The sequence below is a fragment of the Oceanobacter antarcticus genome (assembly GCF_044962685.1).
In the GTDB taxonomy this organism is placed as follows: domain Bacteria; phylum Pseudomonadota; class Gammaproteobacteria; order Pseudomonadales; family Oceanobacteraceae; genus Oceanobacter; species Oceanobacter antarcticus.
Genome location: NZ_JBBKTX010000001.1, coordinates 173015 through 230685 on the forward strand (window position 1 = coordinate 173015; position 57671 = coordinate 230685).

55 protein-coding genes, 1 tRNA gene and 1 pseudogene (2 of these 57 running past the window's edge) are annotated in these 57671 nt (G+C 54.1%); 25 read left to right on the plus strand and 32 right to left on the minus strand.

The genetic code is table 11. The features are described 5' to 3' along the window. Both WG929_RS00820 and WG929_RS00825 read left to right on the plus strand, forming a co-directional pair. Positions 1-203, plus strand: the 3' portion of a protein-coding gene (locus WG929_RS00820; protein ID WP_416204479.1) for a TolB family protein. The gene continues 2737 nt to the left of window position 1, outside the view; 203 of the gene's 2940 nt are visible here — the last part of the coding sequence; its start codon lies beyond the left edge, outside the window; it ends in the stop codon at positions 201-203. Positions 204-311: 108 nt separating this feature from the next. Further along, a complete protein-coding gene (locus tag WG929_RS00825; RefSeq protein ID WP_416204480.1) occupies positions 312-1874 on the plus strand; it encodes a cation:proton antiporter domain-containing protein in 1563 nt (520 codons plus the stop codon). Positions 1875-2051: 177 nt separating this feature from the next. On the opposite strand, the gene WG929_RS00830 is transcribed toward WG929_RS00825, so the two are convergent. Both WG929_RS00830 and WG929_RS00835 read right to left on the minus strand, forming a co-directional pair. Next, positions 2052-2615 carry an LOG family protein gene (locus WG929_RS00830; protein WP_416204481.1) on the minus strand — a complete coding sequence of 188 codons (564 nt, stop codon included), beginning with the start codon at positions 2613-2615 and terminating at the stop codon, positions 2052-2054. 299 nt (positions 2616-2914) lie between these two features. Further along, positions 2915-4294, minus strand: coding sequence for a PhoH family protein (locus WG929_RS00835; protein ID WP_416204482.1), 1380 nt, complete (start codon positions 4292-4294; stop codon positions 2915-2917). 554 nt (positions 4295-4848) lie between these two features. Here WG929_RS00835 and trxB point away from each other — a divergent pair. Together trxB and WG929_RS00845 are read left to right on the plus strand one after the other, a co-directional pair. Then, a complete protein-coding gene (gene trxB / locus WG929_RS00840; RefSeq protein ID WP_416204483.1) occupies positions 4849-5811 on the plus strand; it encodes a thioredoxin-disulfide reductase in 963 nt (320 codons plus the stop codon). 295 nt (positions 5812-6106) lie between these two features. Continuing rightward, positions 6107-9226 carry a bifunctional diguanylate cyclase/phosphodiesterase gene (locus WG929_RS00845; RefSeq protein WP_416204484.1) on the plus strand — a complete coding sequence of 1040 codons (3120 nt, stop codon included), beginning with the start codon at positions 6107-6109 and terminating at the stop codon, positions 9224-9226. Positions 9227-9247: 21 nt separating this feature from the next. Here the strand turns inward: WG929_RS00845 and WG929_RS00850 are convergent, their stop codons facing one another. The 7 genes from WG929_RS00850 to WG929_RS00880 all read right to left on the minus strand — a co-directional run bounded on the left by WG929_RS00850 (position 9248) and on the right by WG929_RS00880 (position 15949). Further along, entirely contained in the window at positions 9248-9925 is a 678-nt protein-coding gene (locus tag WG929_RS00850) for a Fe2+-dependent dioxygenase (RefSeq protein WP_416204485.1), read from the minus strand. Positions 9926-9955: 30 nt separating this feature from the next. Then, a complete protein-coding gene (locus tag WG929_RS00855) occupies positions 9956-11065 on the minus strand; it encodes an alpha-hydroxy acid oxidase (RefSeq protein ID WP_416204486.1) in 1110 nt (369 codons plus the stop codon). Positions 11066-11142: 77 nt separating this feature from the next. Beyond that, complete coding sequence (locus tag WG929_RS00860) at positions 11143-13485, minus strand: TonB-dependent receptor (RefSeq protein WP_416204487.1); 2343 nt, start codon at positions 13483-13485, stop codon at positions 11143-11145. Between the two features lie 3 nt (positions 13486-13488). Beyond that, a complete protein-coding gene (locus WG929_RS00865; protein ID WP_416204488.1) occupies positions 13489-14382 on the minus strand; it encodes a cell envelope integrity TolA family protein in 894 nt (297 codons plus the stop codon). Beyond that, complete coding sequence (locus tag WG929_RS00870; protein WP_416204489.1) at positions 14379-14804, minus strand: ExbD/TolR family protein; 426 nt, start codon at positions 14802-14804, stop codon at positions 14379-14381. Before WG929_RS00870 ends, WG929_RS00865 begins: the two co-directional genes overlap by 4 nt. A 6-nt stretch (positions 14805-14810) precedes the next feature. Continuing rightward, on the minus strand, positions 14811-15272 hold the full coding sequence (locus WG929_RS00875) for an ExbD/TolR family protein (RefSeq protein ID WP_416204490.1): 462 nt from the start codon (positions 15270-15272) through the stop codon (positions 14811-14813). Continuing rightward, complete coding sequence (locus tag WG929_RS00880; RefSeq protein WP_416204491.1) at positions 15269-15949, minus strand: MotA/TolQ/ExbB proton channel family protein; 681 nt, start codon at positions 15947-15949, stop codon at positions 15269-15271. Before WG929_RS00880 ends, WG929_RS00875 begins: the two co-directional genes overlap by 4 nt. An 847-nt stretch (positions 15950-16796) precedes the next feature. On the opposite strand from WG929_RS00880, the gene WG929_RS00885 reads away from it, so the two are divergent. Both WG929_RS00885 and WG929_RS00890 read left to right on the plus strand, forming a co-directional pair. Beyond that, positions 16797-17255 (plus strand): flavodoxin domain-containing protein, encoded by a 459-nt coding sequence (locus tag WG929_RS00885; protein ID WP_416204492.1) that lies wholly within the window; start codon positions 16797-16799, stop codon positions 17253-17255. 29 nt (positions 17256-17284) lie between these two features. Further along, positions 17285-17731: a hypothetical protein gene (locus tag WG929_RS00890; RefSeq protein WP_416204493.1), complete on the plus strand. Its 447-nt coding sequence runs from the start codon at positions 17285-17287 to the stop codon at positions 17729-17731. An 11-nt stretch (positions 17732-17742) separates the two neighbouring features. Here the strand turns inward: WG929_RS00890 and WG929_RS00895 are convergent, their stop codons facing one another. Then, positions 17743-18363 carry a hypothetical protein gene (locus tag WG929_RS00895; RefSeq protein ID WP_416204494.1) on the minus strand — a complete coding sequence of 207 codons (621 nt, stop codon included), beginning with the start codon at positions 18361-18363 and terminating at the stop codon, positions 17743-17745. Positions 18364-18695: 332 nt separating this feature from the next. Here WG929_RS00895 and WG929_RS00900 point away from each other — a divergent pair, with 332 nt between their 5' ends. The 3 genes from WG929_RS00900 (at position 18696) to WG929_RS00910 (ending at position 21232) form a co-directional block, all read left to right on the plus strand. Continuing rightward, positions 18696-20207 (plus strand): aminotransferase-like domain-containing protein, encoded by a 1512-nt coding sequence (locus WG929_RS00900; RefSeq protein ID WP_416204495.1) that lies wholly within the window; start codon positions 18696-18698, stop codon positions 20205-20207. Between the two features lie 263 nt (positions 20208-20470). After that, positions 20471-20950 (plus strand): hypothetical protein, encoded by a 480-nt coding sequence (locus tag WG929_RS00905; protein ID WP_416204496.1) that lies wholly within the window; start codon positions 20471-20473, stop codon positions 20948-20950. Positions 20951-21094: 144 nt separating this feature from the next. Then, the gene (locus tag WG929_RS00910) at positions 21095-21232 is read left to right on the plus strand and encodes a hypothetical protein (RefSeq protein WP_416204497.1); all 138 of its coding nucleotides are present in this window, start codon (positions 21095-21097) and stop codon (positions 21230-21232) included. Here the strand turns inward: WG929_RS00910 and WG929_RS00915 are convergent. Beyond that, entirely contained in the window at positions 21225-21830 is a 606-nt protein-coding gene (locus WG929_RS00915; protein ID WP_416204498.1) for a BRCT domain-containing protein, read from the minus strand. The genes WG929_RS00910 and WG929_RS00915 overlap by 8 nt on opposite strands. Continuing rightward, positions 21830-22489: a hypothetical protein gene (locus tag WG929_RS00920; RefSeq protein ID WP_416204499.1), complete on the minus strand. Its 660-nt coding sequence runs from the start codon at positions 22487-22489 to the stop codon at positions 21830-21832. The genes WG929_RS00915 and WG929_RS00920 overlap by 1 nt, the downstream gene beginning before the upstream one ends. A 113-nt stretch (positions 22490-22602) precedes the next feature. Here WG929_RS00920 and WG929_RS00925 point away from each other — a divergent pair, with 113 nt between their 5' ends. Then, positions 22603-23049: a hypothetical protein gene (locus WG929_RS00925; protein ID WP_416204500.1), complete on the plus strand. Its 447-nt coding sequence runs from the start codon at positions 22603-22605 to the stop codon at positions 23047-23049. Between the two features lie 460 nt (positions 23050-23509). Here WG929_RS00925 and WG929_RS00930 read toward each other — a convergent pair. From WG929_RS00930 to WG929_RS00940, 3 genes are all read right to left on the minus strand, one after another. Then, positions 23510-23585, minus strand: a tRNA-Arg gene (locus WG929_RS00930). Positions 23586-23643: 58 nt separating this feature from the next. Further along, a complete protein-coding gene (locus WG929_RS00935) occupies positions 23644-25107 on the minus strand; it encodes a heavy metal sensor histidine kinase (RefSeq protein WP_416204501.1) in 1464 nt (487 codons plus the stop codon). Next, entirely contained in the window at positions 25100-25780 is a 681-nt protein-coding gene (locus WG929_RS00940; protein WP_369857172.1) for a heavy metal response regulator transcription factor, read from the minus strand. Before WG929_RS00940 ends, WG929_RS00935 begins: the two co-directional genes overlap by 8 nt. Positions 25781-25929: 149 nt before the next feature. On the opposite strand from WG929_RS00940, the gene WG929_RS00945 reads away from it, so the two are divergent. Beyond that, positions 25930-27705, plus strand: a complete 1776-nt coding sequence (locus WG929_RS00945) for a copper resistance system multicopper oxidase (protein WP_416204502.1) — start codon at positions 25930-25932, stop codon at positions 27703-27705. Further along, positions 27702-29009: a copper resistance protein B gene (locus WG929_RS00950; protein ID WP_416204503.1), complete on the plus strand. Its 1308-nt coding sequence runs from the start codon at positions 27702-27704 to the stop codon at positions 29007-29009. The genes WG929_RS00945 and WG929_RS00950 overlap by 4 nt, the downstream gene beginning before the upstream one ends. An 86-nt stretch (positions 29010-29095) precedes the next feature. Here WG929_RS00950 and WG929_RS00955 read toward each other — a convergent pair whose 3' ends face one another. The 4 genes from WG929_RS00955 to flgA all read right to left on the minus strand — a co-directional run bounded on the left by WG929_RS00955 (position 29096) and on the right by flgA (position 31613). Continuing rightward, positions 29096-29875, minus strand: a complete 780-nt coding sequence (locus tag WG929_RS00955; protein WP_416204504.1) for a flagellar brake protein — start codon at positions 29873-29875, stop codon at positions 29096-29098. A 47-nt stretch (positions 29876-29922) separates the two neighbouring features. Continuing rightward, on the minus strand, positions 29923-30423 hold the full coding sequence (flgN, locus tag WG929_RS00960) for a flagellar export chaperone FlgN (RefSeq protein WP_416204505.1): 501 nt from the start codon (positions 30421-30423) through the stop codon (positions 29923-29925). Between the two features lie 13 nt (positions 30424-30436). Next, entirely contained in the window at positions 30437-30751 is a 315-nt protein-coding gene (gene flgM / locus WG929_RS00965) for a flagellar biosynthesis anti-sigma factor FlgM (RefSeq protein ID WP_416204506.1), read from the minus strand. A 163-nt stretch (positions 30752-30914) separates the two neighbouring features. After that, a complete protein-coding gene (gene flgA / locus WG929_RS00970; RefSeq protein ID WP_416204507.1) occupies positions 30915-31613 on the minus strand; it encodes a flagellar basal body P-ring formation chaperone FlgA in 699 nt (232 codons plus the stop codon). A 128-nt stretch (positions 31614-31741) separates the two neighbouring features. On the opposite strand from flgA, the gene WG929_RS00975 reads away from it, so the two are divergent. Continuing rightward, positions 31742-32665, plus strand: coding sequence for a chemotaxis protein CheV (locus tag WG929_RS00975; protein ID WP_416204508.1), 924 nt, complete (start codon positions 31742-31744; stop codon positions 32663-32665). 115 nt (positions 32666-32780) lie between these two features. Then, the gene (locus WG929_RS00980; RefSeq protein ID WP_416204509.1) at positions 32781-33602 is read left to right on the plus strand and encodes a CheR family methyltransferase; all 822 of its coding nucleotides are present in this window, start codon (positions 32781-32783) and stop codon (positions 33600-33602) included. A gap of 99 nt (positions 33603-33701) precedes the next feature. Here WG929_RS00980 and WG929_RS00985 read toward each other — a convergent pair whose 3' ends face one another. The 4 genes from WG929_RS00985 to pyrC form a co-directional block, all read right to left on the minus strand. Next, on the minus strand, positions 33702-34205 hold the full coding sequence (locus WG929_RS00985) for a GNAT family N-acetyltransferase (protein ID WP_416204510.1): 504 nt from the start codon (positions 34203-34205) through the stop codon (positions 33702-33704). An 18-nt stretch (positions 34206-34223) separates the two neighbouring features. After that, positions 34224-34589 carry a YacL family protein gene (locus tag WG929_RS00990; protein ID WP_416204511.1) on the minus strand — a complete coding sequence of 122 codons (366 nt, stop codon included), beginning with the start codon at positions 34587-34589 and terminating at the stop codon, positions 34224-34226. 101 nt (positions 34590-34690) lie between these two features. Next, on the minus strand, positions 34691-35320 hold the full coding sequence (gene rnt, locus WG929_RS00995; RefSeq protein ID WP_416204512.1) for a ribonuclease T: 630 nt from the start codon (positions 35318-35320) through the stop codon (positions 34691-34693). Positions 35321-35382: 62 nt separating this feature from the next. Beyond that, positions 35383-36420, minus strand: coding sequence for a dihydroorotase (pyrC, locus tag WG929_RS01000; RefSeq protein WP_416204513.1), 1038 nt, complete (start codon positions 36418-36420; stop codon positions 35383-35385). Positions 36421-36717: 297 nt separating this feature from the next. Here pyrC and WG929_RS01005 point away from each other — a divergent pair, with 297 nt between their 5' ends. Further along, on the plus strand, positions 36718-37719 hold the full coding sequence (locus WG929_RS01005; RefSeq protein WP_416204514.1) for a flagellar protein MotY: 1002 nt from the start codon (positions 36718-36720) through the stop codon (positions 37717-37719). A 275-nt stretch (positions 37720-37994) separates the two neighbouring features. On the opposite strand, the gene pbpC is transcribed toward WG929_RS01005, so the two are convergent. Both pbpC and WG929_RS01015 read right to left on the minus strand, forming a co-directional pair. Beyond that, positions 37995-40283 carry a penicillin-binding protein 1C gene (pbpC, locus tag WG929_RS01010; RefSeq protein ID WP_416204515.1) on the minus strand — a complete coding sequence of 763 codons (2289 nt, stop codon included), beginning with the start codon at positions 40281-40283 and terminating at the stop codon, positions 37995-37997. 97 nt (positions 40284-40380) lie between these two features. Then, positions 40381-45609 (minus strand): alpha-2-macroglobulin family protein, encoded by a 5229-nt coding sequence (locus WG929_RS01015; RefSeq protein ID WP_416204516.1) that lies wholly within the window; start codon positions 45607-45609, stop codon positions 40381-40383. A 339-nt stretch (positions 45610-45948) separates the two neighbouring features. Here WG929_RS01015 and WG929_RS01020 point away from each other — a divergent pair, with 339 nt between their 5' ends. The 4 genes from WG929_RS01020 to WG929_RS01035 all read left to right on the plus strand — a co-directional run bounded on the left by WG929_RS01020 (position 45949) and on the right by WG929_RS01035 (position 49816). After that, complete coding sequence (locus WG929_RS01020) at positions 45949-47313, plus strand: thrombospondin type 3 repeat-containing protein (protein WP_416204517.1); 1365 nt, start codon at positions 45949-45951, stop codon at positions 47311-47313. Positions 47314-47357: 44 nt separating this feature from the next. Continuing rightward, entirely contained in the window at positions 47358-48062 is a 705-nt protein-coding gene (locus WG929_RS01025) for a hypothetical protein (protein WP_416204518.1), read from the plus strand. Between the two features lie 157 nt (positions 48063-48219). Continuing rightward, a complete protein-coding gene (locus WG929_RS01030; RefSeq protein WP_369857190.1) occupies positions 48220-49437 on the plus strand; it encodes an argininosuccinate synthase in 1218 nt (405 codons plus the stop codon). Between the two features lie 157 nt (positions 49438-49594). Next, positions 49595-49816, plus strand: coding sequence for an RNA-binding S4 domain-containing protein (locus WG929_RS01035; RefSeq protein WP_416204519.1), 222 nt, complete (start codon positions 49595-49597; stop codon positions 49814-49816). Positions 49817-49890: 74 nt separating this feature from the next. Here WG929_RS01035 and WG929_RS01040 read toward each other — a convergent pair. The 5 genes and pseudogenes from WG929_RS01040 to WG929_RS01060 all read right to left on the minus strand — a co-directional run. Further along, a pseudogene (locus WG929_RS01040) lies at positions 49891-50094 on the minus strand (tyrosine-type recombinase/integrase); the annotation flags it as partial. A 155-nt stretch (positions 50095-50249) separates the two neighbouring features. After that, on the minus strand, positions 50250-50450 hold the full coding sequence (locus WG929_RS01045) for a transposase (RefSeq protein WP_416204520.1): 201 nt from the start codon (positions 50448-50450) through the stop codon (positions 50250-50252). Positions 50451-50454: 4 nt separating this feature from the next. Beyond that, positions 50455-50658, minus strand: a complete 204-nt coding sequence (locus WG929_RS01050) for a hypothetical protein (protein ID WP_416204521.1) — start codon at positions 50656-50658, stop codon at positions 50455-50457. Positions 50659-50818: 160 nt separating this feature from the next. Beyond that, positions 50819-51079, minus strand: coding sequence for a Txe/YoeB family addiction module toxin (locus WG929_RS01055; protein ID WP_369857198.1), 261 nt, complete (start codon positions 51077-51079; stop codon positions 50819-50821). Continuing rightward, on the minus strand, positions 51076-51327 hold the full coding sequence (locus tag WG929_RS01060) for a type II toxin-antitoxin system Phd/YefM family antitoxin (protein ID WP_369857199.1): 252 nt from the start codon (positions 51325-51327) through the stop codon (positions 51076-51078). The genes WG929_RS01055 and WG929_RS01060 overlap by 4 nt, the downstream gene beginning before the upstream one ends. A 307-nt stretch (positions 51328-51634) precedes the next feature. On the opposite strand from WG929_RS01060, the gene WG929_RS01065 reads away from it, so the two are divergent. The 5 genes from WG929_RS01065 (at position 51635) to WG929_RS01085 (ending at position 55739) form a co-directional block, all read left to right on the plus strand. Beyond that, a complete protein-coding gene (locus WG929_RS01065) occupies positions 51635-52711 on the plus strand; it encodes an IS5 family transposase (RefSeq protein ID WP_416204522.1) in 1077 nt (358 codons plus the stop codon). Positions 52712-52732: 21 nt separating this feature from the next. Beyond that, positions 52733-53629, plus strand: a complete 897-nt coding sequence (locus WG929_RS01070; RefSeq protein WP_416204523.1) for a hypothetical protein — start codon at positions 52733-52735, stop codon at positions 53627-53629. Further along, on the plus strand, positions 53626-53796 hold the full coding sequence (locus WG929_RS01075) for a hypothetical protein (RefSeq protein WP_416204524.1): 171 nt from the start codon (positions 53626-53628) through the stop codon (positions 53794-53796). Before WG929_RS01070 ends, WG929_RS01075 begins: the two co-directional genes overlap by 4 nt. A gap of 356 nt (positions 53797-54152) precedes the next feature. Further along, on the plus strand, positions 54153-54617 hold the full coding sequence (locus tag WG929_RS01080; protein WP_416204525.1) for a hypothetical protein: 465 nt from the start codon (positions 54153-54155) through the stop codon (positions 54615-54617). 63 nt (positions 54618-54680) lie between these two features. After that, the gene (locus WG929_RS01085) at positions 54681-55739 is read left to right on the plus strand and encodes an Rpn family recombination-promoting nuclease/putative transposase (RefSeq protein WP_416204526.1); all 1059 of its coding nucleotides are present in this window, start codon (positions 54681-54683) and stop codon (positions 55737-55739) included. Between the two features lie 470 nt (positions 55740-56209). On the opposite strand, the gene WG929_RS01090 is transcribed toward WG929_RS01085, so the two are convergent. After that, positions 56210-56464, minus strand: a complete 255-nt coding sequence (locus WG929_RS01090; RefSeq protein WP_416204527.1) for a hypothetical protein — start codon at positions 56462-56464, stop codon at positions 56210-56212. Positions 56465-56533: 69 nt separating this feature from the next. On the opposite strand from WG929_RS01090, the gene WG929_RS01095 reads away from it, so the two are divergent. Then, the gene (locus tag WG929_RS01095) at positions 56534-57313 is read left to right on the plus strand and encodes a bestrophin-like domain (RefSeq protein ID WP_416204528.1); all 780 of its coding nucleotides are present in this window, start codon (positions 56534-56536) and stop codon (positions 57311-57313) included. A gap of 97 nt (positions 57314-57410) precedes the next feature. Here WG929_RS01095 and WG929_RS01100 read toward each other — a convergent pair whose 3' ends face one another. After that, positions 57411-57671 carry the 3' portion of an NAD(P)H-dependent oxidoreductase gene (locus tag WG929_RS01100; protein WP_416204529.1) on the minus strand. 378 nt of this gene lie beyond the right edge of the window, so only the last 261 of its 639 coding nucleotides appear in the window; its start codon lies off the right edge, out of view — the gene reads right to left on this strand; it ends in the stop codon at positions 57411-57413.

A 57671-nucleotide genomic window follows, 5' to 3' on the forward strand; every position in this document is an offset into this window, starting at 1 on the left:
TGTATGCCGTTGCCGGTGGTGTTGAGGAAGATGGCCAGTTTTCACGCTGGTTACCAGCGCTGGGGGGTGAACTGACGCTGCAACTCTGGTGGGGCTACACCACACAGGGTTCATTAACCATCGGTTACAGCCAAGGTCTGGATAACGCCAACAGTAACGGCGGTGAGGGCTATCTGCAGCTGGTCTGGCCGCTGGGTGGCTGAGTGCTGGAAGCAGTGGCGCAAAGCTTATCGACTGGTATTCTTGCCGCTGGTGGCAGTCGTTATTGGCCGGAGTCGCTGTAGTAATGCTGTAGTAATTAAGGAGCAGGAATGGATTTTGTCTGGATTCTGGTGGCATTTTTATGTGGTTTTGCCGTCAAGCAGTTAGGAATGCCACCGCTGGTGGGGTATCTGTTAGCCGGGTTTGGCTTGAATGCAGCCGGTATGCAGCCGGATAGTGGGCTGAACCGGTTAGCTGATCTGGGTATTACGCTGATGCTGTTTACCATTGGTCTCAAGCTGAACATCAAGGCCTTGTTAAAAACGGAGGTCTGGGCCACCAGTGTGCTGCATACCGGGGTCTGGACGGTCTTATTGGTCGGTATTATGACCCTGCTGGGCTGGCTGGGTATCAGCCACTATCTTGATATTTCCTGGCAAACCCAGCTGTTGATCGGTTTTGCACTGAGTTTTTCCTCCACTGTCTGTGTCATCAAGATGCTGGAAGAATCTTCCGAGCTGAAAGCACGCCATGGCAAAATCGCGGTGGGTATTCTGGTGATTCAGGATATTGTCGCGGTGATCTTTCTGGTGGCGTCCACTGGCAAAGTGCCTTCGATAATGGCCTTCGGTCTGTTGGGATTGTGGCTGTTGAAACCGATGCTGCATCGACTGGTCAGCCGGGTTGGCCACGATGAACTGTTACCGTTGCTGGGTTTTTTCCTTGCCCTGGGGGGAGCGGAGCTCTTTACTCTGGTGCATATGAAAGGCGACCTCGGCGCTTTGTTAATGGGCATGCTGCTAGCATCCCATGGCAAGTCGGCCGAGATTTACAAGGCGCTGATGGGATTCAAGGATCTGTTCCTGATCGGGTTTTTCCTGTCGATTGGTTTTACTGCGTTACCGACCCTCGATATGGCCGTACCGGTGCTGTTATTAACCTTGTTGCTGTTGCTCAAGTTTGTCCTGTTTTTTGTGCTGATGCTGAAGTTTCGGGTGTCGGGTCGGGCTTCCTATCTGAGTGCGCTGGCGTTAACCAACTTTAGCGAGTTTGGTCTGATCGTTGCCAATCTGAGTGTGGCGAAGGGTTGGCTGAGTAATGACTGGCTGGTGATTATCGCCGTGGCGATGTCACTGTCGTTTGTGATCAGTGCTGCGGTTTATCGCCGTGCTCACCATATCTATGCGTTACGCAAGCAACAAATTAACCGGTATGAGCGCTCGGGTGCTCACCCGACCTACGAAACGCCAGTACAGGCCGAAGTGCTGATTCTGGGTATGGGACGGGTTGGCAAAGGCGCTTACAAGGCGCTGGAACCTGACTATGGGCATCGGGTTTGCGGTGTCGAATCCGACCCCGAGCGGGTCGCCTACCTGAAGGATCGGGGGTTGAATGTAGTCGCTGGTGATGCCGACGATATGGAATTCTGGGAGAGCATTGGCATGGTACGAGGAGATATCCGGCTGGTGATGATGGCACTGCCTTCGCATCTGGAAATGAGAAGCACGCTGGAGATGCTGCGTTTGTCCGGTTATCAGGGCAAGATTGCAGCCGTCGCCCGCTACGATGATGAACGCCAGGAATTACTCAACCTTGGCGTTGATGTCGTGTTTAATTATTACTCCGAAGTCGGTGCCGGTTTTGCTGCAGAGAGCCGACATCTGTTGGTATGACCTGTTGTTGACAGTGACAGTGACAGTGACAGTGACAGGGACAGTGACAGGGACAGTGACAGGGACAGTGACAGGGACAGTGACAGGGACAGTGACAGGGACAGTGACAGGGACAGTGACAGGGACAGTGACAGGGACAGTGACAGGGACAGGGACAGGGACAGTGCTTTGCCGGTGTCAGTGCTGTGCTGATGACGTTGCCTGACGGTGATTGATGAGCTTCCGCAGCAATTGGTCCGGTTCGCGGGCGCGCAGAATGTCTGCTCCCTGATGGGCAAACCCCTGCTGGCGAATATGCGCCAGCAGATCAAAAAACGGTTGCCAGAACTGGTCGACATCGAAACAGGCGCAAGGTTTGTTGTGGTCACCGATATTAGCCCAGCACCAGATTTCCACCAGCTCATCGAGGGTGCCGATCCCACCGGGCAGTGCCACAAAGGCATCGGCCAGCTCTGCCATCAATGCCTTGCGCTCGTGCATGCTGCTCACCAGACGTACTTCGGTTAAACCGCTGTGGGTTTTTTCCCGCTGTTCGAGGTTGCCGGGCATCACACCAATCACTTCGCCGCCAGCCGCCAGTGCTGCGTCCGCGACAACCCCCATCAGTCCTGACTGACTGCCGCCATACACAATGCCGATCTCCTGCTGGGCCAGAAAGGTGGCCAGCGCGGCAGCGGCATGAGCAAATTTGGTTTCATTCCCCATACGGGAACCACAATAAATAGCGACACGCTTGATCATCTCGACGTCCGGCAGAAAAATTCGGCTATAGGGGACATCTATTTAATCTGGCAGCCCCCGCAGGGCGCGGGTTGCCGCCTTGCCCTGAACAAGGGCAACACTCGCGCAGAGCCGTGCAGGATTAAATAGATGCTCCCTACAGCATACGTATCTGGCGCTGGCTGTCACCCGTTGGCCGAGCGTAATTGGCCATAGTTGAACTTGGTCAGTGCAAAACATGGTGCCTGATCATACCCGATGTGATATTCCGGGAGCGCGAACGGTGCGCGCTCCCGGCTAATTTTTAACGGTGGAGACAATCAGAGATGGTTTTCGGCGTACTCTGCCAGCGGTGAACGAGGCGAACCTTCCAGGTGAATGGTGCCTCCCTGATTGAACTCCTTGAAGCGTTCGATCAGATAGGTCAACCCCGAGCTGACCGGTGTCAGGTAAGGGGTGTCGATCTGTGACAGGTTGCCAAGGCACACCACCTTGCTGCCGGAGCCAGCACGGGTAATGATGGTTTTCATCTGGTGCGGGGTGAGGTTCTGGCATTCATCAATCAGAATCAGGCTGTGCTGGAAACTGCGGCCGCGAATGTAGTTCAGTGATTTGAACTGCAGCGGTACTTTTTTCAGAATGTAATCGACACTGCTGGTGGAGTGTTCGTCTTCGTTATGCAGGGCTTCGAGGTTATCGGTAATCGCGCCGAGCCAAGGTTCCATTTTTTCTGCTTCGGTGCCGGGTAAATAACCAATATCCTCATCCAGGCCACGGGTGCTGCGGGTGGCGATAATACGGCGGAATTGCTGGGTCGCGACGGTCATTTCAATGGCCGCTGCAAGGGCCAGAATGGTTTTTCCGGAACCGGCCTGACCACTGAGAGTGACCAGCGAAATCGTCGGGTCGAGCAACAGGTGCAAGGCCATGGCCTGCGGCAGATCACGCGGGCTGAGTCCCCAGGCGACCTGCGACATCAACTGTTCAACCGGCAGGTCCTGCAGTACGGCAACCTCGTCATTCAGCTCAATCACCTTGCCGACAAAGCCGCTTTCATCAACGATAAAACGGTTGATGTACAACTCGTCTGGCAGGTTGGCACGGGGCAGTCGGTGGAAAGTACCAATGGCATCGTGAAAAGTATCGACCTGGCTCTGGCTTTCCCAAAAAGACCCGGCGCAGGTGTTGAAACCGGTTTCCAGCAAGGAAACATCGGACAGCAGCTGGTCATTCTGATAATCCTGCGCACCAATACCACAGCCTCGTGCCTTGAGGCGCATGTTGATGTCTTTGGTGATCAGGATAATTTCGCGGCGGGGAAATTTTTCTTGCAGTGCCACCAGGCTGTTGATGATTTTGTTGTCGTTCAGATCCAGCGGCAGGGTACGATTGCGGCTGTCGAAACCATCCAGCAGAATGGAAAAAAACCCGAGCGGATTACCGTCTGCCCGTTCAATCGGCACCCCCTTGGCGATCTCGGTGGGGGTGGCATCCCCAATAATGCGATCAATCTGTCGTATTGCTTCCCGGCAGTCGGTGGCGATGGACGCCTTGCCCATTTTTAATTTGTCGAGTTCTTCCAGCACGGTCATGGGAATGACCACCTGATGCTCTTCGAACTGATGAATGGCACTCGGGTCGTGAATCAGTACATTGGTATCCAGAACGTACAGCTTGGTAGCAGTTTTGCGTGCGGCCATAAGGACACTCTCCTGGTTTCAATTGCAGAGAAGCAAACGTTGGGACTGTGAAAAGTCGGATTGGGAACGTGCGGGATGGAGCAAAAAGGGGCATGGAGACGCTGGGGGGGAACGGGTTATTGGCAGGGGCAGCCAATGCGGCGGTGTCTGCGACACAGCTTGGCAATGATAAAAAACGGTGCTGCACCAGAGGCTGATACGGAACCGATGGCATTGACAGATTAACTGACAATGTTTCCCTCCCTCCGTGGGTAATGGCCTCACTATGGCCTCTGTTGCCGACCTTGCCAAGTCCTCTGTTGGCAATTTCATCCTGGCGCACTGTGTGAATGATTGCTTGCCTCTCCGCACGATCAAAAATGACAGTGGCCAGCGGGCGTTTTGCGGCTCAGGGACTGACCAATGGACAAAATAGACGGGGTCATTGGCAAATATTATTGAACCGTTGCCTTGGCAACCGATAAGCTTGCCCCCATTGATTCGTTATCATTGTTATCTGATGGCTGCGCGATTATTCGCATCGTTGGCAGGCTTCCTTTTCTGGAGATTTTTGTATGAGCTCATCACGCCACGTAAAATTGTTAATCCTCGGCTCTGGCCCTGCTGGCTATACGGCAGCGGTGTACGCTGCTCGTGCCAACCTCAACCCGGTGATGATTACCGGTATGCAGATGGGTGGTCAGCTCACCACAACCACCGAGGTCGACAACTGGCCGGGTGATGCGATGGGGGTTCAGGGGCCGGAACTGATGGAGCGCATGAAAGCCCACGCTGAGCGTTTTGAAACAGAAATCATTTTTGACCAGATTCACACCGTCAAACTGGATCAGCGGCCGTTTGTCTTGCAGGGCGACAGCGGCGAGTACAGCTGTGACGCGCTGATTATTGCTACCGGTGCCAGTGCCAGATACCTGGGTATGGAAAGTGAAGAAGCTTTCAAGGGCAAAGGGGTATCAGCCTGTGCCACCTGCGACGGCTTTTTCTATCGCAAGAAGCCAGTGGCGGTGATTGGCGGCGGCAATACCGCAGTTGAAGAAGCGTTGTATCTTTCCAATATTGCCTCCGAAGTGATCGTGGTACACCGTCGCGACAGCTTCCGCTCGGAAAAAATCCTCGCTGACAAATTGCTCGAAAAAGCCGCAAATGGCAATGTCACCATTCACTGGAACAGCGAACTGGACGAAGTACTGGGCGACAACATGGGTGTCACCGGCATGCGTATCAAGCAGCGCGAGAGCGGTGAGACAACAGAAATCGATCTGGACGGTATTTTTATTGCCATCGGTCACTCGCCCAATACCGGTATTTTTGACGGTCAGCTGGAGATGGAAGGGGGTTATTTGAAATTGCAGACCGGCAGTCATGGCAACGCCACCCAAACCAGCGTAGAGGGGGTGTTTGCGGCGGGTGATGTGTCTGATCATATTTACCGTCAGGCGATTACTTCTGCAGGCACCGGCTGTATGGCAGCGCTGGATGCTGAGCGCTATCTGGATAATCTGGCGAGCGGCCAATAACTCGCCGTCACCCCTCTCACCATCCGTTCGCCCGTGTCTCTTGTGGATGGCGTGGCGAACGGATTCCATATTTCCTGCGAGTGGTACTCTCAAACCCATCATTAACTGTTGTTGCTGCAGGAATTTTTCGCCTATTCTCTGGTATCAGCGCGTTGCTGACTCTTTTAACAAAAACAGCCTGTAGCGGAATGTAGGCGTTGATTCAGCAGCCAAGCTCCGGTTAATGACTATTCTTTGCACATCTGTGTATCTGAATGGTATTTGGCGTTCAGGATGGTTCAGGGAGTAAAGGAATATGGTTTGCAGGCATGTTTTGCTGTCGCTGTTACTGGTCGCGGTTATCACTGCTCTGACCGGGTGGGGGATTACTTCGCTCTGGAATGAGCAGATTATTGATGACAAAAAACAGCATGAAGAGCAGCAAGTGCAGCTGGTCAGCTCACAACTGTCAGGCTATATGGCGAACAGTGGCGACTTGTTGCGCTCACTGGCGCAGGAGCCAGCGCTTATCGCTGCCTTGTCGCAAGAGAATGGCAGTGCCCAGGTAGCCGATATTCTGTTTGGCATCACCAGTCGACATGCTTCCTATTATCAGGCCCGTTGGATTGACCAGCAAGGCATGGAGCGCGTGCGTTTGCAGCGCTACGGGCACCGCATCCAGCATGTCCCAGCCAGCGAACTGCAAGATAAATCGAGTCGTTATTACTTCCAGGAGGCCAGCAAGGTTGCGCCAGGCAATGTGTATTTTTCGCCCATCGACCTGAACGTGGAATACGGTGAGGTGGAACGGCCGTTCCGGCCAATGATCCGGGCGGCGATTCGGGTATTTGATGCTGCTGGCAATGATCGTGGCATCGTGATCATTAACGACAGTCTGTCGCCGATGTTCGAGTGGTTGGAACACAGCACCACCGGCAGCCTGTTACTGATGGCTAATCGTTCCGGCGACTGGTTAAGAGGCTTCAGCCGTCAGGATGAGAGGGGCTTTATGTTCGGCAAACCCCGGCGCATTGGTGATCAATCAGAAATCGTGTGGGAGGCCATGGGAAACCAGCCTTCGGGGACGCTGGTGCAGCCGGAGGGGATCTGGATCTGGAATGTGGCCCACACCGGTGAGCGGCAGTGGGGTTATGAGGAAACCATGGATTACCAGCACGCCCCCAATCTGCTGTTGGTCAGCTTTATTTCAACTAACGAGCTGCTACAACTGGTCAGCCGCGAGAGCGGTTATGTCTGGGTGGGCTGCATCTCGGTTGGCATGGTTCTCTGGGGACTCTTGACCGCCTTTCTGTATTTTCGTTGTCGTCACCAGGATGTCTCTCTTCAGCTGCAAGAGTCCGAGCGCTTGCGTGAGATGGAAGCTGATTTGATCCGGGCACGGGCACAAGCGCAAAACCTGGTGAATGGCAACGTCAATGGCATTCTGATTGTTGATGGCAAGGGTCATATTCAGATGACCAACCCGGCTCTGGATACGCTGTTTGGTTATCAGAAGGGTGAATTGGTCGGGCAACCAATGGAGATATTGGTGCCGGATAACGCCGTGCTGTTTGCCCCGGATCCTTTGGCCAGCGGTATCCGTCAGCCCGGACGTCGAACAATGGCAAGAAACCGGCACATCCGGGCCAAACACAATGACGGCAGTCTGATTGACGTTGAGGTCAGCCTCAGTCCGGTGCAGTCTGACGACGGTGTCAAAGTATCGGCCACCGTGGTTGATATCACCGAGCGGCTGGAAAACGAAAAGCGGCTGCGTAATTACGCGAGTGCCTTCCAGGAAGCCGGGGAAGCGATGGTGATTACCAATGCCAACTGGCAGGTTGAACACGTCAATAACATGTTTACCAGCCTGTGCGGCATGCCGGAATCGGCAGTCGAGGGAGCCACGCCCACGGCGTTTTTACTGGAACGGTTGGAACCCGGCGGCACTTCACTGCAACAGCTGATGGGCGATTCGGATCACTGGGGTGGTGAGTGGCAAGCATTAACCACGGCAGATGAGCCGTGTCCGGTGCGGCTGTCGATCAGCAGTGTCCGGGATACCAGAGGACGCCTGAGTCACTATGTATTTTCTTTTTCCGATATCAGTGAAATCCGCAGAGCTTACGTACAGCTTGAGCATCAGGCCTATCATGATGCCCTGACCGGGTTGCCCAATCGCATGATGCTGCAGGAGTTGATCGAATTGGCGATTGGTCGGGCCAAACGCCACCGGGAGAAATTTGCCTTGTTGTTTATTGATCTCGACAATTTCAAATACATCAATGATGGCCTTGGGCATCGTGCCGGTGATCAGCTGCTCAAACAGGTGGCGGATGCCTTAAAAGAAGAACTGCGTGAAGAAGACGTCGTTGCTCGGCTGGGCGGGGACGAATTTGTTGTCTTGCTGGAAGGTATTGGTCAGGCCCACGGCACCCGGTTGGTGCTGGGCAAACTGACCCGGCGTTTGTCTTCAACGTTCGCGATTGAAAATGACACCGTGCGGGTAACCGCCAGCATTGGCGTCTGTATTTACCCGGATGATGGTCGCGATGGCGAAACTCTGCTACGCAAAAGTGATATGGCTATGTATCAGGCCAAAGAAGCAGGCAAGAACCGCTGCTTCTTTTTTCATGAAGACACGGATTCTATGTCACGGGATATGCTGAAAACCGAGTATCAGCTGCACCGGGCGATTCAGGAAAACGAGTTGCATCTGGTCTACCAGCCACAGGTTGATACCTCGACCGGCCAGTTACAAGGAGTAGAAGCACTGGTGCGCTGGTCTCACCCGGAGCGGGGAGAAATCCTGCCGGAGGAGTTTTTGCCCGTAGCGGAAAAAGTGGGCCTGATGGCGGAACTGGAAAACTGGGTGGTACGTACAGCCAGTCAACAGGCGGCGGCATGGAACCATGACGGAGTACAGTATGGAAAAATGGCCGTCAATCTTTCAGGCAGCTTTCTCAAGCGCCCTGATTTTGCCACTGATCTCATCACTATTATGGCGGAAAACAACTGCCCTGCGGGTTGCATCGAACTCGAAATCACCGAAGGTTTTATCCTGCACGGAGCCAATCAGGTAATCCGCGAGCTGCATCGTCTCAAGGCTGGCGGTTTCAGCCTGGCGATGGATGATTTTGGTACCGGCTATTCATCGTTATCGTACTTACGCAAGCTGCCCATCGACAAACTCAAGATCGACAAGCAATTTATCAAGGACATCGTCGATGACGATGGCAGTCAGAAAATTGTCTCCGCTGTTATTGCCATGGCCAAGAGTCTCGGGTTAACGGTGACCGCAGAAGGCGTGGAAACCCGGATGCAGGCCGAAATTTTGCGTTTCAAGGAATGTGACCAGCTACAGGGTTTTCTGTTTGAACGGCCTATGGCCGTCAGCGAATTCGAACGCTTGTACGCGTCGACGGGAACTGGCTGAGTGAGTACAGGCAGGCCACATTTACACTGCCCATTCCCTGAGCAGGTTGTGGTACAGCTGGCTCAGGCGGCCGACTTCTGCATCACCTTCGCCCAGAGCCACAGTCAAGGCTTGTACGGATTGATCCAGTTCGAACAGCATTTCACGCTGGTGGGCGTCCCGAATCAGACTTTGAATCCAGAAAAACGAGCAGATGCGTTGGCCTGCGGTGACCGGCAGTACCTGATGTAACGAGGTGGACGGATAAATAATCAGCGAACCAGCTTCCAGCTTGACCTGCTGGGCACCATAACGGGTTTCGATCACCAGCTCGCCACCGTCGTATTCGTCAGGGCTGTTCAGAAACAGCGTGCAGGAAACATCGCTGCGCAGCTGCTCCGGGCTGCCCAACGCCAAGATGGCGTTATCCACGTGCAGGCCGTAGTGCCCGCCGTCCTGGTAACAATTGAACTTGGGTGGAAAATAGCGCGACGGTAACGTCGCCGATACAAACAGCGGATGACTCTGGAGTTTGCCAAGGATCAACTGGCGTAGCTGCAGTGCCTGCTCTGAATGATCGTCCAGCTGCAAGTTACGCTTGACCTGTACCGCCAGCGTGCCAGCGGTCAGACTGCCGTCCTGCCAGGGGCCAGCCGCTAATTGTTGGCGGCAGTAGTGTACTTCTTGCGGGGTTAACAGCGTGTCGATAGGCAACAGCATAGGGAGTCCTGGGCGTCTTGTTATTGGCTCTCAGCGATCAGCCAGAGCATCTGCCTGGATATGGGCGATGGTTGGGCAGCCCGCCAGGGCCATGGTCATTTCCAGCTCATCCTGCAGAATTTTCAGCATATGAGCAACGCCGAGTGCGCCAGCAACGGCCAGGGCATACAGCTGCGGTCGACCAACCAGCACCGCGTTGGCACCCAGCGCCAAGGCCTTGAACACATCGGTACCCCGGCGAATGCCGCTGTCCATCAATACCGGAAAGTCCGCACCAACGGCACACCGAATGGCTGGTAAGGCGTCGATGCTGGCCGGTAGGCCATCCAGCGTTCGGCCACCATGGTTGGAAACAATCAGACCATCAAATCCGGCTGCTTGCAGCGCAACAGCATCAGCAGGATTGATAACGCCCTTGATCACGATTGGGAGTCGGGTTTGCTGGCGCAGCCACAGCAGGTCGTCCAGTGTCGGGGCGTCGGCCATAATGCCATTAAGAATGATACTTTGCTCAGCGGACAGTGTCCGTTGGGCGGGGCGGGGCTGGTGTTGCAAATTAGCTTCGATTACCCCGTCGGGCAGTTGGAATTTGGCCCGTTGAGGGCGATTTCTGAGGCCGTTCACCGGCGCATCCAGAGTAATGACCAGCACCTGATAGCCGCTGCGTTCGGCGCGTTGCACCAGTGCCAGCGAGTTGGACCGGTCGTGTTGCCAATACAGCTGAAACCAGAGTGCGCCCTGATGATGGCTGGCAATGGTCTCCAGCGTCGTACTGGCCAGTGTACTGACCACCATAGGGGTTGCCATGGCCGCAGCAGCCTCGGCGGTGGCCAATTCTCCGGCCGGATGAACCAGTTGCTGGTGGGCTACAGGGCCGAGCAATAGCGGGTGAGCTAATGGTTGGCCAAACAGGGTGGTATGCGTATTGGCTTGTTGAAAGTCCTGTAACAGGCGCGCTTGTAGCGGGATATCATCGAGCCGCTGGCGGTTACGTTGCATGGTCAGATCGTCGGCGCAACCGCTGGCAATGTATTCAAGAATATCGTGGCGTATAAATTCAGCCGCACGATGTTCGTAGTCATGGATGGCAACCAGATCAGCAGGAATATGGGATAAATGGGGTTGCTGAATATGTGTCATCTTGTTTCCTGTGGAATGTAACCGGAAAGCAGGTAGCAGGTGCAGCTTGTTGCTGCACCTGCTGTTTGCAGGGCGGATCAGAACTCGTAAGACAACGTCAGCTGGGCATTACGGGCGTCACCAATATAGGCGAAAGTACCGCTGCGATAGGCTGTCAGATAGTAGTTCTTGTCGGTCACGTTACCTACGTTCAGTCGAGTTTTCAGCTGTTCGTTGATGTCGTAGTTGGCAAATGCATCAAACACCGTGTAAGCCGGTACATACAGATCGCCCGCAGGGCTGTCTGGCTGACCAACGTAAGACTCGCTGGCGTGGGTAGCGGAACCACCGAAGCTGAACTTGTCGGTCAGTTGATAACGCAATTGCAGGTAGCCAGAACGATCAGAGAAGTTGGCCAGACGACCACCTGGCTCAACAGCAGAACCATCACGATTAGTAGCTTGGGTTTTCAGTATTTCTGACGTCATCAGGGAAAAGCCGAACTGAGTACTGAGTTTCTCGGTCAGGTTGCCGGTGAGGCCGATTTCCAGACCATCAACACGGTTTTTACCGGTGTTGTAAGTACCGGCGGTATCGTAATCGGTGCCTTCCATGACATCGTCTTTGGTGATTCTGAAAATAGCTGCCGTGGCCAATAACTTCTCATCCAGCATTTCATGCTTGATACCCAGCTCGAGGTTTTCGACCGATTCCGGTTTGGCCTTGTCGACGCTCTCGGCACTGGAACACAAACCACCATAACCGCAGTTACCGCCGACATCGGATTCACCACCGTTAATATTGCTGGAGGTGCTCCAGGTCGCGTATACATTGGTGTCTTCTGCGACTTTGACGGTACCGCCGAGGTGGCCGTTCCAGAGCGTATCGCTGTATGTGTAAGGCGTTTTTGAGGTTACCTGAGTGTCCCGGTCGGTACTGACCAGCACGTTGTCGTAGTCGAAGTTGTCGGCACGAATACCGGCAAACACTGAGACAAATTCGTTTACTTCAATGGTATCCATCAGGTACAGCGACCAGGTGTTGATTTGATAGTCGGAGTCCCAGTCGCCCTTAGTGATGTCGCGTTGCAGCAGGTTATTGATATCACTGACCGTATTACCATCACCATCCAGGAAGCAGTAGCTGTTTGTGATTTCATTGCGGCTTGGAATCACACAATTGGTCGCGCCGGTTGGCGTTGCGTTATAAGACCCGTTCAGCACATTATGGCGGGAATATTCCAGCCCGGTTACAAACTCATGCTTCTTGCCAGCCAGGTCTGCGTCAAAGTAGAGATTCAGCTGGTTGACGAAGTAATCAACCTCTTGCCAGCCCTGATGGTTGCTGCTTGAAATTGTAAATGCTCCGGGAGCGTCAGGGTCACTTGCATCACGGGTTGAGGCACCAGCACCCGTCACGAAATAGCCGTTATTGGTGGTGCCATAACGCATGGCGTTAGTGATAGTGACATTATCGCCTTCGTATTCGGCACGCAGGGTGAAGGTATCGACGCGGGATTTGAGGAAATCTTCATCCTGTACATAAGACGGGATATCTTCGTATACCTTGCCGGTATCCCTGCTGATAAAGGCACCCAGGTCAGCGTGATCAAACGCCTGCAAGTGGTAGTAATCAGCGATGACTTTCAGCTTGTCGGTAGCCTGTAGACTCAGTGACAGCGCGGCACCGTTACGTTCACGGTCGGCGGGTGCGCGGTCGGGTACTTCTTCATAGGCATGCAGCAGGTTGGCACGTACCGCGATGTCGTCGGTGATGCGCAGATTGCTGTCGAGCGTGGCCCGGCGATAGTCATCGGTGCCGATTCCGGCTGACAGTTTGTTAAAGGAATATTCACTGTTGGCCTGCTTGGTAATGCTGTTGATCGCACCACCGGTGGAGCCTCGACCGGCGAAGGTGGAGCTGGGGCCCTTGGTGATCTCGACCTGCTCCACGGCAAAACTTTCACGGGTGGTCATACCTGGGTCTTTCAAACCATCGACAAAGACGTCGGAGCGGGCTTCGTGACCACGAATCACATAACGGTCACCAAAGGCGTTACCGTTTTCGCCGGTACCCAGCGTGATACCGGGTTGCGCCGCGAGAATATCTTTCAGATCACTTTTGCCAGACTCCTGAATCATGGTCTGGGTCAGTACCGAGATGGTTTGCGGCGTGTCGGCCAGCTCCTTGACGTGACGGCGGTCACCGGACACTTTGGCCTTGTATGGCGCGCCTTCTTCCGCGTAGGGGTTGGTATCGAGTGCCCGCTCTTCAATTTGCATGGTGTCGAGCATGATCGGGGCGTCGTCGTCCTGAGCCATCGCCGTGGTACCCAGCAACAGCGTCGGAATACCGACCATCGCCGATCCAAGTAGCGTGGAACGCTGTTTGAATACCGGTTTACGCAGAGTTAAGGGAGTGCGTCGTGTGTTATCGCTCATGAATCAGTCCTTAAAGGAGGTGTTGGTAATTAATGAATATTCGACAGGAATGACCAGCGGCAGGGTCAACCTGTCGGGGTGAAAGTCATCCGGAACGCCGGGTAGAGGGTTGGCCCGCGCCAGCATTTCGAGAGCCGCCTGATCCAGTAACGGATTGCCGGACGACTGGTAAATGCCGGAGCGAATGACCTCACCATTGCGGTTAATGGTGAACTGCAATTTGACGACCCCTTCCTGCTTTTTCTTTTTTGCAACGGTCGGGTATTCCTGAAACCGGTTCAGCCAGCGCTGGATACTGGCGATATAATTTTTGCTATCGCCGCGCTTGCCACCGGCGCGTTGCTGATCTGCCTTGCCAGTGGCTTTCACCATGGCTTTGCTGGTTTCTGTTCGGGTCTCTTTCGGCTCGTCGAGTGGACGTTCGGCCGTCTCTGACTCCGGTTCAGGTTGCTGCTCAGATTCTGGCTCTGCGGGTGGCTGTTGCTGTTTGGCTACCTTGAACGTTGCCACTTCCGGCACCACCGTTGTGGGTTCTGGCAACTTGACGATTTCTGGCTGCGGCGCGATTTCTGGTGGCGGCGTAATCGGTTCGGGTGGCGGCGTTTGGGTAACGGGCTTTGATACCGGTTTTGGCCGCACCGGATCTGGTTTGGGCTTGGGTGGTTGCACAGGTTCCGGTGGTTGCACTGGTTCAGGTTCTGGCTCGGCAAGTCGCTCTGCGGCATTGGCATAACTGCCCAGCATGCCCAGATTGACATCGACACCGGATTCTCCGTCAGCGACGGCATCCCCCAACGCGCTGGCCGGGGTGTAAAACAGCAGCCAATAAATCGCCAGCACATGCAGGCCAGCCGCCACGGTCAAGGCGCCCAACCAATGGATTCGGGTCAGTGTCATTTGACGGATCCTTCCGGTGCTTCGGCGTACAAACGTACCGACTGGAAAGAAAACTGGCGTACCACCGCCAGAGCGTTCTCCAGTGCGGCGGCGGTAGCGCGCTGATCGGCAAAAATTCCGACCGCTACCGACGAAGGCTGGGGCAATGCTTGCAATTGGGTAGCCAGTTGTTCCGCTGTGCAGGCGATGCCATCCAGCGTCATGTCACCTTGTTGAGACACTTCCAGGCGCAGGTCGGACTGGCCTTCAGCCTGTTCCAAGGCAGCCTTGGGCAATATCAGCTCGGCATTGGGCAGCGCCCGAATCTGTCCGGCGACCATAAAAAAAATCAGCAGCAAAAAGACGATATTGATCAGCGGGATCATATTGTCGTCGTTGTTTCGCGATGCGTGCGGTGTGAGCAGGGAATGACTCTGGAGCATGACGGGTTATTCCGGAAACAGGGCAGATTGACTGCGGGCGGGTGGTGCAACGGCAGTTGCCGCATCTGTGCCTGACAGCGCTTGCCCGAGAGTGACTGCTGGCAGTTCCAGCGTGGCCAGCGTGGTCATCACCTCGACGATGCGTTGTACCTGAATGTCGGCTTCCGGCAACACCACCAGCTTGCTGCTGTGATCGATCTGGCCGATGGCCTGTTCAAGGGCATCAAAGCGGGCCGGTTTATCCTGTGCCAGCGTGACCGAACCGTCGTGGTGGAGCACCAGCAGTTGGGGCAACTCGTCGCTCTTGCTGTTGGTCGTTACTGCCGACTGCGACGCCAAGGGCAGGGTTAGCCATTGACTGAAACTGGAGGTCAGCATGAAGAACATCAGTAAAATAAACACCACATCAATCAGTGCCGTCAGGCTGATCGGGCGTGCCCGGCGTGGCGTTATGGCCAAGCTGCTCATGCGCGCTGGGCCGCCAGTTCGCAAGTCGGCGCATCGGCGGCGTCCGTATTCTGCTGTGTGGACTGAAGGAAGAACAGGCGGTCAATCACATCCTGCAATTCACTGGTTTGTAATTCGGCCTTGCGCTCCAGCGCGCTGTGGATCATCGAGACCGGAATCGCGACCGCCAGACCAGCAGCGGTGGTCAACAGTGCTTGCCAGATACCGCCCGACAGTACTGCAGGATCAACCTGGGAACCGGCGGCTTCCATGGCCTGGAAAGCTTCGATCATGCCTAGCACCGTACCGAACAGACCCAATAAGGGGGCGATATTGGCAATCACTTCCAAGGGCCGTAATCCCTGAGTCAACTTGGCGACCTCCAGCCGGGCGAGGCGCAGGGTTTCTTCTCGCAACGCTGCGACCGACAGCGCGGGTGTTTTACGCAGCTCGAGGAATTTTCCAATCAGACTGAGACAAGGGGATGGATGATTGCGGGTCATCAGCAAGGCTTGCGACTGTTCGCCGCTGGTGATGCGTGCAAAGGTTGCGTCGATACGCTGTCGAGAACCGGAACCTTGCCGGAAAAACTGCCATAACTTGGCCAGAATAAGCGTGCTGGCAACCAGGGAAAGCACCAACAAAATCGCGTTGATAGGCCCTCCGATCGTGTTCATCAGTGTTTGCAGTTGATCCATGGTTACCGTTCCTGAAAGTGGTTATGCAATTATGCTAATATTAATGATAATGCTTATCAAATATTTTCGTAATTCTAACTGAACTTTTTCATTCATTGCAGAGTGGCAACAGAGTGCGGGAAAGGGGGGAGAGAAGGTTTGGGAGTTGTGGGAATTTTGGGATCAGAGGATCAGGGGAAGGGTTCACATAACTCAGGACAACTATTCAGGTGTCACACATGCCAGTAAGAACGCCAGTTACCGCATCGCTTTCAGTGGCGGTCGTTTGCCATGGCCAGAGAATGAGAAAGAGTACTCTGGCGGTTTTGAATCAGTGTATTCACATAAAGAGATTCTCCGGTCGACAGAGTTCGAATCGTCAGCGTCTGTACCGGCTTGACATTCATCTGTCGTAAACCCGGCAAAAGCCGCTGTGTTGTCATAATCACGACAGATTTTCAGTACATTGTTCAGTACATTTTTTCATCTTCCAGCGCATGAACCCTGTAATTAGCGCGTTTTAATCCAAGGCATCCTCTATTTAATCCTGCGTAGCGCTGCGTGAGTGTTGCTGGATGTCAGAGCAAGGCGGCGAACGCCGCGAACGAGTCTTTTTCACGTTCGCCAACACCGCTCTGACGGGCAGCAACCCGCGCCCTTCGGGGGCTGCCAGATGATTACGACTCGGTGTCGCCGGTTGTTGACTTGGCCCGTCAGACCTGCAAACCGGCTTCGTGCTTCGACACCATTCGGAAACTCAGAGCAGGCACCGGATTAAATAGATGATCCCCAAGGCCTGTTATTTGCAATTCAGGCTGAACCGCTCAGCGAATCCGGGCTTGCTCACCACGGGCACAGAGGTCAAATCATGGCAAAAATTCAGGTCATCATCGGTTCCGTCAATGGCACTGCCTTGCAGGTCGGTGCTGTGGTTGCGCAACTGCTGGAAAAACTCGGGCACCATGCCTGGATTAATGTTGAACCCAGCGCCGCTGATCTCGGTCGCGATGCGGATGAAATTTTGTTGATCTGTTGCTCTACCACCGGCAACGGTGAACTGCCACGCAATATCTATCCGGTGTATCTGGCCCTGGAAGACCAGCTCGTCAACCTGCAAGGTCGCCGTTATGCGGTCATTGCTCTGGGCGACAGTGGTTATCCCCGTTATGCCCAGGCCGGAATGACGCTGGAAGCCTTGCTGTATGGCAGCGGTGCCAGTCAGGTCAGCGATCTGTATCGCCTGGATGCTGCCCTGATTCCCAATGCTGAACAACCCATGGCCGCTGCCCGCTGGGCACTGCAATGGTCTGACCTGCTCAGTGCCTGACTTTCTCCTGCCCCCGGAAACCCGTCCGAATGTCTGATACGGATATGACCTCAATAGCAGAAAGCCCGATGCAACTGCGCTTTTTGGTATTTCACGTACACCGGGTCAGTGCCCGTCTGCGTTATCTGACCATGCCCTACGGCCAGCTTTGTCTGCCAACTCCCTTACCCAAACTGGCGGAACTGATGGATGAACGGCCACAATTCGATAAGCTGGCCATTCACCCTGGCCCCTGGCTGAAGCAAGCCTGTGAACAGATGCAGCTGCCACTCGATCGCCTGTCGGTAGAACCCGGCTTCCGCCGCTGGATAGACACCCCTGGCCAGCCAACTCAGGTATATATCCTGCGGGTTTCAGGCCCGTCGCCCTTCGCTGCGCCGGAAGGCATGCGCTGGATCGAACTCCCGGACTGCTTCAGCATGTTGCCGATCGAACGGCTGTTAATGCAGTCGGTGTATCAGTACTTGCTGGAGTAGCTCAGCATGGTTCATGGTCTGGCTGTGTGCTTCAGCAGCAGCGACCAGAACCACCAGTAGCCCACCCCGAACAACACCATTCCCCCCAGCCCGACTGACGAGGTCGTGACATGGCTGTGGTTCCCCAGCGACAGGCCCAAGCACAGCGCCAGCAGAGGCAAGCACAGCAGCATATTCCAGCCAATCATGGTGGCGATTTGCTCAAACAGCAGCAGTTGGGAGCAGAGGGTATAAATGACACTGGCCACCAGAATAACCAGCAGTAGCCAGCCGAAGGCGGCACTATCGACCAACAGCACCAGCAATTCCGGCAATATCAGGCTGAGCAGCACGGCAGCGAGCCCCAGCCATGGCCAGTTGGCCGCAGCGGGGAAGGCCAGACGCTGCAAAACAATCAGCAACAGCGCCCGGATGCCCAGTAGCGTACTGGCACCAAAAGCAACCGAAGTAACCGAAAACGACGCCAGCCCCAGTTTTATGCCGATTACCATCACCACTGCGGCTGCCAGCAGCGCGGCCAGCCGGGTGATTTTCGGATAAATACCCGAATGGCTGAACCATTGCCTGATGGCCAGCTGCCATGATGGCAGTGGCAATAATGGTGCAGAGCGACGAAGCTGAAACAGAGACATAAACACCTCGGCAGAATGGTAGGAGGCAATCCTAATGATCAGGAACCCCACAATGGCTAGCACCCCACAATGGCTAGAAACCAGAGCGGCTAGAAACCAGAGCGGCTAGAAAACCAGCCCATCATGCCGTAGCCCGGCCCAAGGTATTAGCACCACAATGGCACTGAACAAGCGGTACAGATGACCCCTGTACAGTTAACTGAACTGGCTAATTGAGAGAAAACTGTACTGGTTGCCAGCGCCATCACGACGGTATGCTCAACAACCCCGAAGTGGACAGCCACTAAAAACCGTTACCAAGCAGTCGTGAATCGACGTGAGAGAGAGCCAACATGCTCGAACGTAGCCAGGACAAACCCCTCTACCAGCAACTGGCAGATGCCCTCAGCAACGATATTCGCAGCGGTGTTTATCCGGTGGGGCACAAGGTGCCCAGCGTACGCAAGATGAGCGGGTTACGCGGCGTCAGTATCTCCACCGTTAGCCAGGCCTATGGCTGGCTGGAAGACCAGGGCTGGCTGCAAGCACGGCCACAATCCGGTTACTACGTTCGTTCCACCCATACCCAGATGGGACAGGCCAAGGTCATCCGGTTACCGGTCTCCGCACCAGAAGTCGCCCCCTCGGAAGTCACCAAGGCGGATCTGATCAGCCACGTACTGAATCAACTGAACCACCCCAGCCAGGTGAATCTGGGAGCTACCATCCCCCATGCCTCACTGATGCCCCAGCGCCAGTTACAGCAACACATTCAGAAAGTCAGCCGTTACCGGCTGGCCGAAGTGCTGACCTACCAGTTTTCACCGGGCCATATCGGCTTGCGCCAACAGCTGGCCATTCGCATGCGTGATGCCAGCGTAACCTGCCACTCCGACGATATTGTTATCAGCCATGGTTGTGTCGAGGCGCTGACACTGTGCCTGCGAGCCAGCACCACGCCCGGTGACTTGATCGCGGTCGAATCACCCTGTTATTACGGCTTCTTGCAACTAGCAGAATTGCTTGGCCTCAAAGTGCTGGAAATACCCACCGACCCCGCCACCGGCATCAGTCTGGAAGCGCTGGAACTGGCCCTGAGCCAGTGGCCGATCACCCTGGTACTGCTGACGGCGCGCTTCTCCAACCCCCACGGCTCGGTAATACCGGTGGCGCGGCAAAAACAGCTGGTGGCGATGGCTCGTCGGTACGATATCGACCTGCTGGAAGACGACATCTACGGTGAACTGGCTTACGTCAACAAAAACACCAGCCCCAAAAACACCGGCCCCAATAACACCGGCCTTGATGGTGCTTGCACCGCCCTCAAAGCCTGGGATACCGATGGCCGGGTAATGTACTGCTCATCGTTTTCAAAAACCCTGTCGGCAGGCTTGAGAATTGGCTGGTGTATACCGGGACGACATTTTGATGACGTGGTCAAACACCAGCTCTTTACCACCTTTTCGGCCAGCAGCCTCTCGCAAGAGACGCTCTATTCCTACCTGCAACAAGGGCACTACGACCGCCACCTGCGCAAATTGCGGCAAACCATCACCGACAACTGCATGCGGTTCTACCAGGCCATACAGCAATATTTTCCAGCACAAACCCTGATCTCCCGGCCACTCGGCGGTTATTGCCTCTGGGTTCAGCTGCCGGATGGGGTATCGTCCGGACAACTGTTTCACCTCGCCCGAGAGCAATCCATCAGCATTGTGCCAGGCGGCCTGTTTTCCAACAGCGAACGATTTGAACAATACCTGCGCCTGAACATCGCCCGACCGTGGGACGACAGCGTCGCCACCGCACTGAGCACCCTCGGGCAACTGGTCACCCGGTTGATGCCGCAGTCACTGCCAAAGTAATCGCGGAAAGTAATCGCCGGGGCCTGGCTGCGATCACACCGAGCCGCTGCAGACGCCAGGCGTGTGATCAAATGCGCCATGTTGATGATGAGCCTGGCAGCTCACACTCCCCGGAATCCGTACCTTCTAACGGCTGTCATGGCATTGCCGCCAGACCACCGTCGTTGTGAGTATTGCCGCCAGTCGATACTCTCAACCATCGAATGCCTTTTCGGCAAACAACCTGCCCAAGCAGTCGCCCACAGCAAAAGGAACCACGAGGTATGGCCGTACCCGACCAACACACCTTGTACCTGCTGGCCCGGCAGTTTCGCCGCGCCATTGAAGCCGTTCCCCGTGAAGAATTTATCGGATCGGTATTCCGGGATTTTCCCGCTGGCTGTTGCGGCGATACCTCCAACGTACTGGCGACCTACCTGTTCGAAAAAACCGGCGTAATCGCTGACTACTGTGCCGGTCGAGATGGCGGCACCGATCAGGAAATTTACTCTCACGCCTGGCTACAAATAAACAACCTGATCATCGACATCACCGCCGATCAATTTCAAGATCGGGGTTATCCGCTGGATCCTGTCTACGTTGGCCCGGCAACCGACTGGCACAAAACCTTTGACGTAACCGTAGAACCCGATGCCCGACACACATCGATCAAAGACGTTAATTGGCTGGAGGTTGCCTGGCAGCGGATCATGGCGGAGATGGCCGCGACAGAACACCATTGGCTGCCACGCTCCGAGTGGTAGTCTGGCTGAGACGGAGGCGTTCCCACACTCCGCGTGATAGCCGAAAACCAAGACCGAAGATAACTCCCTGACACCCATGTGATATTCTTCTGGCCATTGCCGCTTTTCACCATATTCACCATATTCACCATAAGGACATGCCCCATGGCCAGCAGTACCGCGTCTATCGATACCTCCGTACTGCTGTTTGCCAACCTACCTGAACCCAGCGTTAACCCCGATTCTGTGGAAGCCTTTATTGCCCGCTGGAAAGATGGCGGGGGCACCGAGCGTGCTAACTAAAATTCATTGAGTCCAACCAATGCGACTCAGAGATAATCGCTATATGGCCAAATTTTTGCTTATATTCCATTGCCTTTAGAATTTTTCGACCATAACTTTCACGTAACCAGTCAGAATTAACCTGGCTGCCGATTACCAAAATATCAACGTTTCTGGTCACATCATTGATGAATGAAGATCCAAGAATAGCAACTGCCTTCTGACATTCAGAGCGAGTGCCAAAATCAAACTTACCGGTAAAGCAAAACGTACTACCCGGGAAAACCAAAGTGGGGATGGGATCGCAAAGTGGAATACTGCTGGGAACGGTTGTTTCAGGTTCTGGGCTGGAAACTCCAGTAAAATCAAGCAGTAAACGTAAGAGGGCGGATTCAGATTTTTCGTTTAAGCCTTGTCGTTGAATATATTCGAGTTGGATATAAACTTGTTTGATCAAAGGGTCGTCTATGTGATGAATGCGGGATATAAGCCATTCAGTCAAAAAACCGACTTCTGCCTGATTAATGAAACCATCGGCAAGAACACCCAAACAAAGGCCATAGAATTCATCAGCAGCAGATTGTTTAAGGCGTTTTGAATTGAATTTTCTAGTATCCATTATATCTGATCCATTCCTAATGAAGTAAGATTTTTCAAGTATTCTATTCCCAGCACGAGAACAAGATAAAAATCGAATTGATTCCCAGAATATCTAGCGATTCTGGTCATGGTTCCGTTACTAGTAATGGAAAAAACACTGATTCGAGCTGTGCCGAGATCAAGCTTAGTTTTATCGAATCCACACGGAGTAGCTTCTTCAATCTGAATGGCAATCAAGCCAGAGTTGTCGATGAAAACTGATCCAGTGGAAAAATAAAATATAGGGGATTGCATCCACTGTTTTGTTTTTTGTCGCTCGACAAGTCGAAGGCCTACAGCCTCTCTAAAGCAATGTCCAAGATTAAATGCCCAGTTTTCAGTTATAATTTCACCAGCTTTTATATTGGCAAATTTCGACTTCTTAAGCTTTATTTTTGAGTAAATTGGAAAATCAAGTTTAATGTTTGGTGAGGGAGATTCAGGGTTTAGAAATCTATATTTTATTATCATTCCAACCCTGTAAGATCTGGTTATTTTTTTTACCTTTAAATCATTATATAAACCAAGGAATTTGAATGTCTCAAGGTTTTTTATTTGAGATATAACCAAATAATCGCGTTGGCTGCGCGACCACATGGGCTCAAAATAAGCACGAATTATTTTTTCAGTTAGAATCATACAAATCCCTCTGTTGAAAATTAAACACGCAGACCACTTACAGCTCACACAATCTGACCAACAATCGACACTTGGTGTTGCTGGCATCATCAACAGAATCTCAAACGACTCATATGCCACATTGCCAGAACGAGCGCGTAGCACGCTTGGCAACGGCTGAACATACTTCGTCACAACCGCATCGTCATCAACGCACCGCCGAAGAAGCTAAAGGCCAGATCCACTGGTTACGGCCTGAATATCAGAATCCACAGCAACAAAACCTGGCTGCCCTGGCTGGCTCATTGCAACAAGATACCCAAACCAGCGCCGATGTGTCTACGGCACCAGTAACTGTCAAAGACGCAGCCAAAGGCAAACTCACCTGGCCGAAGTCGATACTGGAGCAAGTCGCGGCGGTGAAAGAGGCCCTGCAACAAGGCGACCAAACCGCCACTGCCATTACCACCCGCTATAAAAGCCCGAAATCGACCTTGCCAAAAGTACAAGATGCGCTGAATTCATTGGCCGCGCTGGGCCTGGTGAATCAGGATGGCGAACAGTACTGGTTGGTGGCGTAAACCCGTCCAACCCCATGGATCCCGGATCTGCCTCGCGTCCAGAATGACATGAGCCGGTTGGCTGAACCCTGGTACGGAGCAACTGCTTTGTTCCGTTCGTGTGGAGGGGGTTGTGTCTGAAAAAGCCAGCATTAAAACTGCCGTCGTGGCTGGGTGTTGGTGCCGTTATTCAGGCGCTAAAGCGCACCGGTCGGTAGTGAGCGTTTGAAGGTGATATCGAAGGGTGCCCCTGGGTGCCTGACAGCGTTACTTCTTGCTATTTCGTTTTTTCTAATATGAAAATATAGTGCGTCACCAACGCGCTACCGCGTCAGAACAATAGGGGTGAACAACATGGATGCAGAAGTCGTCTTCCTGCCAACGACGGAAGACAAAACAGACCCTGGATAATATGGATTCCAGTATTCATGGGTTTGGTAGCGGTTTTATTGGTCAGTACAGACGGCAGGCAAAGAAAACGTGGTCTCCCCACGAGGACTCGAACCTCGATCGGTCGCTTAGGAGGCAACTGCTCTATCCTGTTGAGCTATGAGGAGACAGGGGCGCGTATGGTACTGGATTCTGGCGTGCAGGAAAACCACCCGCTGCCGTTGGTTACTGATCTGCGGGTATTTCGAGGTAGAAGCAGGTGGTGCCGTTGCGGGAGTGGACGCCGATTTTCCCTTTGTGCAGGCTGATGATGGAGTGGGTAATGGCCAGCCCAAGGCCGGTGCTGTCGGGGTTGCTATCGGGGTTTTTCTGGCGGGCGGCATCGGCGCGGTAGAAGCGGTCGAACAGTTGCGGCAAGTGTTCTGCGGGTATGTCCGGGCCGGGGTTGCTGATGTCCAGCCGGGCGTATGGCTGGCCTTGTATTCGGGTTTGGCTGAGTTGTACGGCGACGCTGTGCCCTGGTGCGGTATGGCGTATGGCGTTGGAGAGCAGGTTGCTGATGGCGCGTCGTATCATGTTGCGGTCGCCGGTCAGTTGCGGTGACTCTGAGTGGTTGAAGGTGAGCCTTACCTGTTGTTCGTCGGCCCAGGCTTCAAAAAAATCAAACAGGTCGAGGATGTCGGCTTTCAGTTGGATGGGTTCCGGGTGGATGCCTTGCAGGCCGTTGTCGGCTTTGGCGAGCCAGAGCATGTCGGCGACCATACGGGCCAGTCGCTCTTCTTCTTCGAGGCTGGAGTAGAGCAGTTCGCGGTAGGCGTCGAGATCACGGGGTTGCCCGAGCATCACCTGGGTTTGGGTGATCAGGTTGGTGAGGGGAGTGCGCAGTTCGTGGGCGATGTCGGCGGAAAAATTGGACAGCCGTTCAAACCCGGCTTCCAGTCGCGACAGCATATCGTTAAATGCCTGTATCAGCGGCACCAGTTCGGTGGGTGCCTGGTTGGGATCCAGTCGTTCGTTTAATTGTTCTGAACCGATGTGGGTAATTCGTTGGCTGATCTGACGGAGCGGGGCATGTCCCTGGTGGATGCTGAACCAGACGGCCAGCAGGGTCAGCAGACCAATGCCAAGCACAATGGCCCACAGGGTGCTGCGGAATTCGTCGAGGAAGCGCAGGTGGAAGCCCATGTCCGTCGCTAGCATCAGCAACCAGGTGGCGTCGTTGGAGGCTGAGGCGACTTTCAGCTTGACCAGCACACCCCGGTATGGATGGCTTGCTTGTTGCCAGCTGAGCAGTTGGCGAGCGGTGATTTTTTGGATGGGCGGCTGTTGCAGCAGAGTAGCGCTGATGCTGGCGTTGCCGCTGTGATAGAGCGTTGTCAGTGGCTCCGACGGCTGTTGTAGCAGCAGTTGCAGGGAGATGCCGTGGTAGCTGTGGCTGATTTGTTCCAGCAGGTGCTGGATATGATGGGGCAGTGGCTGTCCGGCCAGTACGTCGGTGTGATCGGGGCTGGTATCGAACACCTGTTGTATGGCGGCGGCGGCCTGTGCCAGTTCCTGACTGTCTTGTTCGGCAAAGTGGCTGCGGATGGAATGCTGCACCATGCTGACCAGCAAGATCAGCCCACTGCTGATGACGAGGGCGGTCAGCAAGGTGACCCGCCATTGCAGCGACAGCGGTCGTCTAGTCATGGCTTTCATCGTCCAGCCGATAACCCATGCCACGCACGGTGTGAATCAGCCGTTGTTGAAACGGGTCGTCGATTTTGCGGCGCAGGCGGCGAATGGCGACGTCGATGACGTTGGTGTCGCTGTCGAAGTTCATATCCCATACCTGGGAGGCTATCAGCGAGCGGGTCAGGACTTCGCCCTTGCGGTTGACCAGCAGTTCCAGCAGCGCGAATTCGCGGTTGGTGAGGGTGATTTTCTGGCCGTCACGCACGGCAATACGTTTGCTGGTGTCGAGGGTCAGGTCGGCGACGGCCAACGTCTCTTGTACCGGGCGTAACCCGCGCCGCAGCAGAGTGCGCACTCGGGCCAGTAATTCGGCAAAAGCGAAGGGCTTGACCAGATAGTCGTCGGCACCCAGCTCCAGCCCTTTGACCCGATCTTCTATCTGGTCGCGGGCGGTAAGAAAAAGAATCGGCGTCTGGTTGCCGGATTCTCGCAACGACTGGCAAATCTTCCAGCCGTCGACGTCTGGCAACATGACATCCAGTAGCAGCAAGTCGAACGCTTCGGTCATGGCGAGGTGGTGGCCGTCGAGGCCGTTACGCGCCAGTACTACATTAAAACCGGCTTCGGTCAGGCCTTGCTGGAGGTAGTCGCCGATCTTGGTTTCGTCTTCAACAATTAATAGCCGCATGGTGTGCTCTCTGGGATCTGTTACCAGTGTACAAAAACTGGCGTACAGACACATGACCTGAACATGACGGTTTTGTCATGTTCAGGTCATCCGGGGGTCAGTTAGGGGCAGTTATTCTGGGCTAAATGGAATATAGCAGGGGTAGTGTGATGAAGATTCTGACTCCCACTGGCATCTCGGCCAGCGGGTTATCACGGCGACGGTTTGTGCAAGGGTTAGCAACGGGGGTGGCACTGGCTGGCATGGGCAATGCTCGGGCGGGATCTTTGCCTGCCAGCAACAATCCACAAGTGCAGGTACTGACCGGCACTCAGTTTGATTTGGTGGTGAGTGAACTGGCGGTGAATTTTACCGGCAGTCGCGGCAAGGCCACGGCTATTAATGGTTCGGTTCCAGCGCCGACACTGGTGTGGCAAGAAGGTGAAACGGTCACCATCCGGGTGCGTAATGACTTGGCGGTGAGCACCTCGATTCATTGGCACGGCATTATTCTGCCGTATCAGATGGATGGTGTGCCGGGTATCAGCTTTGCGGGGATTGCTCCAGGTGAGACCTTTACCTACCAGTTCAAGGTCGAGCAAAGCGGGACGTATTGGTATCACTCCCATTCCGGTTTTCAGGAGCTAACAGGCATGTACGGCGCAATTATTGTGCGCCCGAAAGCGTCAGACCCGGTCTACTACGACCGTGAGATGGCGGTGGTGCTGTCGGACTGGACTGACGAAAACCCGATGGATGTGTTCGCCAAGCTAAAAAACCAGTCGGATTATTACAACTACAGTCAGCCCACCGGGCCAGATTTTATTCGCGACGCCCAGCGTTATGGCCTCAGCGAAGCGTTCGCCATGCGCAAAATGTGGAACGACATGCGTATGAGCCCGACCGACCTGGCCGATACCTCTGGCGAAACCTTTACCTATCTGATGAACGGTACGGCTCCGGCGGGTAACTGGAGCGGTGTGTTTAAACCGGGTGAGTACGTGCGGCTGCGGTTTATCAATGGCGCTGGCAACACCTTCTATGATGTGCGTATTCCCGGTTTGAAACTAACGGTCGTACAGGCAGATGGTCAGAATCTGGAGCCGGTAACGGTGGATGAATTCCGCTTTGGTCCAGGTGAAACCTACGACGTGATCGTGCATCCGGCGGATCAGCCGTACACCATTTTTGCTCAGAACATGGGTCGTTCCGGCTATGCACGCGGAACGCTGACTCCAGCCATGGGGCTAGCGGCCGCTGTACCGGCTATGGATAAACCGGAGTGGTTAACCATGGCCGATATGATGGGCGATATGTCGGGTGGTATGTCGGGTGGTATGTCGGGCATGGGCAGTATGGCAGGCATGGATCACGCAGGTATGAATCACGGCGATATGAAACCCAGGGGCATGGCGGTGCCGTCTGCCACTGTCCATCACGCCAGCAGTGAATACGGCCCGCAAGTGGATATGCGCGTCGATACACCGCGCACCAATCTGGATGATCCCGGTATTGGCTTGCGTAACAATGGTCGGCGGGTGTTAACCCTGGCGGACTTACATACGTTAGGTGGCTCAATGGATAAACGCGACCCCGAGCGTGAAGTCGAACTGCATTTGACCGGCAATATGGAACGCTACAGCTGGTCGTTTGATGGGGTCGAATTTGGCCAGTCGACTCCGGTACATTTTCGCCATGGCGAGCGGGTGCGGGTAATTTTGCAGAACGACACCATGATGACCCACCCGATGCACATGCACGGCGTGTGGAGCGAACTGGAAAATGACCGGGGTGAATTTCAGGCGCGGTTGCACACCATTCCGGTACAACCGGCACAACGTGTCAGTTATCAGGTAACAGCAGATGCTGTCGGACGTTGGGCGTGGCATTGCCACCTGATGTTCCATATGGACGCGGGCATGTTCCGCGAGGTGGTGATCGCATGAAAATACTGATGATGAAAAAGCCGATCGCAGAGGCATGTTTGCTGGCCGGGTTGCTGGTGGCTCCCATTAGCTGGGCAGAAACCAGCACCATGATGTCTGGTATGGAATGCCAGGCTGGTGATGCCAATTGCATGAACCACGAAGGCATGAACCATGAAGGTATGAACCATGAAGGTATGGATCATGGCCAGATGGATCATTCCATGATGAATCAAGGCGAGATGCACCACGAAGGTATGAACCACGAAGGTATGAACCATGAAGGTATGAACCACGAAGGTATGGATCATAGCCAGATGGATCATTCCATGATGAATCAAGGCGAGATGCACCACGAAGGCATGAGCCATGAAAATATGGATCATAGCCAGATGGATCACTCCATGATGAATCAAGGCGAGATGCCTCACGAAGGTATGAATCATGAAGGTATGAACCATGAAGGTATGGATCATGGCCAGATGGATCATTCCATGATGAATCAAGGCGAGATGCCTCACGAAGGTATGAATCATGAAGGTATGAACCATGAAAATATGGATCATGGCCAGATGGATCACTCCAGTATGCGGATGCAGGGTGGTTCAGCGCCGACCAATGCCCGCGACCCGAATGCCTATTCCGGCGGTTACACCCTGACCTCTGGCCCCTACGCCAGGAAAGGCCCCCGCCAGCTGCGTTTGGCCGATGAACATCGTTTTTCTGCGCTGATGATCGATCACTTCGAATGGTCTCGGCACGATGGTGATACCTCTCAGCGTCTGAGTGGCGAATATTGGTACGGCACCACCTGGGAGCGAGCGGTTGTGCAACTCGATGGCGAGCGCCAGAACGGTGCTACCGATGCCGAGCTGGGCGTGTACTGGCGACATGCCCTGACCGCGTTCTGGAATACTCAATTGGGAGCGCGACATGACAGCTCGGATGATCTGGATCGTAACTGGGTGGGTGTCGGTTTTCAGGGCTTGGCTCCGTACTGGTTTGAAAGCCAGGCTATGCTGTTTGTCGGCAAGCAGGGCGTCACGCAACTGGAGCTGGAGGCCGAATACGACCTGTTGTTTACCCAGCGTTGGATACTCGGATTGGATGGTGCTTTAACGGCAACCGGTAAGCGTGACCCGGAAGGAGCGTTTGGTCAGGGGCTGAACAGCACTCAGTTTGGTGCTCGGTTGCGTTACGAATTCAGTCGCCGGTTTGCACCCTACTTCGGTGTTGAACGTAGTCATCGTTATGGTAGCACTGCTGCCATCCTTGGAGAGCGTGCCAGCACCGAATGGGTGTTAGGTGTAAAAGCCTGGTTGTAGCGTAGTGTATGGCTCTGGCTTCGAGATGCGGACAGCCACGGAGGGCAGTCTGGGCCGGGCGGTAGTCAATACCAGGGCTGTAAATGTTACGAGGGTGTAATTTTGAATTGCCGTTCTTCCCACTGAAAGTCGGTGGTCAGACGGTATATATAACGGCGGGCAGCAGAGGAAATCCGGGTAAATACAAATCCGGCGAGGGTATTGCCAGCGCTATCGAGCATCAGGTGGCGTAGTTCCAGCCCGCAATCCAGGTAGTGTTGTTCGTTGCAGCGTACGATGGCGGCGGCAATCGAATCCAGCTGTTTCAGGTCGTCTCGAATATCACCGTCAAAACAGGCTTTGAAGCCGGATTCTGATAAATCCTGCAGCCTTCCTTTATAGTAATAGCGCGGAGCTGTCTGCTCGTCGGGTGTCGGGTGCTGATCCGGTATCTCGACCACCAGATAGTGGGCCGCTGGCACATTGACCCGGTAAGCATCGCGCCGTTGCAGGTATTCAACCTGGCTGGGGAATTCACCACGATACTGTTGTTCAGCACTCTGGTAGCGCAGACGGCCATCGGCGACGAAACGAATACGAATGCCCTGGTTGTCACAATCAATGCGGAAGCGTTTGCCCTGACGGATCAGATCATTGCCTTTATCTGGTTGTAACCGGGTCATAAAAAAGCTGCGATTATTCAGCTGCACATCGGTTATTTGAGCACAGAAGGCGGTTGTTTGGTCGTCAATCTGTACTCTTACCGGCGCTTGCAGCAGTACCAGCCGGCGGAGCGCACCGTAGATGTCTTCATCCTGATTCAGTGTGCAGTCCTGCGGTGGATTGTCGTGTGTGTTGTGTGCTGGAGTGTGGGTTGGGGATGTCACACGTAACCTCCTGGCCGGGGTAGGCGTTGGTTATATAAAGGAGGCGATCAGGCCTGAATGTAGCCCTGGCCTCGGCGTGCCGATTTGCCCTGGCCTGTTTCAGTGTAGAGCAATGGCGAGCGGTCGGGTTGGCCACGTAAAATATGGAGACGTTGCTGGATGCGGCGCCGGGCGGTAAGAACCAGTTCGTTCAGCTGGATGGAACGATCGCGGTTATGACGATATTGAGCGGCAAGCTGTTGCCACAAGCGGGCAATCTCTGGCTGCTGGCGAATTTGTGGATGCTGGAGAAAATCGGCCGCCAGCGGTAGTTGTTGCTGGCTCATCCAGTCCATGCGTTGTTTGGCCTGGTCATTCAGGCGCTGCAATATCGCCGACTTGGATTGTCCGGCACGTTGTAGTTGTTCAGGCTCCATGCGGGCCAGCAGCTGGCCTTCCTGCTCCAGTTGGTGTTGTAGCAGGCGTCCCAGGGCCAGTTCATCAAGCAACAGCTGGCGCAGCTGATGACATTCCGGCGTTGGCAGGTACACATTGGCAGTAGAATTCATGGCTGTTTAATGCTCAGTTCAGGCGTCCTTCAAAGTCCAGCATTTTTCCTGCCAGTTTTTCATAATCGATTTTGTATTCACCGCTGTCGATGGCGGCTCTGATGCGGTCGACGGTGGCATCGTTCACCTCAGGCATGGCACTGATTTCAGCCTCAACCTGTTGGATGCTTTTGCTGCTGGCGCTCAGTTTGACCTGATCGCTGTAGCTGGCATTCTGGGTGCTGGAGGCTGGATCACCCTTGGCTGACATTGGGCTGGTGGCATCGGCGGTTTTCGCTGAAGCGCGACTACCGGTGTCGATGGCACCTGTTAACTTGTTGATATTCATTGTGAAATCTCCGAACCATTGCATTGTATAAACCCCTGCCATGTCTGTATCGGCGGTTTGCCAAAAGACTTTAGTATTGTTTGATTTTTTTTTGCAGTTTGTCGATTTGCTGCTATTCGTGCGTGTGCGCGCTGCCATAAAGGTCATCGGTTCATTTAAGCGACTAACGGATAGTGACCTCTCCGGGGCCGATGACTTCGGCAGTGAGGCTCTTGCCGGAGCGGCGGTTACGTACTCGAATGGTGTCGCCCTTGCGGCCTTGGCTCAGGGCGTCGCCTTCGGTTTGCAGCTGGATGGCACCCCGTTGCAGGTGAATACGCACCAGCGCACCGCGCTCTATCAGCAATTTTGAGATCAGCATGTCCGGGGTGATTACGGTGCCTGGACGCAGGTTCCGGCGAAATTCCATACCCTGCAGTTGTTCCGGGCTGCGGATATAGCCTTGTTGCAGATTTCCCAGATCCTGTTCCGCAAACTGGATGCTGGCGCTGGCGGTGCTGTCACCGGAACGAGCGGCTTGCGTCAGAATGGCGACGCTTTCCATCACGTGCAGTTCGACCGCGACAAATTGTTGCCACCAGGGCGAGGCACAGCGCAGCTCAACACCATTACGCCCCGGTTGCAGTGGCCGGGCCAGCTCGATATTCAGTGTCTGGTTGCAGGCGGGCAGTTGATAATCGGGGCTGAGGCCCACCAGCGAAACCCGGTTGCCATGGGCGTCGCCACTGATGTCCGTCCACTGCTGCAGTAACTGGTGTTGCAGTGTTGTCTGCCAGGATTCAGTCGTCCAAAGCGCCGCAGTCTGGAGTTTATCAGCCCAGAGAGGTTGGCATATCAGGAGTAAAACAATTATCCGACGCACTGTCTGGTTCTCTACTATGCTTTTAGGTGACTGATGTAAACGTCATGATTCTGGCGATTAAGCAGCGCTTGTTGAACCTGACAGAGGTTTTGCAAGGGCTGTGCCGGATAACTTTTCGGGAGCTTTTTATGGCTGGTGTGTTAGATGCGGTTAACCAGCGAACCCAGTTGGTCGGTGCCAACCGGCTGGAGCTGTTGCTGTTCCGTGTAAACGGGCGACAGGTTTACGGCATTAACGTGTTCAAGGTGAAGGAGGTACTACAGTGCCCCAAGCTGACTGTTTTGCCGGGCAGTAATCCTGTCGTTCGCGGTGTGGCGCATATTCGATCGGGCACGATCCCGATCATGGATATGGGGCTGGCAACGGGGAATGCGGGGTTGAGCGATCTGAATAATGCATTTGTGATTATTACCGAGTACAACGGCAAGACTCAGGGGTTCCTGGTTGGTGGTGTTGAGCGCATCATCAATATGAACTGGGAAGAGATCCATCCACCACCACGGGGCACGGGTAAAGAACACTACCTGACGGCGGTGACGCAGGTGGACAAGCAGATGGTAGAGATTATTGATGTGGAGAAAATTCTGGCAGAAGTTTCTCCGATCAATGAAGAAATCAGCGCCGGTCTTATTTCAGAAGAAGTGCATCAGCGTGCGAAAGCACACCGGGTGCTGATCGTGGACGATTCCAAGATTGCCCGTAAACAGATTACCCGTTGTCTGGAAAATCTGGGTGTGGAAGTGGTATCGATGAACGATGGCCGTCAGGCCTGGGAGCATCTGTACGAGATCGCGGAGCGTGGCGAGCGCTTGCAAGACGTGTATATGATGATGGTGTCCGATATTGAAATGCCGGAAATGGATGGTTATACACTGACGACTCGGATTCGTGCTGATTCACGGATGGCCGGTTTTCATGTGGTGCTGCATTCCTCGTTGAGTGGTGTATTCAACAAGGCGATGGTGGAAAAAGTGGGGGCCGATGATTTTATCGCCAAATTTGATCCTGACGTCTTGGCTGGACAGGTGGCTATGCGGGTTCAGTCTTGCTGAGCCGGTCTTGGCCAGGAGAAGACGGTTGCAACATTGCAACAGCTTGGATCGCAATTGAATGACGGTTTCCCATCCGTTAAGTGGCGTGTGACGCCGAATTTTTTCAGGACTGAGTATGACACTCCAGATCACTGCAGATGAGTATCTCCGGTTTCGGGACATGCTGGAGCAATCCAGCGGCATCATGCTGGGCGATGGCAAGGAATATCTGGTCAGCAGTCGTCTGCGGCGATTGCTGGAGAAGCACAACCTGAGCTCGATTTCCGACTTGCTGAGCACGCTCAACGGCAATCGACGCTTGCAGGAGCTGGTGATTGACGCTATGACCACCAACGAGACGCTGTGGTTTCGCGATGAACATCCGTACCGGGTGTTTCGTGAGCGTTTATTGCCGGAATTGGCCGGGTTGCGCCGCCCGTTAAAAATCTGGTCTGCTGCTTGTTCAACGGGCCAGGAACCGTATTCGCTCAGTATCGAGATTGAAGAGTTTCGCAAACGTTCTCCTGGCAGCCTGGCAACCGGTGAGCGGATTCTGGCGACCGATATCTCTCCCAGTTCGCTGGCGCAGGCGAAAGACGGTATTTATCAGCAGCTGGCTATTCGTCGTGGCATGAACGAACAGCATCTGAAAAGTTATTTCCATCCGCTGGATGGTGATCGCTGGCAGATTGATCCGAAGATCAAGAGCCGGGTGGATTTTCGCCAGCAGAATTTGCAGCAGAGCTTTACCGGGCTGGGCAAGTTCGATGTGATTTATTGCCGTAATGTACTGATCTATTTTTCTGCCGATCTGAAGTACGACATTATCAAACGGATGCATGGCAGCCTGAACCCACAAGGCTATCTGGTGCTTGGGGCGTCGGAGAGTCTGCATAACCTGGGCGAGTATTTCGAGATGGTGCAGTGCCATCCCGGTATTATTTATCGGGCGCGTTGAACAATCGTCGTTGGGTGAACAATCGTCGTTGGGTGAACAAGAGTGGTTGGTTAAACGCTAGTGGGGATTGAATCCTGATGCTGTCGGTCGGTCAGCTGCTCAGGCAAGCTCCAGCTTCATTTCATGCCATTGCAAGCCGCCGTGGCTGGAGGCAGATTCGGACTGGTATATAAAACCGGCACGCTGATAAAAACGGATGTGTTGGCTGCGACACATCAGATGAATACGTTGCTTGCCGAGACGGCGCATATGCTCAATGTAATTGAGCAACAGCGTACGACCCCAGCCATGACGCTGCCATACCGGGTGAATCACCACCGACATCACGACATTTTCCGGGCCTTGCGGATCGTGGCCTGCCAGTTGCTTGAACGCTTCGTTGTCCATCGCCACCTTGAAACAACAGCCGGAATTGACGAAACCGATGATGGCTCCGGCCAGTTCCAGTACCAGAAACCCTTGTGGATAATGATCGATACGCTGGCGAATTTTTTCCAGCGTCGCGGCTTCATCGCCTTGATAGGCACTGTTTTCAATAGCAAAACAGACGTCGGCGTCGGTGGCTTGCGCCAGCCGTATACGGTAGTCGGTGTGTGCGTACATCGGGATTCCCGGAGTGGTTCAGCTAGCGATAAATTCTTTCCAGGCTTGCATCAGCTCGATAAAGTCTTCAAGCCCACAGCCTGCGGTCAGATCGTAATCGTGTAGTGTCAGGGATTCATCTTCCAGATCAAGGTCTTCATCGAACATCAAGGCGTTGGATGAGATATCGACCTCGTGTTGCGTCATTTGCAAAATTGTTTCTTTTCCCTGCCAGCGATAATCTCGCAAGCCACCGGATTGCAGCAACTCTGCGGTGGTGATCAGTGCCCGCAGGTGCTTCAGGTCGTCACCGATCTCATCGGTCAGCCAGTTGCCAATCAGGGAGTGCTCTTCATCAAGGCGGGCAGCAGGCTTATTGCCTTCAAACCAGAATTCGTAATCCAAGGGGAATCTCACATAACGGATAGAGCATGATCGTGGTGTCACGAAGGATGGTGTCAAACCGCTGTGCTGTTACGCTCAGCGGCGGCACGGTGCAGTACCGTTCAGTCTAGCTGGACACCGGGTTCAATCGCCAGTGGCCAGCCACCCAGATCCTTGTAGCGGTTCACAATAAAGCAGAACAGCTCAGCGGTTTTCCAGGTGTCGTAGGCGGCGCTGTGGGCGGCGCTGTTGTCGAAATCGAGCCCGGCGGTAATGCAGCTTTTCGCCAACACGGTCTGGCCGAGGGCGATGGCGGCAATCGAGGCGGTATCGAATGACGAAAACGGGTGGAACGGGTCGCGCTTGATGTCGTTACGCTCAATCGCAGCACGCAGAAAGGCGTGATCGAAATGCGCGTTGTGGCCGACCAGGACGGCCCGGTTACAGCCGTAGTGTTTAATCTCACGACGCACCACCTGAAACATATTGGTCAGCACGTCGATTTCAAATTCGGCATCCCGTTCCGGGTCGAACGGGTCGATGCCGGTGAAGTCGAGGGCTTCCTGTTCCAGGTTGGCACCGTCAAACGGGTGCACCTCGGCAGACAACGTCTGGTCTGGGTGGATATAGCCTTCGTCATCCATGCGCAGGGTGACCATGGCAATTTCGAGCAGGGCGTCGGTATCGGGATTAAACCCACCGGTTTCCACATCGACCACCACGGGCAAAAAGCCGCGGAAGCGTTGGGCCATTGGGGTTTTTTCCTGCTTTTCGCCGTTTCCAGCGGGAGTTGTACTCATCCTAAGCCTTATCTTCAGGAGTTTTGCAGTTGCCAGCGCAGGGTTTCACCCGCACGCAATGGCACAATGATGTCGTTGCCAAAGGGCATTTCAGAGGGCACCTGCCACGCGGATTTCACCAGGGTAATGGTGTCTTCGTTACGTGGCAGGTGGTAGAAATCGGGGCCGTAGTGACTGGCGAAGCCTTCCAGGTTGTTGAGGACACCGAGGTCTTCAAAAATTTCGGCATACAGCTCAATCGCGCCGTAAGCGGTATAGCAACCGGCACAACCACAGGCATTTTCCTTGGCACCCCTGGCATGAGGAGCACTGTCGGTACCGAGGAAAAACTTGCGGCTACCAGAGACCACCGCGTCTTGCAGCGCTTGCTGGTGAATATTGCGCTTCAGAATCGGCAGACAATAAAAATGCGGTCGAATACCGCCAACCAGCATGTGGTTACGGTTGTAGGCCAGATGCTGCACGGTAATGGTGGCGGCGACGTTGTCACCCTGACTCAATACAAACTCGGCGGCGTCTTTGGTGGTGATGTGTTCCACCACCAGGCTCAGTGCTTTGTGTTTGCTTGCCAGCGGTGCCAGTACGGTATCGAGAAATTCTTTTTCGCGGTCAAAAATATCGATGTGCTGGTGGGTTACTTCACCGTGTACCAGCAGTTTCATATCGTTGTCAGCCAGTGCCGCGCAAACGTCATCAAGCTTGCCGAGGTCGGTAACGCCGGAGGCTGAGTTGGTTGTGGCACCCGCCGGATACAGCTTGGCTGCCACAACGCGGCCAGTAGCCTTGGCAGCGCTGATCATCTCGGGCGTGGTGTTGTCGGTCAGGTAAAGCACCATTAACGGGTCAAAACCGCTGTCGCCAGCCTGGGCCAGAATGCGCTCGCGGTAAGCCAATGCCTGTTCGGCATTCATCACCGGTGGTTGCAGGTTGGGCATGATGATCGCTCGTTTCATCACCCGAGCAGTGGCGGCGACTGTGTGTTGCAGTACCTGGCCATCGCGAACGTGTAAATGCCAGTCGTCCGGGCGGGTGATCGTCAAGCGGTCGGTCATGAGGTTTCCTTCTTTACGTTTTACTGTGCTGTTTGACGCTGTCTGCGTGCTGCGGCCATGACTCATGGTTGCTACACGGTGGCTGGCAGTGATTCCGACAGGCAAAAATGTGACCCGGCATTGTAGCGCAACCGTTTTTTTACTGCTTGGCTTTGTGGTTCCTGACGTTAGGGCCGCGAGCGCTTGGCGGGAGGGCTGTTCACGTTGAAGGTTCAAGATTTTCCGCGACTGGCCGATAGCCCCTCAGAGACATGCCTATTGCCAACTTCACTACCACAGAGGCCAACGTAGAGACACATGATTCGTCTGGACAATCTCGCTGCTGGTCATTCACCCGGCGTGCCGGAATCTGGCTCACACTCTGGTTATAAGGCCAGCAGGGTGCTGGCTTGGCTGTTGTTCGGCTTATTATTCTCGCTGTGGTTGGCTCGGCCAGCGCTGGCCGGTCAAACCGCCATGCCGTTGGAATACGGGCTGGATATTTACAACACCCGCTGGGCCGTCTCCGGGTCGGTATTTGACTGCCAGTTTAGCCAGACCATTCCGGGCTACGGCAGCGCTGTTTTTTTGCAACGAGCTGGAGAACATGTCTCTTTTCGACTCGAAGCCACCCAAAACCGCATGGCATACAGTGATGCCAGAGTCTCATTATTGCCGCCTCCCTGGCGTCCGGCAGAACGTACCGAAAATCTGGGCACTGTTCGTATCCGCCAGGAAACACCGCTATTGGCACTCGATACACGCCGCAGCAACCAGTTTATTCATGGCTTGCTGGAAGGCAAACGCCCGACGATCAGCCACCAGACCTGGTATGACGCCAACCGCTTTGTGCGGGTGTACGTCTCCGGTGTCACCTTTCAGGATTATTACCCGGAGTTTCTTGATTGCATCAGTCGGTTATTACCGATGAATTATGATCAGGTGGCTCGCAGCAAGGTGTTTTTCGCCAGCGGTGAAGACAAAATAGAAAAAAACGACATCAAGGTACTGGAGCGGGTTGCCTACTACATCAAACACGATCCCAGAGTCTTTGCGCTGTACCTGGATGGCCACTCGGACAGCGTTGGCCGTCGTTATGACAACCGGCAAGTGTCCAAACGCCGGGTGGAAGACGTCGAGCGTTATTTTGTCAAACAAGGCATCGACCCGACCATGATCACCACCCGTTTTCATGGTGACCGCTATCCGGTGGCCAGCAATAAAACCGTGAAAGGCCGCAACGAAAACCGCCGTGTAACCATTCGACTGGAAATGCGTGACGATATGCCGATACCGGATGCGCTGAAGTTTAAGCCTTAGGGGCGTTCTCAATTATTTGCCACGGCCTGTCAGGAGGAAGTATTCCGTCAGGCAAGGCGTTGGACGCCGAGAAATGACGCGTCCTTTTCACGTCGAATCACACCGCATGGCGGGATGTTGACCCTGACCCTTCGGGCTGAGGCCAGTAACTTCCAGTACGGCGTTATTCGTCACTTATTGAGCTCGCTAAACCAGGTTCCTCATGTCTTGTTCTGAAACCAGCTGGCTCTTGGCAGGCTCGGTTTAATCATTGAGAACGCGGCCTCAAGTGCCAGCTAGTCGGCATAAACGGTCATTCGATCACTGTTGCCTTGATCGTCTATCAATACGATGTGTTGTTCACCGTTGCGGCGTAAAGGAATGGTCAGTACGTGTCGTTCAGCGCTGCTGCCCCGGTATATACCATTGATATACCAGTAACGCATACCGACTCCGCCGTTGGCTCCGAGCGCAAGGTTGGGCAGTTGTCGTTCGCCCGCGCTGTTTCTTTGTGTTGAACGTATATGTTCGCCGGGTTCGATACCGGTGATTTGCAAGGTACGCCCGATGATCAGTGAGGATGCGCAACCTGGTGCCGGAGCGGGGAGTTGGTGGCTCAGTCTTTGGGCAGCGGGAATCCAGGATTCCAGTATCACTGGCCACAGCGCCAGCTGGATCAGCCGCTGGGTGCTGTTTTTGCCGTTATTCTCACAGCGGGCGTTGATTCGTTGGCCTTGTAGGTTCACCAGCACGGGCAGTGGATTGGCGGCGATGGGGTTGGCGCTGTCTGGCAGGGTTGGCGGCACCAGTTGGCGAATGCTCCAGCCACTGACGCTGCGATGGCACTGGTCGGCAGGGGTGTTGCTGGCCAGCCGACCCAGTGGCCAGCAGGCGTTTATCTGCTGTACCTGCGACGGCGGCGCTGGCCAATGGGGCTGTCGGTCGATCATGGTGATCACCCGTTGCAGGGTCGGCATGGCGGTTACGGCTCCAAAGTAGCCGGGCGATGGGGTGCCATCCGGGCGACCAAACCAGACGCCGACGGTGTACTCCGGGGTGATGCCGATGGCCCAGCTGTCGCGAAAACCATAGCTGGTGCCGGTTTTCCAACCGAAAGGACGCGGCTGAATAACGGCAACACTGCGGCTGCGGTCTGGCAGCGGGTTGCGTAACCAGTCGGCGGTGACCCAGGCGGCTTCTGGGGTGAGCAGCGGGCGAGGTACTTGATTGGCTTGCGCTGTGATGGGCTGTTGTACTGACTGTAACGGAAACAGCTGCCCCTGATTCATAAGCGAACTGTACAGCATCACCAGTTCCCACAGGCTGACCCCGCCACCTCCCAGTGCCAGTGACAGATTCGGACGGGCGGCGAGAGGTAACTGGTAGTGGAATCCGGCATTACTCAAGGCCGCATAAAAATGTGCTGGCGTCAGGGCTTCCAACACCTGGACGGCGGGTAGATTGAGGGAAAAATGTAACGCTTGCTGCGGTGTTACTGGCCCGGAAAACCCGGCGGAGAAGTTGCCCGGTTGATATTGCTGGCGCAGACGGGGCGCATCGGTTAGCAGGCTGGCACCGTGAATCAGTCCCTGATCCAGCGCCAGTCCGTAAATAAACGGCTTCAGTGTTGAACCCGGCGAGCGAATGGCTTGCACCATATCGACATGACCAAGCCGCTGGCTATCGCCGAAGTCGGCGGTGCCAATATAAGCGCGCACTTGATGGCTGGAATTATGAACCACCAGTACCGCTGCGGAATGTTGCCGTGGCAGCAATTGGATATCCCGCTGTAATTGCTGGCTGAGTTCGCGCTGCAAGTCACCATCCAGGGTGGTGCGAATCAGTCGTTGTTGCGGGTATGCCTGAATCAGCCGGCGTGCCAGTAGCGGCGCTTGTTGAGGTGTTGCCGGTTGACGGCCAAAGACCGGGTCGAGCAGCGCTTGCTGGTAGGCGGCGTTATCGATCGCCTGAAATCGGAGCAGGCGCCGGAGTACTTTGTCGCGGGCGGCGCGAGCACGCTGTGGGTGACGGTCCGGGCGCAGGAAACTGGGGGCTTGCGGCAGTACTGCCAGCAGCGCAGATTCTGATAGCGACAGGTCTGCGGCGGGTTTGTCGAGGTACATCTGGGCGGCGGCTTCGACGCCTTCGATGACGCCACCCATGGGAGCATAGTTGAGGTACAGGGCAAGAATCTCGTCCTTGCTCAGGTGCCATTCCAGTTGCAAGGCGCGTAATGCCTGCTGCAGTTTGCCACGCATATCCCGAGTATGGGGATACAAACGGCGGGCCACCTGCATGGTCAGGGTGGAGCCACCGGACACCACGCAGCCACAGCGGAGGTTTTGCCAGGCCGCGCGGGCAATGGCAACCGGGTTGACGCCAGGGTGAAAGTAAAACCAGCGATCTTCGTACTGGATAACCGCTTGCAGGTAGGCGGGTGCAATCTGCTCCAGCGTGACGGGCAAACGCCAGACTCCCTGGGCATCGGGGAAGGCGCGCAGCGTGCGGCCGTTACGATCGACCACGACGCGGGCAAATTCGCGCTCGTTGTGTTCGGGTAACTGCAACGGGTAGCGCCAGTTCAACAGCGCGGCCGTTAATACGACTGTTAGTACAACTGCCGTGAGGACGACAGCTGTTAATGCGACTGCTGTGAATACAACAGGCGCGCTGGCAGGCCGTTTATTCAATGATTAACCAGTGTGCATTGGCTCCCACGGAGCGGGCTTCCGGGTCGTACATATCTTCCAGCAAGGGGCCGGGAATCCGGTATTTGCCAGGTGTGACGGCACGAGCCAGATAAAACACCCGTGAGCTGCGGTGTGCGCCGGTCTCGAGGGCGGCAATAAAGCGGTCGTCGCGGTATTCCTGGTGTAATACACCATTGTTGCGGGTCCAATCGGCAACGGATGTGCTGTCGACCAGGATGTCGGCCACCGACTGGCTGTCGAGCAGGTTCTGATTTTCCAGTTCCAGCCCGGCGGGCAGCAGATCGACTGCCATCAGGTCGGGCCGGTACTGTGTGCTGGCTATGCGTAATTCAACCAGAATCAGGTCGCCGGTTGCTAACCTCAACGGTTGATCGGTCAGGGCGATGGGTTCGCCAGTGCGGCTGTAATAGTGGCGTTCGATGGCCACATTGCCGCTGCTCTGTTGGCTGGCCAGCTCGCGGTAGCCTTGTACCGCCAGCTCGGCACTGACGGATTCGGCCCCGGTATTAGTGAGGGAAAGGCCTTGCAATACGGTCGGATCATCGTAGTGAAAGCGCTTCATGTGCGTGCCGCTCAAGTCATGGCTGACATCGGCATAACTCAGATTGGCTTGCCAGGCTGGAGTGTTTGGTGATGGTTGCTGCTGTTGCTGTGCTTGCTGTTGTGAGGCATTTAACAGCTGAATACGCTCCTGGGTGCTGAGGTAACGGCGGCGGCGCAGTTCGGTTTCCAGTGCGAGCAACAAGTCATCGGCCCAGGCTGGTTCCATACCGTTTGCCATTAACAAGGCGGCAATGGCTGCCTGATCACGAATGGGTGAGCCGTAGTCACCAATATACATATGAGATGGTCGTTTGGCGTGCTGCGCCTGTTGCATCAGCTGGTTGGCCAGGGCGTTATCACCCAGCTGCCGGGCGGCTAATGCCAATTGAACCAGTGCCAGCGGAGTGGCATTGGCAGGCTTGGCGTTACTGAGTTTACGGACGTCGGTCAGGGTGATGCGCTGCTGCTGGGCCAGCACATAGGCGGCGTAGGCACGGTAGACAAAACGGTACAGGCTGGCATCGTCATTCCAGCGTTCGGCGTTTTCAGCTCGACCCCGAATATAGTCATGCAGGCGTGTCAGTGCCTTGTCGATGATTTGCTGGTCGACAGCAAAACCGTGGGTTTTGGCATCGATCAGGAATTGGGTGGTGTAGGCAGTGAGCCAGTGCTGTTCATAGGGATCATCGGACGACCACAATGAAAAGCCACCACTGCTGCGCACTTTTTTGATGATGCGCTGAATCCCGGCTTCCATCGCTTGTTCGCGGCTGATGGGATGAGCGCTGCGTGAGGTGCCATTATTAAATACATCGATTTGCTGCTGCCCCACTATCAGCCAGGGGTAACTGCTGGAGACCGATTGTTCCAGACAGCCATAAGGATAATGCAGCAGTTGGTCCAGCTGGCGGTGTGGATTCAGGTTTACCTGCTCATCCAGTGTCAGTTGGGTGCTGATATAACGGGCGTCCAGTCCAGTCAGCTGTTCGGCACTTAATTGCAGTTGCTCATTACTGCTCAGACGGCCACGGGCAAACTCGGTGTAGGCGGGCAGGGTCGGGCGGCTGACCAGTGTCCAGCGGCGGTCAATCGGGTATTCCTGCAGTCCGGTTACCTGCATGCGAAATTCAATATCGCCCAAGGACGCCGCTTCTGGGTAGGTCGCCTTGAACGGGTACACCAGCGTCTGTTTTTGCTGGTTAGCCAGTGTCAGAGTGTGCGGCTCGGTCTGGAATTCAACCGCGCCACTGGCATCTGCTGTCACCGTCAGAGTGAGGGATTTTCCGCTCAGGTTGGTGACATCCAGGGCAATTTGGGCATCGTCGTTCATACCGGCAAAACGGGGCATCGATAGTTGGGTAACCACCGGTGCAGCGACCGTGACTTCTTGCTCCAGGTGCCCAAACGCATGGTCTGTGAAGGCAACGGCCATCAGCCGCAGGCGGCCATTAAAGTCGGGTAATTGCAGCGGGATACGGGCCACACCGTTGACCACCGCCACCTTGCCGGAGAACAGCGAGACAATGTGCACCTGCGAACGGGCCATATCACCACCACGAGCCATGGCGGCATCACCACCAAAATTCAGTGTGGCGGGTTGGCTGTTGTTGAAGTCGATCACCTGACTATACAGGTCGAACAGATCAACGGCGTAACGGCGCGGCTCGAAGAAAAACCTAAACGGGTCGGGTGTGTCAAAACGGGAAATCGACAATACACCGACATCGACGGCTGCCAGTGTCACCCAGGCTTTTTGCACGGGTTGTTGCTGGTTGTCCGTGACCTGCAGATCGACGTTGACGGTACGATCGGGCAGCCATTTGGCTGGCGCATTGGATTCAATCGTCAGTTGGCGATCACGACGATCCAGCGGCAAATGGATCAGGCCAACGGCGCGGGTCGGGGTAATGCGCTTCTGGCTATCGGCCGGTTGCAGATACAGCACGGTGACGTACAGATCATGACGTTTCCAGCCGGGATCGATGGGAATATCTACCTGGCCGCCCTGACTGCTCAGGTCGATACGTTTGAGCCATAACAAGGTATCTGCCTCGACCATCACCAGCGCCTGTGAGGTTGGTTGGGGGGTTGGCTGAGCACTTGCTTGAGAGTTTGATTGAGAGTTTGGTTGAGCGAGCGACTGCTCGGCAGCCGCCGGTGGAGTAATCGACAGCCGGGCAACGTCGCCACCCTCATAACCACCCTTGTCCCAGGCCAGAGTGACCTGACGCGGGCGAGCATTACCCTGGCGATTTTGCGCATACTGACCATACCAGGCGTAACCGGACTCAAACGTCAGCACGGCAGTCTGGCCGTTGTGCGGGTTCTGCACCTCCAGCCGGTAATGGCCCCAGTCGACCGGTACGGCAATACGGGTCGGCTGGCTGGCCGACAAGTCTACCGCCAGGCTCAGTTCTACCGTGGCCCGATCCTGCTTTTCGTAGTACCAGCCCCGGTTGCTGTTATAACGCCAGTCGTAGTCCGGGTTGGTATTGATCAGCCGTACCGTGACCTGACTGGCAGCAAACAACTGATCGCTGCCGTCGGTCATGAGGAGTTCAAAATGGGCCATACCATTGGCAGGAGCACGGTCGTCAAACAGCGCTTTGACACCAACCAGTTGCTGTTCCGGTAACCAGATTTCTTTCTGCCGTCGTACCACTGGCCGACCGCCACTTTCAAACAGGCTGGCGGTAATGGTCACCGCCATGGGAGTGGGGGACGCCGACCAGCTGTTGGCGATATTCAGATCCAGTTTGCCTTGCGTATCCAGCGTGTGTTCAAGCTGACTCTGACTGTTCCAGTCGGTTGCGCCAGCGTTACCAAACACGTAGTCGGGCCAGTGTTCGAATGGCCGCAGTTCGGGTTTGATGTCCAGCGCCGCCTGCAAACGATTGCCAGCGGCAGGGGCACCATACAAATACTCGCCCAGTAGCGGCACAATCAGGTTGCCTGCACCGGTATGTTGGTTGGCATCGCTGCGGGTGGCCTGCGGGTGCCAGCTGATTTTCAGCCGCTCTGGCATAAAGTCTTCGACCTTGAATTGATAGCGGCTGGTGCTGTTGTCTGGCAGCTTGATGCTGACGTTCCAGTTCCCTGTCATGGCGTCTGCTGCCAACGGCAAGGCCCAATGGTAGTAACCGGCGTCCTCTGCCGCCAGCGACAGGGTTTTGACCTGTTGGCCATCGGGACGCGTGAACACGGCCTTGAGCTTGGGTAGCCGGATTTTTTCGCCATCCGGGCCGCGCAGCAAGGCTGAGAATTCAGCGGTTTCACCACCGCGATACAAATCCCGTGGGCTGTAAATAAACAGCTCCTGCTGGTGGGCCGGGCGCTGGCTGAAGTGAAAATCGGACAAATCGAGGGCGCTGGTGTTCAGTGACAACAGGCTGACCGAGGTGCCTTTACGCACCACCAGAGTAGCGCCAGTATTATTACGATTGAGTAACGTACGGCGGATACTCAGTTGTCCATCGCGATTGGTGTTGCCGAGTTTAATGGAGGAACCGTCTTGCCCTAATAATTCAACCGTTGCAGCGGCAATTGGCAGGGTGGTTTCCAGGCTTTGCACCAGTAATTCGGCCTGGTTGGCGTACTGATGCAGGTGTAAGCCAATATCGGTGAGACTGTAGTAAGTGGTCGCCAGCTGGTTTTCAAAGGTGCCTGGGGCTTGCATCACCACCAGATACACTCCTGGCGTAGCCAGCTCGGGAATATCACGCACGGGCAGGTTTATCTGGCGACGGTGATTTTGTTCATCGGTCAGTTTGAAGCGGCCTTCGTATTTCAGCTCTGCCAGCTTGGCCAGATTATTAAGATTCCACTGGGAGGCGCGTGTGCCGTGACCCAGGTAGCGGCTGATCTGGTTGAGCTTGTCATCGTGCAAGCGGAAAAAACTGACGTTGGCTTCGGCTACATTCTGGGTAATCACCGGCAGCCCTTGTTGGCTACTGAATGCCAATACCCGGCCATCGCTGGCGAACTCCAGGCTGGCTGGAGCCGCCTGGGTTGTGACGGTTGCTCGGCTGGCACTGTTTAATACGGAGTCGTTGATGCCTTTTAACCCGGCGTTCACGGTCAGGCGATATTGGGTTTGTGGTTCTGCGTCAAGCATATACAGGTTGCGACGATCGTCAGACAGTATCCAGCTTTTGCCCTTGCGGCTGTTAACGCTGATGTACTCTGCAAATGATTGACGCTCGTCCAGTGGCACGGAAAACTGAATATGTACCGTACTACCACCGTCGTAGCTGGCTTCGCTGATGCGCACAACTGTAAGAGGAATACCGGCGTAGCGTTGTTCAAGATCGTCGGATACTGGCTCCGTTACGTTTGATCCAGGCTCGCTTGATTCTGGTGTTAGAGATTCTGGTGTTACGGATGCAACGTACTCTACCTGTGTGTCATCAGATGCTGGCTGTCGCAGCGGTGTGGGTTCAGCGGTTAGGTTCGGGTTGACTGTGACTGGTTCCGATTCGGAGGTGACCGTGGGTGTTTCACCTGCAAGCTGTTTGGGCGGTGGCTCTTTGGATGGGGATTCTTTGGGCAGTGGCTCTTTGGATGGAGGCTCTGGATCCGATGGGTCACAGCCGACGATGCTGAAAAGACCAATCAATACCAGGCTAACGAAAGCCCGTCGCAGTAACTTGCTGGACATGGAAATGCCTTCCTTTGCTGCCGTGTTGTGTGGGCAGGATTAAGCCATATTCACATCCTCCCGGCCAGTGGCGTGCCGATGGGCGATTGATATTTCTGCACCAAATATCGACCTGCGAGCGGTTCCAATCGGGATCAAAATACCATCGTTAATATCTCATATTGATAAGTCTGCCACATTTTATTTGATGCAAATGAACCCGATTCTCCGATTCATTGTCTCGGGGTCTTTATCTTGAATCGGAGTCGTTGTCATCGGATAGTCGTATAAAATCTGTCCAATAACAGATAGACCAGTACAAACGGGTAGGGGCTTGCCTGCCCTGGGAGGCGTGTGTAAATGACGGCACTAAGACATTCCTTAATGGCCTTCGGGCTGTTGGGAGTCATGGGTTTGACCGCCTGTGGTGGCGGTGGCAGTGGCGGGGATAACCCGGAAGAGGTTCAGAGCGTCTCGGTGACCGGTGTTGCAGTGAAGGGCCCTTTGGCCCAGGCAAGCGTTGCCGTGTACCGGTTGGATGTCAATGCCAGCGACCTGAAAGGGGCGCTGATTGCTGAAGGCCAAACGGCTGATACCTCGTTTATCGACAGTCTGTCGATAACACCGGATTTAGCCGGTCAAGTGTTGCTGGTTGAATTCAGCAGCTCGACGTCCACAACCGATATCAACACCGGCGTAACGCCGCTGATCCGTCGTTTTAAAACGGTGATTGATGCGGATACTGTCTTGTCCGGCGGTTCTGTGTACGCCTCACCACTGACCAGCCTGGCGGTTAGCCTCGCGCAGTTACAGGCAGACACAGCGTCACCGTACGCCGGTAATGGCGATGGCATTATTTCCGCTGCGGAATTTGACAGTGCATTGGACATTGCTGTTCAGCAAGTGCTGTCGACCCTTGGCTTTGGCTGGAAAACCAGCGCAGATCTGCTTAATACCCCACCTCTGGTGACCAGCGAAGCGGCCAGCGACGACGAATTGCAGCAAGTGCTGTTGTGCCGTCAGGCGATCGAGAGTGTGACCGTAGTGGCTAACGACATTGCTACCCAGCTGCTGGCTGGCAATGCCACTGCCGAACAGGTGTTCGATGTGCTGGCGCTGGATTTGACCAACGGGATAATCGACGGTCGTTCCAGCAGTGGCGCTATCGAACTGTTCAGCTCGGTATCCAGCGATGACCTGCAGGCGGTTGTGGAAGAGGACGTCAGCAGCAAGCTGATTCCGGGCACCAACGTCACCGTTGGCAATGTTGAAGCGCTACTGGTGTCGGAAACGGCCACCACACTGGTGACCCAATCGACCACTCCGCTCAGTGACGGCACGGTCAGCAGCGAACCGGAGGCCGCCAATGCTGAAGCCGACATCGACGGCGATGGCGTGGCAGACAGCGAAGACGCCTTTCCCCAAGACGCTACCGAAACCACCGACAGCGATTCTGATGGAGTGGGCGACAACTCAGATGCCTTTCCGCATGACAGCACTGAAACTATCGATTCCGACAGCGATGGCCTCGGCGACAACTCCGATCCATATCCCAACAGCGTCGATGGCGATGCCGACGGTATTGATGATCCGTTAGACAACTGCCCAACCTTGGCGAACGCCGACCAGGCAGATGACGATCAAAACGGAACCGGTGATGCGTGTGAGCCGAGCAGCGGCGGCAGCTGGGACAATTTCAACTGGGACGAAGCCAACTGGCAATAAGTCAGTACTGCGGCCCAACGAACACAACGAATTTGGAGCAAATTATGAAAACTCGGAGCATTTCAGTCATTTCCCTGATGATGTTGTCGATGGCGATTGCACCGCTGGTGGCCAAGGCTGGTACGGTGGATACGTCGGGCGTTACCACCTTCAGCGCCGGTTCCGCAGCAAAAGCCTCGGAAGTGAACGGCAACTTCAGCACCGTGATCACTGCGGTGAATGACAACGCAGCCAGCCTGGCCGCTTTACAATCCAGTATTGAAGCCCTGCAAACCCAGCTGGAATCCATGCCGACCAAAGTAACCGACGTGTCCGATCTGGTTGGCCGTACCTATTGCATGATCCAGGATCACAGCGCCGGGCGTTACGCGGGCAATAACTACGCCAGCGTTAATTTCGCCAGTGAAACCTCCACCGTTACGGTGACCAGCGAAACCCAGCTATCGATCACCGGCGTGTCGTCGGATGAAGCAGAACTGGGCTTGCAGCTGAGTCAATACAGCTACAACGGCAGTGACGTGGATGGTCTGCAGGGGACACTGGAAGCCTATCAGGAGCCGGAATCTTATAATGGCACCATCAACAGCCTGAGCAACGGTGAGCTGTCGGTGACCGTCGGCAGCGATACCATCCAGTTTTACGTCAGCAAATACGGCGACGTGATGATCGGCCGTTCATTCACTGACGACAGTAGCGCCGCACCGGCTGAAATGTGGAACACCACCGCCGTACTGGTGGAGTGCCAGTAGGAGTGCCAGTAATAGAGCAATAGCGGGATTCCGACCTGAACTGGCTAAAAGGGCGGCATATCGATAGAATGTCGCCCTTTTCTTTTGCCCGGTTGTTTCATCATGTTCTGATTGAAATACCGGAGCCTTCCAAGGCTGAATTCATCTGGAGAATTTCATGTCAGACATCAAAAAAGTGGTGCTGGCCTATTCCGGTGGTCTGGATACATCTGTGATCGCCAAATGGCTGCAAACCGAATACAACTGCGAAGTGGTAACCTTCACCGCCGACCTGGGTCAGGGCGAAGAAGTCGAACCGGCACGCGCCAAGGCCGAAGCACTTGGTATTAAAGAAATCTTTATCGACGACCTGCGTGAAGAGTTTGCTCGTGACTTCGTTTTCCCGATGTTCCGTGCCAACACCATCTACGAAGGTGAGTACCTGCTGGGTACCTCCATTGCGCGCCCATTGATCGCCAAGCGTCTGATTGAAATCGCCAACGCAACCGGTGCCGATGCCATTGCTCACGGCGCGACCGGCAAAGGCAACGACCAGGTGCGTTTTGAACTGGGTGCCTATGCCCTCAAGCCCGGCGTTAAAGTGATTGCCCCATGGCGCGAATGGGATCTGACTTCCCGTGAAACCCTGATGGCTTACTGCGACGAGCACGATATCAAGGTCGAAAAGAAAGCCGGTAAAAAGTCGCCATACTCCATGGACGCCAACCTGCTGCACATCTCCTACGAAGGCGACATCCTGGAAAACCCATGGAACGAGCCAGAAGAAGACATGTGGCTGTGGTCTGTTTCACCGGAAAAGGCCCCGGACGAACCGACCTACCTGACCATCAGCTTCAAGAACGGTGACCCGGTAGCCATCGACGGCGTTGATAAATCCCCGGCGACCATCATGGAAGAACTGAACAAGGTCGGCGGCGAAAACGGCATTGGCCGTGTCGACATCGTTGAAAACCGCTACGTCGGCATGAAAGCCCGTGGTTGTTACGAAACCCCAGCCGGTACGGTACTGCTGAAAGCACACCGCGCCATCGAGTCGATTACGCTGGATCGTGAAGCTGCGCACCTGAAAGACGAACTGATGCCGAAATACGCCAACCTGATCTACAACGGTTACTGGTGGTCGCCAGAACGCAAAATGCTGCAAGCCGCCATCGACGACACCCAATCAGTGGTAAACGGCGACGTCCGCGTAAAACTGTACAAAGGCAACGTGATCGTGGTTGGCCGCCAGTCTGAAGGTTCACTGTTCGACGAAGCCATCGCTACCTTCGAAGACGATGCCGGTGCCTACGACCAGAAAGACGCCGCAGGCTTTATCAAGCTCAACGCCCTGCGTCTGCGTACTGCTGCCAAAAAAGGCCGCAGCATGCTGTGATGATAGGGTCGGATGTCTGACGCTATCCAGCAAATAAAAACGGGAGCTGATCAGCTCCCGTTTTTATTTGCTGTTGTGTACTGTGTTGAGCCGTTACTTACATTAAAAGACGGCAGGATGCATACCGGTAAACCGCCATTTTTATACTGGAAACTCCATGCAAGATATCCTGATTAACTGCGAGCCAGTCGAGCTCTATAAAATCCTCAAATTTGAAAACATCGCCTCCAGCGGCGGTGAAGCCAAACTCATGATCGAAAACGGCGAAGTACTGCTGAACGGCGAACTGGAAACCCAGAAGCGCAAGAAAATCCTTAACGGTAACGTCATCAAAATCTTTGGCGAGCAATACAAGATTGTGCTGGCAGGGGAAGAGTAAGTAATTCGCTGCACGAATACCTGCCTGGCCAAAGGTGTGGGGTGCGGTCACAGTGCGAGTTGAACACAGAGGCTTCAACACTGTTGATTAGAAACAATCGCTGGTGTTGTTGACAAACCCGAAAGCCTGTCCAACGGGCTTTCTGTGCCCGCAAAATGCTGCCCGATGACGTGGGTATAAATTTGCGTGGTCGCCATGTCAGTGTGGCCCAATAACTCCTGTACGGTACGAATATCCCGGCCAGAACGTAATAGCTCAGTCGCAAAGCTATACCGAAAGGGGAGAGCTATTTAGTCGCGTAAAGCCACCGTTGCAGCACATATTCACATCAATGACTTCGGAATATCCTAATGCTGCTCTATCCGGCCCATTTCCGGCCAATTCAGTAAAGATTTGGACTACTTTCAGTCCAAATCGCGTCATTCATACGCACCTATCCCACGTGGGATAGAAAACTCCAGCGACGAGCGTTGTACACCATGTTCATCAAGCCGATTCTCAGTTCCGCTCTGGCCTGACTGATGCAGCGCACCATGAACTTTTTGCCGTCGCGTTTCATGTCCGCATAAACATGTTCGACACGTGCCCGAACCTGAGAGCGTTTTTGATTCGCCTGCTTGCTACGCTCAGGCATGTCTTTACCTCGGGGTTTCTTGCGGTGGATGTGGCGGGAGAGTGTCTGAACGAGGACGGCCCTTGTTGGATGAACGAGGCATGCGGATCTTGCTGAGCACAGGCCTGAAGACAGCCCAGTCGACAAGTTCATTAATTTTGGCGAGTGGGTCGTTGTGCTGATCCAGTTTGTCGTTCAAGTCATCAAAGTCGAAGAATCCGGGTTGCATACCGTGTAACCGTTGTTATCTGAAGTCGTGTGTGGGAGTGTATCAAGAACTGATTAAATAGATGGGGCCCAGAGGCTGGAAGCACTGCAGTGGAGCGTATTTTTGATATGATTGATATATCAGTCTTTCAAATAGTTTTTCTACAGTCTCGTTATGTGAATCAGTATTCATAGTGGTAGCGTAACTGAGCGATTAAAAGGCTATCATCGGATACTTTATATACGAATCGATGCTCATCATTAATACGACGAGACCAAAAACCAGATAGGCCATGCTTTAGCGGCTCGGGTTTACCTATACCTTCAAAAGGATCACGGGAAGAATCCTTGATTAAGGCGTTGATCCTTTTGACCATGGCTTTGTCTGTTTTCTGCCAATATAGATACTCTTCCCAAGCCCTAGAGGAGAATGTTAGCTTCATTCCATTAAGTCTCTCTCGGTGCCTTTTCCGGCTTCGAGTTCTGCAATGGATTCAAGCAAATGTCTCGCGTTTGCAGGAGAGCGTAGAAGGTAGGCTGTCTCCTCCATGGCTTGGTAGTCTTCGAGGGAGAGCATAACCACGGGTGTCTCACTCTTTCTGGTAATAATCACTGGTGAGTGGTCGTTACAGACCCTTTCCATGGTTTTGGCAAGGTTTGCTCGGGCTGCTGTGTAGCTTATGGCGTCCATAATAATTTTCCTGTACGTAAACCTGTACGTAACTGTGAGGCCACATAACAAGGTTGTCAACCGAATGCAGTTTGCTACGCTCCGTTTTGCGGTGGCTGCGCCACTTTACCGCAAAACTCCACTTCACAAACCGTACCGTTTACAACGGCGTTAGACGTATCAAACCCCTCTTTATACGCTCAACCAAACATTAACAAGTCGCCCCTGAAAAGCCAGAACCCCAGTTTTCATCGGCCTCTCAAGCCTGTTACGGCAAGACTTTCTACCAGTAAAATCATATTACGATATCAAAATCTGGTAGATCGCCATGACGCCCAAAGACAAGCAGCACGATAAACAGAAAGATTTCCTGCGCCCGGAGCTGCTTGACCCCAGGCATGAACTCGTTCAGCTCAGTCAACGTATCGACTGGGCTGAACTGGAGCGCCACTGTCAGCGTTTCTACTCCACAGACAACGGACGTCCCGGCTCATCTCCTCGCCTGATGATTGGTCTGACCCTCCTGAAACACATCTACGCGCTATCGGATGAACACTGCATCGCCCTCTGGGTAGAAAACCCCTACTGGCAGCACTTCTGCGGCGAGCAGTATTTCCAACATCGACCACCGATTGATCCCACCACGTTCGGGCGTTTCCGCCGACGTCTCGGCGAGGGCGGGTTAAAGACACTGATGAAAATGACGGTTCGCCTAGGGTTGGAACTGAATATCATCGACGAAGCCAGCTGCAAGACTCTGGTCGCTGACACCGCGGTGATGGAAAAGGCCGTTGCCTATCCAACCGACAACCAACTCTTCAAACGTGTACAGGAACAGCTGGTGATGTTAGCCAAAGCCCAGGGGATCTCGTTGCGGCAAAGCTACGAAAAAGAGCTGACTCATCTCAAACACAAAGCGGCGGGCTATGCCCATGCCCGACAGTTCAAGCGTTTGAAGAAGGCTCTCAAGAAAATGGCGACGCTGGTTGGGCGACTGACGCGGGACATCCTGAGCAAGCTGCCAGCCACCGAGCAAAGCCGACTTATTCTTGAGAAAGCCGCGCAGGCATCCCAACTCATCAAGCAAACCCGACCAGGCTGGGAAGGCCCGAAACGGTACAGCTTGCATGAACCGGACGTTCAGTGCATAGCCAAAGGCAAGAGCCGACAACTCTATGATGGCCATACCCTGTACTGGAATCTGATTCAAAGCTGGCTGAACACAGGAGTAAAGCCGCAAGAGATCCTGGTTGACCGGGGTTATCGAGGGGCGCAACACGACCGTCGTATTGCTGCGGTGAACGTCTGCATCAGCCATCAGAAGCAAGGGCGAGGCAAAGTTCATCCGCAACAATCAAAGCAGAATGGTATTGAGCCGACCCTATTTGTCTGGATTTGGGCGTGATCAGGCTCTGGAGTGGGCTGCATGATGAAATGGCCAGTTTTGCAGGGGCGACTACATAATAGAGTGCTTGCACAAGCAGGTGTTGCTGAAAACACTCGGGAAACGATGACTCGAACTCACTTATTGAGAGAGTGGTTGCAGCACGAATCGCCTTACCACTGGGGAACCAATAAAGCTGCAAAGTCTGGCCCTTATCAGCAAACACCGTTCAGAATGACAGAAGGAGGTGATGAGCACGGCAGTCTTTCCTTTAGCCAGCTCGTTTATCCCAATCGTTATGGAGCTGATTCAGCTTGTGCTGCACTGACAGCAACAGATATTAATCCCTATTCGCCGGAAGGGCAGGTAAAAATCATCGCTACTTTTTTGGGGTCCGAGCCAACCGACAACCATAGCTGTTCTGGGGGTATGAATATGGCCTTTGTTGAAGATACATTAGGAAGAAGTTATGCGGATGTTCCAGACCTTGTTCGTATACAAGGACAAAATACACTAGGAAATACCGAAGACGATTATGAGAAATTAGCCAAAGCCATTTTTGTTTATAATGCTGGGGAAGGAAATGCTTGGGTTAGTGGGCGTAGCAGGCACAGTTGGCCTTATATTATAAGGAATTTGGTTTATTCAAGTGACAGTGCGACAAACAACCAAGACAGTGGAGTCTGTCATTCCTGTAAATATTCAATACAAATTAGAGAAAGAGCATTCGGCAATGATAACCTTAGAACCTACATCTGGGAAGGTGATGATGCCAACCACGACGGCCAGCCGGACTGGTGTTTTGAGTATGGGGAGAGGGAGTGGGTGAGTGGGACTTTATACTCTGTTGTAGCACAAAATGCTGCGGATACGGACGATCGAGGTAATCCTCATACCCCGCAAGGGCGAATAAATTGCACAACAGGAAATCCAATATGAAATTAAAATTTCTCGTAGCTGTTTTGGTATTTTGGGTGTTTAATAGCGTCAACGCTTTGGATTTATTACTTGCTCCGCAATGTGATGGGAATCCTAAAAATAAGAGTCAATCTGCATTGGATGCTGGGAAAATAATCGGAGATGTATATACGGAAAATTCTATTTAAGATAAGGGCTGTATTGGCTGGACAAATTTAGGGGATGGAGATATTTGGTATGATGTAACAAAAGATCCGGCAGTTAATGCTGTTGATGTTTCACGAGGAGAGTTGTTGGGCAATTGGCCCCTTACCCGCTGGCAATATGAGCCAATCGAAAATGAAGTGAAATCCTTTCAGGCAGATATTTACAAAAAATTATACCAAAAGGTATTAAACCCGATAGGGTGTTTAGATGAAATACCTCTAAATCAGGGAGACCTGGATGCGGATGGAAAATCAGAGCTGATTCTATTCCTTGGTTATGATCTGGTGGTCTTCTCTCCTGAAGCGGGTCGTATCGTAATTATACCGTTCCCGGTTGGATGTCTCTGGAAGGTACAGCACATCATCACGAAGCAAACTGGATCAAGGAAGGTGATGAAGGCGTTCCACAGTATCAGAATTTACTGGATGAACACTATGGTGATGCGTTAGCGGGGTTAAGAGGCTACGCCAAACTCTATGTCGGCGATTTTGATAAAAACGGCCAATCCGATATTCTGGTCTGGCGCAAGCTGTACGACTCTAATATGCAAAACAATCCGGTAAAGGGTTTTCATAAGTTGAAAGACAGCTTTTACCATTACGAAAGATCGACGGCGGCAGGCAGTACGGGTGAATACCTGCCGCAAGAAACTGATCCCGGCACCATCCGATCCTGGCTTGCAGAGAAGAATCTAACCTGGCAACAAGGCTACCCGTCCAAAAGCGAGTGCGAAGGGGAGGAAGGTCAGCTGATTCCTGAAATGCACGACCCCTTGTTGAATGACCCGGATGTGTTGCATTAATAACTCAAGCCATTAACCCGATATCCGTTATACTTGCGCGCACCTGCACATCCGAGCCAGCCCATGACCCAGCCTCCCCATAAGCCACATAATCCCCACGACCGCTTCTTCCGCAGCGCCATGGAAAACCGGTCAGTGGCGCTGGACTTTATGCGTTATTACCTGCCGGAGCCGGTGTTTCAGGCGCTGGATACCGACTCACTGGCTCTGCAGCACGACAGCTATATCGACACCGAACTGGCCGAAAGCCTCTCTGATCTGGTGTATCACTGCCAACTGGCGGGAGAAGAGGCCTGTATTTCCATCCTGATCGAACACCAGTCACGCCCGGATGCCTTTATGCCAGTGCGTATTGGCCACTACCTGTTCAGCCTGTTAACCAAACAACTGAAACAGCGTCAGCCACACTCCACAGCGACCGAATCAACACCACCATTAATGGCACCCACTAAAACAGCGCCGCGACGTTTATTAACCCCGGTCTACGCGCTGGTGTTTTACCACGGCCAGACCAGCCCTTATCCGTACTCCCTGCAACTGGCGGACTGTTTTAACGACCCGCTCCAATTAATGACTGAGCTGTTTCAGCGTCCCATTGCCCTGATCGACATCAACCAGCTGCCGGACGACCAACTCAAGCAACAACACTGGATCGGCATTGTCGCCCGCGCCCTCAAACACATACGCGCTGCTGACATCAGCCCGTATCTGCTCGACCTGCTACAGGATTGTGAAGGGCTGGACGATCACAGCAACCAGTGGTTAGATTTCATCCGCACTTTGCTACACTACGCCATCGGAACCGGCAACGTCATCGACCTGGAACAGCTGGTCGAATCCAGCCAACAACTGCCGCAGCCTATAGGAGACACCTTTATGACCATTGCAGAACAACTTGAAGCCCGTGGCATTGAAAAAGGCAAAGCCCAGGGCATAACATTAGGAGAAGCCCGAGGCCTGGAATTGGGAGAAGCCCGAGGCCTGGAGCTGGGGCGTTATGAGGCTCAAAAAACCACAGCGCTGAACATGCTGAAAGAAAGCCTGCCAGTTGACTTAATCACCAAAATCACTGGTTTGTCACAGCTGGAAGTGGAGACGCTGCAGCAGAGTCTGCAGCACTGATCAATCGAGAGTTGTTGGGGTAAGCTTCTGGACTTGGCCCAGAGCACGGCGACTGAGTGGGAGTCATCACAACATGGATGTTTTACGTAAACATTGTATCCAAGAGCGATGAAACTCCGCCCTCAGAAATCCCCGATCAGAAAAACATGATGTCGATCAGATGCTTAACTGCTCAGCATTGGAGCTGAAGCTCCCGTTGTTAGTGGCCCGACATTCATACGCCACGCCGCCATACCGGGCCTGATCCGGTATCCACGTATTCGCACACTGGATTCCGAATTTCGCCAATGCTCGTCTGGAATGACAGCTGGTGTGTATCGCTCGGAGAGAGTGGCAATACCCATAGACGTAGGAAGTGGCTTGTCGCCGAACAGCAGCAAGCCGGAAAAGGTCACCGCCTGTTATTCCGCTGAACATCGTGAAGGTTTTTTGAAATACCAAGCGGTTGAGACAAGCGGTGGCTTTTTTGGCTAACCCGTTTGTTTGAATGATCTCTCGGAGCAGTAGTAAACCGGCGTGGAAGTGATGTCACCGCCACTAAAACTGGCTGCAATCTGGCGTTGATCAAGAGAGGAAAGCGGGATGGCATTCTGGTCGCTTTTTGTCACGGCGGTAAGCTCTTTGGTGATTGCTTTGACACGTTCCGAGGAACCATAAAGGATACCGCCGTTTTTGTATCTACCCTCGTGAAATATGCGGGTTAGCCCTGTTGGTTGCCAGTTCATATATAGTGTCGGCTTGAATTTCTCTTTTATGCGGCCGGCGTGGGCCGTTTGCGGTTGACAGGAAAGACCATGAGCCAGAGTGAATTGCTTTACAATTACGACAGCGCCTTGATTGCTACGGTGTTGTTTGTCGCTATTATCATTGCCAATGAGTTTGGCTTTATTGCCGGGCGTTTTGTGCAGTCTCGTACCAATGATGAAATAAAAGCCCTTACCGGTTCCATTCAGGCCAGCATTCTGGGCTTGTTGGCGCTGCTGTTGGGTTTTACTTTCAGTATGTCAATGCAGCGATACGATAACCGTACCATGGCATTGATTGATGAATCCAACAGCATTGGCACGGCAATGTTGCGGGCGCAATTACTGCCGGATGAGTTCAAGGCTGATGCCGATAAAGTCTTAAGAGATTATATCGCCTTACGGGTGGAAGTCGGGCAAGTTGATTTGACCCACGCCGATGTGCGGGCTGAATACAATCGTAAAATTGTGGCGCAGCAGAACCTGCTTTGGGAGATTACGCTGGCGGCGACAGAGGCCGATCCCCGGCCGGTGACAACGGGGGTATTTCTGAAATCCCTCAACGATGTGATTGATGCTCAGGGTAAAAGAAATGCGTTGCTGCAATTGCATGTGCCAGAAACCATACTGATATTACTTTTCTTTGTGTTTATATCGAGCGGAGGGATTATGGGTTATTCCGCCGGGTTAAGTGGTAAACGCATGGTGGCACCGATCGTGCTGGTGTCATTGCTCATTACCATGATTGTATTCACCATCATCGATCTGGATCGGCCCAAGCGCGGTTTGATTCAGGTGGATCAGAGTGTGATGAGTGATTTGTTGCAGTAATGATTGGGGCTGCTGCTCAAGTGCGGGTTGTCCGGGGGGCAGTGGAAAGCAGGAAGAGAGTGAATAACGGCAGGTGTTGCCGTTATTCCGTTGCGGACTATTTTATTTCGGTGACAAACTGTTCTTTGGGTCGACGTACTTTTTTCAGGTTCACCAGCCAGTCACCGTCTTCTTCACGGTAGCCCAGTGGCAGTATCACGACGGAGCGCAAACCGCGTTCTGGCAGGTTGAGGATGTTGTCCAGATCGGCGGGGGTGAATCCTTCCATCGGGGTGCAGTCGACCTGTTCAGCGGCGGCGGCAATCAGTGCGCTGCCCAGTCCAATGTAGGCCTGGCGTGCCGCGTGCTGGAAGTTGAC

Bases quoted from the DNA above. Each gene is read 5' to 3' on its own strand.
- WG929_RS00825 (WP_416204480.1), top strand. From the start codon at position 312: ATGGATTTTGTCTGGATTCTGGTGGCATTTTTATGTGGTTTTGCCGTC.
- WG929_RS00830 (WP_416204481.1), bottom strand. From the start codon at position 2,615: ATGATCAAGCGTGTCGCTATTTATTGTGGTTCCCGTATGGGGAATGAA.
- WG929_RS00835 (WP_416204482.1), bottom strand. From the start codon at position 4,294: ATGGCCGCACGCAAAACTGCTACCAAGCTGTACGTTCTGGATACCAAT.
- trxB (WP_416204483.1), top strand. From the start codon at position 4,849: ATGAGCTCATCACGCCACGTAAAATTGTTAATCCTCGGCTCTGGCCCT.
- WG929_RS00845 (WP_416204484.1), top strand. From the start codon at position 6,107: ATGGTTTGCAGGCATGTTTTGCTGTCGCTGTTACTGGTCGCGGTTATC.
- WG929_RS00850 (WP_416204485.1), bottom strand. From the start codon at position 9,925: ATGCTGTTGCCTATCGACACGCTGTTAACCCCGCAAGAAGTACACTAC.
- WG929_RS00855 (WP_416204486.1), bottom strand. From the start codon at position 11,065: ATGACACATATTCAGCAACCCCATTTATCCCATATTCCTGCTGATCTG.
- WG929_RS00860 (WP_416204487.1), bottom strand. From the start codon at position 13,485: ATGAGCGATAACACACGACGCACTCCCTTAACTCTGCGTAAACCGGTA.
- WG929_RS00865 (WP_416204488.1), bottom strand. From the start codon at position 14,382: ATGACACTGACCCGAATCCATTGGTTGGGCGCCTTGACCGTGGCGGCT.
- WG929_RS00870 (WP_416204489.1), bottom strand. From the start codon at position 14,804: ATGCTCCAGAGTCATTCCCTGCTCACACCGCACGCATCGCGAAACAAC.
- WG929_RS00875 (WP_416204490.1), bottom strand. From the start codon at position 15,272: ATGAGCAGCTTGGCCATAACGCCACGCCGGGCACGCCCGATCAGCCTG.
- WG929_RS00880 (WP_416204491.1), bottom strand. From the start codon at position 15,949: ATGGATCAACTGCAAACACTGATGAACACGATCGGAGGGCCTATCAAC.
- WG929_RS00885 (WP_416204492.1), top strand. From the start codon at position 16,797: ATGGCAAAAATTCAGGTCATCATCGGTTCCGTCAATGGCACTGCCTTG.
- WG929_RS00890 (WP_416204493.1), top strand. From the start codon at position 17,285: ATGTCTGATACGGATATGACCTCAATAGCAGAAAGCCCGATGCAACTG.
- WG929_RS00895 (WP_416204494.1), bottom strand. From the start codon at position 18,363: ATGTCTCTGTTTCAGCTTCGTCGCTCTGCACCATTATTGCCACTGCCA.
- WG929_RS00900 (WP_416204495.1), top strand. From the start codon at position 18,696: ATGCTCGAACGTAGCCAGGACAAACCCCTCTACCAGCAACTGGCAGAT.
- WG929_RS00905 (WP_416204496.1), top strand. From the start codon at position 20,471: ATGGCCGTACCCGACCAACACACCTTGTACCTGCTGGCCCGGCAGTTT.
- WG929_RS00910 (WP_416204497.1), top strand. From the start codon at position 21,095: ATGGCCAGCAGTACCGCGTCTATCGATACCTCCGTACTGCTGTTTGCC.
- WG929_RS00915 (WP_416204498.1), bottom strand. From the start codon at position 21,830: ATGGATACTAGAAAATTCAATTCAAAACGCCTTAAACAATCTGCTGCT.
- WG929_RS00920 (WP_416204499.1), bottom strand. From the start codon at position 22,489: ATGATTCTAACTGAAAAAATAATTCGTGCTTATTTTGAGCCCATGTGG.
- WG929_RS00925 (WP_416204500.1), top strand. From the start codon at position 22,603: ATGCCACATTGCCAGAACGAGCGCGTAGCACGCTTGGCAACGGCTGAA.
- WG929_RS00935 (WP_416204501.1), bottom strand. From the start codon at position 25,107: ATGACTAGACGACCGCTGTCGCTGCAATGGCGGGTCACCTTGCTGACC.
- WG929_RS00940 (WP_369857172.1), bottom strand. From the start codon at position 25,780: ATGCGGCTATTAATTGTTGAAGACGAAACCAAGATCGGCGACTACCTC.
- WG929_RS00945 (WP_416204502.1), top strand. From the start codon at position 25,930: ATGAAGATTCTGACTCCCACTGGCATCTCGGCCAGCGGGTTATCACGG.
- WG929_RS00950 (WP_416204503.1), top strand. From the start codon at position 27,702: ATGAAAATACTGATGATGAAAAAGCCGATCGCAGAGGCATGTTTGCTG.
- flgN (WP_416204505.1), bottom strand. From the start codon at position 30,423: ATGAATTCTACTGCCAATGTGTACCTGCCAACGCCGGAATGTCATCAG.
- flgM (WP_416204506.1), bottom strand. From the start codon at position 30,751: ATGAATATCAACAAGTTAACAGGTGCCATCGACACCGGTAGTCGCGCT.
- WG929_RS00975 (WP_416204508.1), top strand. From the start codon at position 31,742: ATGGCTGGTGTGTTAGATGCGGTTAACCAGCGAACCCAGTTGGTCGGT.
- WG929_RS00980 (WP_416204509.1), top strand. From the start codon at position 32,781: ATGACACTCCAGATCACTGCAGATGAGTATCTCCGGTTTCGGGACATG.
- WG929_RS00985 (WP_416204510.1), bottom strand. From the start codon at position 34,205: ATGTACGCACACACCGACTACCGTATACGGCTGGCGCAAGCCACCGAC.
- rnt (WP_416204512.1), bottom strand. From the start codon at position 35,320: ATGGCCCAACGCTTCCGCGGCTTTTTGCCCGTGGTGGTCGATGTGGAA.
- pyrC (WP_416204513.1), bottom strand. From the start codon at position 36,420: ATGACCGACCGCTTGACGATCACCCGCCCGGACGACTGGCATTTACAC.
- WG929_RS01005 (WP_416204514.1), top strand. From the start codon at position 36,718: ATGATTCGTCTGGACAATCTCGCTGCTGGTCATTCACCCGGCGTGCCG.
- WG929_RS01015 (WP_416204516.1), bottom strand. From the start codon at position 45,609: ATGTCCAGCAAGTTACTGCGACGGGCTTTCGTTAGCCTGGTATTGATT.
- WG929_RS01020 (WP_416204517.1), top strand. From the start codon at position 45,949: ATGACGGCACTAAGACATTCCTTAATGGCCTTCGGGCTGTTGGGAGTC.
- WG929_RS01025 (WP_416204518.1), top strand. From the start codon at position 47,358: ATGAAAACTCGGAGCATTTCAGTCATTTCCCTGATGATGTTGTCGATG.
- WG929_RS01030 (WP_369857190.1), top strand. From the start codon at position 48,220: ATGTCAGACATCAAAAAAGTGGTGCTGGCCTATTCCGGTGGTCTGGAT.
- WG929_RS01035 (WP_416204519.1), top strand. From the start codon at position 49,595: ATGCAAGATATCCTGATTAACTGCGAGCCAGTCGAGCTCTATAAAATC.
- WG929_RS01045 (WP_416204520.1), bottom strand. From the start codon at position 50,450: ATGCCTGAGCGTAGCAAGCAGGCGAATCAAAAACGCTCTCAGGTTCGG.
- WG929_RS01050 (WP_416204521.1), bottom strand. From the start codon at position 50,658: ATGCAACCCGGATTCTTCGACTTTGATGACTTGAACGACAAACTGGAT.
- WG929_RS01055 (WP_369857198.1), bottom strand. From the start codon at position 51,079: ATGAAGCTAACATTCTCCTCTAGGGCTTGGGAAGAGTATCTATATTGG.
- WG929_RS01060 (WP_369857199.1), bottom strand. From the start codon at position 51,327: ATGGACGCCATAAGCTACACAGCAGCCCGAGCAAACCTTGCCAAAACC.
- WG929_RS01065 (WP_416204522.1), top strand. From the start codon at position 51,635: ATGACGCCCAAAGACAAGCAGCACGATAAACAGAAAGATTTCCTGCGC.
- WG929_RS01070 (WP_416204523.1), top strand. From the start codon at position 52,733: ATGATGAAATGGCCAGTTTTGCAGGGGCGACTACATAATAGAGTGCTT.
- WG929_RS01075 (WP_416204524.1), top strand. From the start codon at position 53,626: ATGAAATTAAAATTTCTCGTAGCTGTTTTGGTATTTTGGGTGTTTAAT.
- WG929_RS01080 (WP_416204525.1), top strand. From the start codon at position 54,153: ATGTCTCTGGAAGGTACAGCACATCATCACGAAGCAAACTGGATCAAG.
- WG929_RS01085 (WP_416204526.1), top strand. From the start codon at position 54,681: ATGACCCAGCCTCCCCATAAGCCACATAATCCCCACGACCGCTTCTTC.
- WG929_RS01090 (WP_416204527.1), bottom strand. From the start codon at position 56,464: ATGAACTGGCAACCAACAGGGCTAACCCGCATATTTCACGAGGGTAGA.
- WG929_RS01095 (WP_416204528.1), top strand. From the start codon at position 56,534: ATGAGCCAGAGTGAATTGCTTTACAATTACGACAGCGCCTTGATTGCT.